At 66.4% G+C, this 57,262-nt stretch carries 53 protein-coding genes and 1 tRNA gene (2 of these 54 only partly in view); 29 read left to right on the top strand and 25 right to left on the bottom strand.

All coding sequences use genetic code 11. The features are described 5' to 3' along the window. The 5 genes in view from RDCOP1_RS15765 to RDCOP1_RS15745 are tightly spaced (at most 37 nt apart) and all read right to left on the bottom strand, a layout consistent with a single transcriptional unit that may run on beyond the window. A protein-coding gene (locus tag RDCOP1_RS15765; protein ID WP_072702253.1) for a nuclear transport factor 2 family protein crosses the window boundary here: on the bottom strand, nucleotides 1–126 show its 5' portion. The gene continues 288 nt to the left of window position 1, outside the view; the window shows 126 of its 414 coding nt (coding positions 1–126); it begins with the start codon at nucleotides 124–126; the stop codon falls past the left edge of the window. Beyond that, nucleotides 123–977 (bottom strand): TIGR03619 family F420-dependent LLM class oxidoreductase, encoded by an 855-nt coding sequence (locus RDCOP1_RS15760; protein WP_174555826.1) that lies wholly within the window; start codon nucleotides 975–977, stop codon nucleotides 123–125. Before RDCOP1_RS15760 ends, RDCOP1_RS15765 begins: the two co-directional genes overlap by 4 nt. A 37-nt stretch (nucleotides 978–1,014) precedes the next feature. Beyond that, nucleotides 1,015–2,190 (bottom strand): thiolase family protein, encoded by a 1,176-nt coding sequence (locus tag RDCOP1_RS15755; protein ID WP_072702246.1) that lies wholly within the window; start codon nucleotides 2,188–2,190, stop codon nucleotides 1,015–1,017. Further along, complete coding sequence (locus tag RDCOP1_RS15750; protein WP_072702243.1) at nucleotides 2,190–3,251, bottom strand: thiolase family protein; 1,062 nt, start codon at nucleotides 3,249–3,251, stop codon at nucleotides 2,190–2,192. Before RDCOP1_RS15750 ends, RDCOP1_RS15755 begins: the two co-directional genes overlap by 1 nt. 14 nt (nucleotides 3,252–3,265) lie before the next feature. Continuing rightward, nucleotides 3,266–4,237: a Zn-ribbon domain-containing OB-fold protein gene (locus RDCOP1_RS15745; RefSeq protein WP_072702240.1), complete on the bottom strand. Its 972-nt coding sequence runs from the start codon at nucleotides 4,235–4,237 to the stop codon at nucleotides 3,266–3,268. 90 nt (nucleotides 4,238–4,327) lie between these two features. Between RDCOP1_RS15745 and RDCOP1_RS15740 the strand changes: the two genes are divergently transcribed. Continuing rightward, nucleotides 4,328–5,365, top strand: coding sequence for an LLM class F420-dependent oxidoreductase (locus RDCOP1_RS15740; RefSeq protein WP_072702237.1), 1,038 nt, complete (start codon nucleotides 4,328–4,330; stop codon nucleotides 5,363–5,365). Between the two features lie 25 nt (nucleotides 5,366–5,390). On the opposite strand, the gene RDCOP1_RS15735 is transcribed toward RDCOP1_RS15740, so the two are convergent. Then, on the bottom strand, nucleotides 5,391–6,920 hold the full coding sequence (locus RDCOP1_RS15735; RefSeq protein ID WP_072702234.1) for an AMP-binding protein: 1,530 nt from the start codon (nucleotides 6,918–6,920) through the stop codon (nucleotides 5,391–5,393). 158 nt (nucleotides 6,921–7,078) lie between these two features. Continuing rightward, complete coding sequence (locus RDCOP1_RS15730) at nucleotides 7,079–7,912, bottom strand: crotonase/enoyl-CoA hydratase family protein (RefSeq protein WP_072702232.1); 834 nt, start codon at nucleotides 7,910–7,912, stop codon at nucleotides 7,079–7,081. 78 nt (nucleotides 7,913–7,990) lie between these two features. Here RDCOP1_RS15730 and RDCOP1_RS15725 point away from each other — a divergent pair, with 78 nt between their 5' ends. After that, nucleotides 7,991–9,649 (top strand): acyl-CoA synthetase, encoded by a 1,659-nt coding sequence (locus RDCOP1_RS15725; protein WP_072702229.1) that lies wholly within the window; start codon nucleotides 7,991–7,993, stop codon nucleotides 9,647–9,649. A 15-nt stretch (nucleotides 9,650–9,664) separates the two neighbouring features. Further along, the gene (locus RDCOP1_RS15720; protein ID WP_072702225.1) at nucleotides 9,665–10,777 is read left to right on the top strand and encodes an NAD(P)H-dependent flavin oxidoreductase; all 1,113 of its coding nucleotides are present in this window, start codon (nucleotides 9,665–9,667) and stop codon (nucleotides 10,775–10,777) included. A 69-nt stretch (nucleotides 10,778–10,846) separates the two neighbouring features. Here RDCOP1_RS15720 and RDCOP1_RS15715 read toward each other — a convergent pair whose 3' ends face one another. Beyond that, complete coding sequence (locus RDCOP1_RS15715) at nucleotides 10,847–11,425, bottom strand: TetR/AcrR family transcriptional regulator (RefSeq protein WP_111731675.1); 579 nt, start codon at nucleotides 11,423–11,425, stop codon at nucleotides 10,847–10,849. Nucleotides 11,426–11,609: 184 nt separating this feature from the next. Here RDCOP1_RS15715 and RDCOP1_RS15710 point away from each other — a divergent pair, with 184 nt between their 5' ends. The 8 genes from RDCOP1_RS15710 to RDCOP1_RS15675 all read left to right on the top strand — a co-directional run bounded on the left by RDCOP1_RS15710 (nucleotide 11,610) and on the right by RDCOP1_RS15675 (nucleotide 22,395). Beyond that, complete coding sequence (locus RDCOP1_RS15710; RefSeq protein ID WP_072702727.1) at nucleotides 11,610–13,397, top strand: multicopper oxidase family protein; 1,788 nt, start codon at nucleotides 11,610–11,612, stop codon at nucleotides 13,395–13,397. Beyond that, entirely contained in the window at nucleotides 13,394–14,578 is a 1,185-nt protein-coding gene (locus tag RDCOP1_RS15705; RefSeq protein ID WP_072702221.1) for an alpha/beta hydrolase, read from the top strand. The genes RDCOP1_RS15710 and RDCOP1_RS15705 overlap by 4 nt, the downstream gene beginning before the upstream one ends. Further along, entirely contained in the window at nucleotides 14,575–15,858 is a 1,284-nt protein-coding gene (locus tag RDCOP1_RS15700; protein ID WP_072702219.1) for an oxygenase MpaB family protein, read from the top strand. Before RDCOP1_RS15705 ends, RDCOP1_RS15700 begins: the two co-directional genes overlap by 4 nt. Before the next feature lie 80 nt (nucleotides 15,859–15,938). Continuing rightward, the gene (locus RDCOP1_RS15695; RefSeq protein ID WP_072702217.1) at nucleotides 15,939–16,994 is read left to right on the top strand and encodes a lipocalin-like domain-containing protein; all 1,056 of its coding nucleotides are present in this window, start codon (nucleotides 15,939–15,941) and stop codon (nucleotides 16,992–16,994) included. Further along, nucleotides 16,991–18,340, top strand: coding sequence for a homogentisate 1,2-dioxygenase (gene hmgA, locus RDCOP1_RS15690; protein ID WP_072702215.1), 1,350 nt, complete (start codon nucleotides 16,991–16,993; stop codon nucleotides 18,338–18,340). The genes RDCOP1_RS15695 and hmgA overlap by 4 nt, the downstream gene beginning before the upstream one ends. Then, nucleotides 18,337–19,818 carry an aldehyde dehydrogenase family protein gene (locus tag RDCOP1_RS15685; RefSeq protein WP_072702213.1) on the top strand — a complete coding sequence of 494 codons (1,482 nt, stop codon included), beginning with the start codon at nucleotides 18,337–18,339 and terminating at the stop codon, nucleotides 19,816–19,818. The genes hmgA and RDCOP1_RS15685 overlap by 4 nt, the downstream gene beginning before the upstream one ends. Before the next feature lie 154 nt (nucleotides 19,819–19,972). After that, on the top strand, nucleotides 19,973–21,151 hold the full coding sequence (locus RDCOP1_RS15680; protein ID WP_072702725.1) for a CaiB/BaiF CoA transferase family protein: 1,179 nt from the start codon (nucleotides 19,973–19,975) through the stop codon (nucleotides 21,149–21,151). A gap of 113 nt (nucleotides 21,152–21,264) precedes the next feature. Continuing rightward, nucleotides 21,265–22,395, top strand: a complete 1,131-nt coding sequence (locus RDCOP1_RS15675; protein WP_072702210.1) for a nitronate monooxygenase — start codon at nucleotides 21,265–21,267, stop codon at nucleotides 22,393–22,395. Nucleotides 22,396–22,479: 84 nt separating this feature from the next. On the opposite strand, the gene RDCOP1_RS15670 is transcribed toward RDCOP1_RS15675, so the two are convergent. From RDCOP1_RS15670 to RDCOP1_RS15620, 11 genes are read right to left on the bottom strand one after another with little or no spacing between them, the layout of a single operon-like run. Then, nucleotides 22,480–23,688 (bottom strand): MCE family protein, encoded by a 1,209-nt coding sequence (locus tag RDCOP1_RS15670; protein WP_072702208.1) that lies wholly within the window; start codon nucleotides 23,686–23,688, stop codon nucleotides 22,480–22,482. Continuing rightward, nucleotides 23,685–24,779, bottom strand: coding sequence for an MCE family protein (locus tag RDCOP1_RS15665; protein WP_072702206.1), 1,095 nt, complete (start codon nucleotides 24,777–24,779; stop codon nucleotides 23,685–23,687). Before RDCOP1_RS15665 ends, RDCOP1_RS15670 begins: the two co-directional genes overlap by 4 nt. Beyond that, the gene (locus RDCOP1_RS15660; protein WP_072702203.1) at nucleotides 24,776–26,014 is read right to left on the bottom strand and encodes an MCE family protein; all 1,239 of its coding nucleotides are present in this window, start codon (nucleotides 26,012–26,014) and stop codon (nucleotides 24,776–24,778) included. Before RDCOP1_RS15660 ends, RDCOP1_RS15665 begins: the two co-directional genes overlap by 4 nt. Next, complete coding sequence (locus tag RDCOP1_RS15655; protein WP_231923011.1) at nucleotides 26,011–27,030, bottom strand: MCE family protein; 1,020 nt, start codon at nucleotides 27,028–27,030, stop codon at nucleotides 26,011–26,013. Before RDCOP1_RS15655 ends, RDCOP1_RS15660 begins: the two co-directional genes overlap by 4 nt. Then, nucleotides 27,027–28,043 carry an MCE family protein gene (locus RDCOP1_RS15650; RefSeq protein ID WP_072702197.1) on the bottom strand — a complete coding sequence of 339 codons (1,017 nt, stop codon included), beginning with the start codon at nucleotides 28,041–28,043 and terminating at the stop codon, nucleotides 27,027–27,029. Before RDCOP1_RS15650 ends, RDCOP1_RS15655 begins: the two co-directional genes overlap by 4 nt. Next, nucleotides 28,040–29,170 (bottom strand): MCE family protein, encoded by a 1,131-nt coding sequence (locus tag RDCOP1_RS15645; RefSeq protein WP_255311419.1) that lies wholly within the window; start codon nucleotides 29,168–29,170, stop codon nucleotides 28,040–28,042. The genes RDCOP1_RS15650 and RDCOP1_RS15645 overlap by 4 nt, the downstream gene beginning before the upstream one ends. Nucleotides 29,171–29,216: 46 nt before the next feature. After that, nucleotides 29,217–30,071, bottom strand: coding sequence for an MlaE family ABC transporter permease (locus RDCOP1_RS15640; RefSeq protein ID WP_072702190.1), 855 nt, complete (start codon nucleotides 30,069–30,071; stop codon nucleotides 29,217–29,219). A gap of 2 nt (nucleotides 30,072–30,073) precedes the next feature. After that, nucleotides 30,074–30,838: an MlaE family ABC transporter permease gene (locus RDCOP1_RS15635; RefSeq protein ID WP_072702187.1), complete on the bottom strand. Its 765-nt coding sequence runs from the start codon at nucleotides 30,836–30,838 to the stop codon at nucleotides 30,074–30,076. A 46-nt stretch (nucleotides 30,839–30,884) separates the two neighbouring features. After that, complete coding sequence (locus RDCOP1_RS15630) at nucleotides 30,885–32,522, bottom strand: long-chain-fatty-acid--CoA ligase (RefSeq protein ID WP_072702184.1); 1,638 nt, start codon at nucleotides 32,520–32,522, stop codon at nucleotides 30,885–30,887. A 16-nt stretch (nucleotides 32,523–32,538) separates the two neighbouring features. Continuing rightward, nucleotides 32,539–33,654 carry an acyl-CoA dehydrogenase family protein gene (locus tag RDCOP1_RS15625; protein WP_072702181.1) on the bottom strand — a complete coding sequence of 372 codons (1,116 nt, stop codon included), beginning with the start codon at nucleotides 33,652–33,654 and terminating at the stop codon, nucleotides 32,539–32,541. A 15-nt stretch (nucleotides 33,655–33,669) separates the two neighbouring features. Further along, nucleotides 33,670–34,854: an acyl-CoA dehydrogenase family protein gene (locus RDCOP1_RS15620; RefSeq protein ID WP_072702178.1), complete on the bottom strand. Its 1,185-nt coding sequence runs from the start codon at nucleotides 34,852–34,854 to the stop codon at nucleotides 33,670–33,672. 112 nt (nucleotides 34,855–34,966) lie between these two features. Here RDCOP1_RS15620 and RDCOP1_RS15615 point away from each other — a divergent pair, with 112 nt between their 5' ends. From RDCOP1_RS15615 to RDCOP1_RS15560, 12 genes are all read left to right on the top strand, one after another. Beyond that, nucleotides 34,967–35,152 (top strand): ferredoxin, encoded by a 186-nt coding sequence (locus tag RDCOP1_RS15615; protein WP_072702175.1) that lies wholly within the window; start codon nucleotides 34,967–34,969, stop codon nucleotides 35,150–35,152. A gap of 124 nt (nucleotides 35,153–35,276) precedes the next feature. Beyond that, complete coding sequence (locus RDCOP1_RS15610) at nucleotides 35,277–36,182, top strand: 3-oxoacyl-ACP reductase (protein ID WP_072702171.1); 906 nt, start codon at nucleotides 35,277–35,279, stop codon at nucleotides 36,180–36,182. A 426-nt stretch (nucleotides 36,183–36,608) separates the two neighbouring features. Continuing rightward, on the top strand, nucleotides 36,609–37,373 hold the full coding sequence (locus RDCOP1_RS15605) for an MlaE family ABC transporter permease (protein WP_072702167.1): 765 nt from the start codon (nucleotides 36,609–36,611) through the stop codon (nucleotides 37,371–37,373). A gap of 16 nt (nucleotides 37,374–37,389) precedes the next feature. After that, nucleotides 37,390–38,238 (top strand): MlaE family ABC transporter permease, encoded by an 849-nt coding sequence (locus RDCOP1_RS15600; RefSeq protein ID WP_072702164.1) that lies wholly within the window; start codon nucleotides 37,390–37,392, stop codon nucleotides 38,236–38,238. Between the two features lie 10 nt (nucleotides 38,239–38,248). Then, nucleotides 38,249–39,427, top strand: a complete 1,179-nt coding sequence (locus tag RDCOP1_RS15595) for an MCE family protein (protein WP_072702161.1) — start codon at nucleotides 38,249–38,251, stop codon at nucleotides 39,425–39,427. Between the two features lie 2 nt (nucleotides 39,428–39,429). Next, nucleotides 39,430–40,449 carry an MCE family protein gene (locus RDCOP1_RS15590; protein WP_072702159.1) on the top strand — a complete coding sequence of 340 codons (1,020 nt, stop codon included), beginning with the start codon at nucleotides 39,430–39,432 and terminating at the stop codon, nucleotides 40,447–40,449. Further along, nucleotides 40,446–41,504, top strand: a complete 1,059-nt coding sequence (locus RDCOP1_RS15585; protein ID WP_072702157.1) for an MCE family protein — start codon at nucleotides 40,446–40,448, stop codon at nucleotides 41,502–41,504. Before RDCOP1_RS15590 ends, RDCOP1_RS15585 begins: the two co-directional genes overlap by 4 nt. After that, on the top strand, nucleotides 41,501–42,850 hold the full coding sequence (locus RDCOP1_RS15580; protein WP_072702155.1) for an MCE family protein: 1,350 nt from the start codon (nucleotides 41,501–41,503) through the stop codon (nucleotides 42,848–42,850). Before RDCOP1_RS15585 ends, RDCOP1_RS15580 begins: the two co-directional genes overlap by 4 nt. After that, nucleotides 42,847–44,067 (top strand): MCE family protein, encoded by a 1,221-nt coding sequence (locus RDCOP1_RS15575; protein WP_072702153.1) that lies wholly within the window; start codon nucleotides 42,847–42,849, stop codon nucleotides 44,065–44,067. The genes RDCOP1_RS15580 and RDCOP1_RS15575 overlap by 4 nt, the downstream gene beginning before the upstream one ends. Beyond that, nucleotides 44,064–45,479: an MCE family protein gene (locus RDCOP1_RS15570; protein WP_072702151.1), complete on the top strand. Its 1,416-nt coding sequence runs from the start codon at nucleotides 44,064–44,066 to the stop codon at nucleotides 45,477–45,479. Before RDCOP1_RS15575 ends, RDCOP1_RS15570 begins: the two co-directional genes overlap by 4 nt. After that, nucleotides 45,479–46,222, top strand: a complete 744-nt coding sequence (locus RDCOP1_RS21860) for an Rv1363c family protein (protein ID WP_231923009.1) — start codon at nucleotides 45,479–45,481, stop codon at nucleotides 46,220–46,222. Before RDCOP1_RS15570 ends, RDCOP1_RS21860 begins: the two co-directional genes overlap by 1 nt. Beyond that, nucleotides 46,219–46,830 carry an Rv1363c family protein gene (locus tag RDCOP1_RS15560; RefSeq protein ID WP_072702149.1) on the top strand — a complete coding sequence of 204 codons (612 nt, stop codon included), beginning with the start codon at nucleotides 46,219–46,221 and terminating at the stop codon, nucleotides 46,828–46,830. The genes RDCOP1_RS21860 and RDCOP1_RS15560 overlap by 4 nt, the downstream gene beginning before the upstream one ends. Before the next feature lie 43 nt (nucleotides 46,831–46,873). On the opposite strand, the gene RDCOP1_RS15555 is transcribed toward RDCOP1_RS15560, so the two are convergent. From RDCOP1_RS15555 to RDCOP1_RS21550, 4 genes are all read right to left on the bottom strand, one after another. Continuing rightward, nucleotides 46,874–48,985, bottom strand: a complete 2,112-nt coding sequence (locus RDCOP1_RS15555) for an NAD(P)/FAD-dependent oxidoreductase (protein ID WP_072702147.1) — start codon at nucleotides 48,983–48,985, stop codon at nucleotides 46,874–46,876. A gap of 64 nt (nucleotides 48,986–49,049) precedes the next feature. Continuing rightward, a complete protein-coding gene (locus RDCOP1_RS15550; RefSeq protein ID WP_072702145.1) occupies nucleotides 49,050–50,555 on the bottom strand; it encodes an alpha,alpha-trehalose-phosphate synthase (UDP-forming) in 1,506 nt (501 codons plus the stop codon). Nucleotides 50,556–50,596: 41 nt separating this feature from the next. Then, nucleotides 50,597–50,767 (bottom strand): hypothetical protein, encoded by a 171-nt coding sequence (locus RDCOP1_RS21555; protein WP_169848911.1) that lies wholly within the window; start codon nucleotides 50,765–50,767, stop codon nucleotides 50,597–50,599. Between the two features lie 50 nt (nucleotides 50,768–50,817). Next, entirely contained in the window at nucleotides 50,818–50,967 is a 150-nt protein-coding gene (locus RDCOP1_RS21550; protein ID WP_169848908.1) for a hypothetical protein, read from the bottom strand. Here RDCOP1_RS21550 and RDCOP1_RS15545 point away from each other — a divergent pair. The 3 genes from RDCOP1_RS15545 to RDCOP1_RS15535 all read left to right on the top strand — a co-directional run bounded on the left by RDCOP1_RS15545 (nucleotide 50,960) and on the right by RDCOP1_RS15535 (nucleotide 53,615). Beyond that, nucleotides 50,960–51,760 (top strand): alpha/beta fold hydrolase, encoded by an 801-nt coding sequence (locus RDCOP1_RS15545; protein WP_072702143.1) that lies wholly within the window; start codon nucleotides 50,960–50,962, stop codon nucleotides 51,758–51,760. The two genes, RDCOP1_RS21550 and RDCOP1_RS15545, sit on opposite strands and share 8 nt — an antisense overlap. 236 nt (nucleotides 51,761–51,996) lie before the next feature. Further along, nucleotides 51,997–53,385, top strand: coding sequence for a lysine N(6)-hydroxylase/L-ornithine N(5)-oxygenase family protein (locus tag RDCOP1_RS15540; RefSeq protein WP_072702141.1), 1,389 nt, complete (start codon nucleotides 51,997–51,999; stop codon nucleotides 53,383–53,385). Next, the gene (locus tag RDCOP1_RS15535) at nucleotides 53,382–53,615 is read left to right on the top strand and encodes an MbtH family protein (protein WP_072702139.1); all 234 of its coding nucleotides are present in this window, start codon (nucleotides 53,382–53,384) and stop codon (nucleotides 53,613–53,615) included. Before RDCOP1_RS15540 ends, RDCOP1_RS15535 begins: the two co-directional genes overlap by 4 nt. Nucleotides 53,616–53,628: 13 nt before the next feature. Here the strand turns inward: RDCOP1_RS15535 and RDCOP1_RS15530 are convergent, their stop codons facing one another. Beyond that, nucleotides 53,629–55,197, bottom strand: coding sequence for a threonine/serine exporter family protein (locus RDCOP1_RS15530; protein WP_231923008.1), 1,569 nt, complete (start codon nucleotides 55,195–55,197; stop codon nucleotides 53,629–53,631). Nucleotides 55,198–55,314: 117 nt separating this feature from the next. Here RDCOP1_RS15530 and RDCOP1_RS15525 point away from each other — a divergent pair. Further along, nucleotides 55,315–55,386: transfer RNA gene (locus tag RDCOP1_RS15525), tRNA-Thr, on the top strand. A 222-nt stretch (nucleotides 55,387–55,608) separates the two neighbouring features. Here the strand turns inward: RDCOP1_RS15525 and RDCOP1_RS15520 are convergent. Continuing rightward, on the bottom strand, nucleotides 55,609–56,082 hold the full coding sequence (locus RDCOP1_RS15520; protein ID WP_072702719.1) for a YflT domain-containing protein: 474 nt from the start codon (nucleotides 56,080–56,082) through the stop codon (nucleotides 55,609–55,611). A gap of 129 nt (nucleotides 56,083–56,211) precedes the next feature. Between RDCOP1_RS15520 and RDCOP1_RS15515 the strand changes: the two genes are divergently transcribed. Further along, complete coding sequence (locus RDCOP1_RS15515; protein ID WP_072702137.1) at nucleotides 56,212–56,823, top strand: TetR/AcrR family transcriptional regulator; 612 nt, start codon at nucleotides 56,212–56,214, stop codon at nucleotides 56,821–56,823. Between the two features lie 41 nt (nucleotides 56,824–56,864). After that, nucleotides 56,865–57,262, top strand: the 5' portion of a protein-coding gene (locus RDCOP1_RS15510; protein ID WP_174555821.1) for a ribokinase. 472 nt of this gene lie beyond the right edge of the window; the window shows 398 of its 870 coding nt (coding positions 1–398); the start codon lies at nucleotides 56,865–56,867; the stop codon falls past the right edge of the window.

Raw genomic sequence — 57,262 nt, 5'->3', positions numbered from 1 at the left:
CGGTCCCACTGGATCTTCGACGCAGGCGTTCTCCGCGAACACACCGAGCCACTCGTCCTTGCGCTTGCCGCTTGCAGCCGTTTGCGACGCGCGCGCCGCCACCCGTGCGGGGTGTTCCTCACTCATGCCGCGTCCTTTCCGTGAATGTACTTGTCCGCGAACCTCCGCAGCGATTCCTGTTTCGCATCGAGCGGCGAATCGAAGCCGTGACCGTCGAAGATCCACGGCACCACGAGAATGTCGGTGACGCCGGCGTCGGCGAGTTCGGCGTAACCCGACGAACCGAACCGATCGACGCATACCGCCTGGATCTCGAACGGCACGTCGGCGCGCCCGTACTCTTCGCGCAGTTCCCGCAACCGGGCGATGACCGCGACGAGGTCGTCGAACTTGATCATGGCCGAGGTCCAGCCGTCGCCGACCCGTGCGGCACGGCGCAGCGCGACGTCGGTGTGCCCACCGACGTAGAGCGGCACCGGGGCGGTAGGGGCGGGACTCATTTGGAGCCGGTCGAAATCGAAGAACTCGCCGTGATGCTCGACCATGCCGCCCCCGAGAATCAGCGACAGCACCTCGATCATCTCGTCGACCCGTTTGCCGCGGCGCTCGTACGGCGCGCCGCACCACTCGAACTCCTCCGGCGCCCAGCCGATCCCGACTCCGAGACCGAACCGGTTGCCGGTGAGGTTGGCGACCGACCCGACCTGTCGCGCGAGGAGCACCGGGTTCCGGGACCCAAGCTTGAGGACCTGGGTGTAGAACCTGATGGTCGACGTCGCCGCACCCATGGACGCAGCCGCAATGAGCGGATCGACCCACGGGGTGTCCGGTGTCCACATCCGCGACCCGTCCGGCGTGTACGGATAGTCGACGCTCTGCTTCTCCATGAAGAACAACGAATCCGGCAGTGCGATCGACGAGAACCCGCACTCCTCGGCGGTCTGTGCGATCCCTGTCAGTTGATCCAGCGGTGTCATGGCGACCGCCACGGTGAAATCGACCACGGTGACGCCCCTAGTTCGCCGGCCGGTCGGACGAGACAACCCACATCGAGAAGTACTGGGAGCCACCGCCGTACGCGTGTCCGAGCGCCTTCCGTGCCCCGTCGACCTGGTGGTCACCGGCCTTGCCCATCACCTGGATCGCGGCCTCGGCGAAGCGGATCATCCCGGATGCACCGATGGGATTCGAACAGAGAACACCGCCGGACATGTTGATCGGCAACTGACCGCCGATCGCGGTTTCTCCGGACTCGGTGAGCTTCCATCCCGCTCCCTGCGGCGTGAAGCCGAGATTCTCGAGCCACATCGGCTCGAACCACGAGAAGGGGACATAGATCTCGGCGCAGTCGATCTCGGTGAGAGGATCGGTGATGCCCGCCTGCTTCCACAATGCGGCTGCCGCGACCCGGCCCGCCTGGGGATCGACCTGGTCGCGACCCGCGTACGTCGTGGGTTCGGTGCGCATGGCGGTGGCGTGGATCCACGCGACCTTCCGCCCGGCCTGCTCTGCGGCGGTGGCACTGTCGGCGTCCCCGAGCACGACGGCGCACGCCCCGTCCGAGGAGGGGCAGGTCTCGTCGTAGCGGATGGGGTCCCACAGCATCTGTGATGCTTGGACCTTCTCCAGGGTGATGTCCGGCTGCTTGAGATGTGCGTACGGGTTCTTCGCGCCGTTCAGCCGGTCTTTCACTGCCACCATAGCCCCGACGTGTTCGGGTGCTCCGGACCGTCTGATGTACGAGCGGACGTGCGGAGCGAAGTAACCGCCGGCACCGGCACCGACCGGCATGGTGAACGGAACCGGTGTCGACAGCGCCCACATGGCGTTGGATTCGGACTGCTTCTCCCACGCCACGGCGAGGACTCGCCGGTGGACGCCGGCCTGCACCAGGCTCGCCGCGACGTTCGCGGTGGATCCGCCCACCGACCCCGCGGTGTGCACGCGCAGCATCGGTTTGCCGGTCGCGCCGATGGCGTCGACCATCGACAACTCGGGCATCATGACGCCCTCGAACAGGTCGGGGGCTTTGCCGATGACGACGGCGTCGATGTCGTCCCAGCCGACCTGTGCGTCGAGCATGGCGCGGTCGATCGCCTCGCGCACCAGGCCGGACATCGACACGTCATGACGCTTGGCGACGTAGTGGGTCTGCCCGGTGCCCAGGACAGCTGCGGGTTGCTTCGCCATCAGTTACGTCCCTCCAAGACAGCTACCAGATTCTGTTGCAGCACTGCGCCGCCCGTCGCATGGGCGAGCGCGCGGCCCGCTGTCCCGTTCATGATCGCCTGGGCGGCATAACCGATTCGCTCGAGACCACCGGAGAACATCGCGTTGCCGCTGAGCGGACCACCCGACGGATTGACGACGGTGCTCTCACCCAGTCCGATCTCCTCACGGAGGATCAGTTCCTGGTGGGTGAACGGGGCGTGCAGTTCTGCGACGTCGAACGAGGTGTCGCCTCCCGTCACGGCGCGCGCGGCCGCACGTGCGGACGGGGCGGTGGTGAGGTCTGCGGCACCGAAATTCGGCGAGTCGATCCGATGCTCGATTCCGGTGATCCACGCGGGGTTCTCACACAGTTCGCGTGCCCGGTCTCCCGTGGCCAGAACGACCGCGGCAGCCCCGTCGGTAACGGGAGCGCAATCGTGCTTGCGGAGCGGGTCGGAGATGTACGGACGCGAGAGGAGTTCTTCGATGTCGAGGTCGCCGGAGAGCTGGGCCTTCGGGTTGTTCTTCGCGGCGGCGAGGGAGCGCACGGCCACTTCGGCCATTTCCCGATCGGTCCACTTCCCGGATTCGAGACCCATCCGGGCCTGAAGGCCGGCGAGCGAGACGGAATCGACTCCGAGAGGCGCGACGAGATACGGATCGAGTTGCAGCGAGAGCGTCCGCCGCAGCGTTCCGGCCGACGACTTGCCGAAGCCGTAGACCAGGGCGGTGTCCACCTCGCCGGTGATGAGCTTGACCCACGCCTCGTAGAGAGCCCACGCGGCGTCCATCTCGACGTGGGACTCGTTGATCGGGGGCACAGCACCGATGGCGTCGATGGCCGAGATGAACGAGAAGGCGCGCCCGGCCAGATAGTCAGATGATCCGGAGCACCAGAAACCGATGTCCGACTTCGTGATCCCGAGCTTGCCGTAGAGCTCCTGGAAGCAGGGGACGAGCATTTCCACGCCGTTGGTGGTGCCGAACGTCTCGCGCACGTGTGGGGCGTGCGCGAAGCCGACGACTGCAATGTCTGTCATTGTGCTCGACGCTCCTAGAGGTGGTGTTTGAAGGTGTCGAACTCGGCGTCGGGCTCGCCGGTCGGGCGGAAGTATTCGATGTTGCGCAGTGTGTGGTCCCACTCTTCGCGAGGCCGCCACTTGGCTTCGACCCGCATTCCCATGCGCACCTCGGAGGCCTCGCACTCGAGGATGAGGTGGAGGAACGGGATGTCGGCACCGTCGAGCAGCACATACGCGGCGACGTAGGGCGGCTTGATCTGCTGGCCCATGAACGGCACGTTGACGATGCAGAACGTCGTGACGATGCCCTTGTCGGGCAACTCCACCGGTTCCTTGGTGGGCACGCCGTCGGTGGGGCTCGCACCGCGCGGCGGCACGTACACCTTTTCGCCGGGACCCGTACGGCCACCGATGATCTTGCCTTCCTTCAGCCCCCGGAGGTACCAGGACTCCTCGGGCGACGCACTGTGCCGGTAGTGCAGGTCGACGGGGGTCGTGATCATCGAGACCGGCTCGCCGGGCTCGGCCGGTGTACCCGGTGTCGCTTCGCCGGGCTCGAAGGCCGCGATGTCGTGGATGGTGCCGGTGCGCTCGGGTGCCCAGCGGATCCGCACGCGCAGACCCGTCTCGATGTCGTCGGGAGAGGCGACGTCCACCGCGTGCAGGATCGAGGTGTCTGCGCCGTCGAGCCGGATCAGTGCCCATGCGAAGGGGCGATCGAACGGCTGGCCCGGCAACGGTTCCGCGCTCCACGTCCAGCTGACGACGGTCCCGGTCTGTCCCACCTCGACGAACTCGGTGAGCGGTTCATGGGTGACCGGGTCGTACTCCGGAGGAGGGACGAAGACCCTGCCGTCGGATCCACGGGCACCGACGACGCGTCCGTCGCGCAGTCCGGTGACGAACGCGCCGACAGTCGGCCCGGTGGATCGTGTGTAGTCGAACTTCAGATTCAGCGGCGCATTGAGCGGTGGCTCGGCGACCGCACTCTTTCCCAGGCTCACAACTTCGAGTAGAACAGGTTCTAGTGTTGCTGGCAAGGGTAGCGTGTGATCTGCACCTAGCCGGACTCGGCCCGACCTGAAAGGCGTTCAATGAAACTGGGACTGCAGCTGGGATACTGGGGTGCGCAACCACCGGCGAACGGACCGGAACTTGTTGCAACGGCAGAAGCCGAAGGGTTCGATGCGGTCTTCGCAGCCGAGTCATGGGGTTCGGATGCTTTCACCCCACTCGCGTGGTGGGGGTCGTCGACCGATCGCGTGCGACTGGGCACCTCCGTCGTCCAGATCTCCGCGCGGACACCCACCAGTTGCGCCATGCACGCACTGACGCTCGACCACCTCTCCGGCGGCCGGCACATCCTCGGTCTCGGAGTCTCCGGCCCGCAGGTCGTCGAGGGCTGGTACGGCGTTCCGTTCGCGAAGCCGTTGGCGCGGACCAGGGAGTACGTGTCGATCATCCGTCAGGTGCTGGCCCGCGAAGCACCCGTCACGAGCGCGGGACCGCACTATCCGCTGCCGTACACGGGTGCCGGCGCCACCGGACTGGGCAAGCCGCTCAAGCCGATCACTCATCCGTTGCGCTCGGACATCCCGATCTGGCTGGGCGCCGAGGGACCGAAGAACGTCGCACTCACGGCGGAGATCGCCGACGGCTGGCTCGCCATCTACTACACGCCGCGTCTCGCGCCCATGTACAACGAGTGGCTCGACGAAGGGTTCGCCCGGCCCGGCGCACGGCGCACACGGGAGGATTTCGAGATCGCCGCGACCTGCCAGGTCGTGGTGACCGACGACCGCGAGGGCACGATCGCGGCGATGAAACCGGTGACGGCGTTGTACGTCGGTGGGATGGGTGCACCGGAACTGAACTTCCACGCGCAGGTGTACCGGCGGATGGGTTACGGCGACGTCGTCGACAAGGTCACCGCACTCTTCCGTTCCGGCCGCAAAGACGAGGCGGCCGCGGCGATTCCGGACGAGATGGTGACCGAGACGATGATCGTCGGAGATCTCGGTGAGGTGCGCGACGGGGTGCGCAGGTGGGAAGAGGCCGGCGTCACGATGTTGCTCGTCTCCTGCCGTGACGCCGCCCAGATCAAGGAGCTTGCCTCGGCCGTGCTGCGGTGATCCGGGCGGCAGTCGCACAATCTGCTCAGGAGGTGTAGGCCGCCTTCAGCTTTCCCTTGACCAGCTTGCCTGTCGGCGTGCGGGGAAGCCGGTCGACGAAGTCCACGGACTTCGGGACCTTGAAGTGTGCGACCCGGTCGCGGACGTACGCGAGCAGTTGCTCCGCAAGTTCCGGGGATTCGGTGGCTCCCGGGGACAGCTCCACCACAGCCTTCACCTCCTCGCCCATCTCAGGGTGCGGCACCCCGATGACGGCGACGTCGTCGACGGCGGGATGGAGCGCGAGGACGTTCTCGATCTCCTGCGGGTAGATGTTCACGCCGCCGGAGATGATGGTGAAGGATTTGCGGTCGGTCAGGTACAGGAAGCCGTCGTCGTCGAGGTACCCCAGATCGCCGACGGTGGTCCACGTCGGATGCTCGGGATGCTGCGCGGTCGCCGTCTTCTCGGGATCGTTGTGGTAGGTGAAGGGGATGTGGTCGGCCTCGAAGTAGATCGTGCCGATCTCGCCGGGGGAGAGGACCCTGCCCTCGTCGTCGCAGATGTGTGCGGGGCCGATGACGCTCTTGCCCACCGAGCCGGGGTGCTCGAGCCATTCCTGACTGTTGATGAACGTGATGCCGTTCGCTTCGGTGGAGCTGTAGTACTCGTAGACCACCGGGCCGAGCCAGTCGATCATTGCGCGCTTGACGTCGGGCGGGCACGGCGCAGCCGCATGGATGAGCACTCGGATACTCGAAAGGTCGTGCCGCGTACGGATTTCGGGGTCGAGTTTGAGCATGCGCACGAACATCGTCGGGACCATCTGGCCTGCCGTCACGGCGTACTGCTCGATATGGCGCAGCGCGGTTTCGGGCTCGAACTTCGAGGCCAGCACCACCGTGCCCCCGAGCGCGTGGATCGCGGCACCCCATCGCAACGGTGCGGCATGGTAGATCGGTGCGGGGGAGTAGTAGACGTCGGCGTCGCCGATGCCGAACATGTACTGCGCGACCATCACCAGGGATTCACCGGGCTCGTCCACGCGCCGCTCGGGCAACGGCGGCTGGATTCCCTTGGGGAAGCCGGTGGTGCCCGAGGAGTAGAGCATGATCGCGCCGGACGGTTCCTCGTCGAGTCGCGGCCCGGCGCCGGCGATCGCATCCTCGTACGAGTCGAAACCCGGAATCGCGCCACCGAACGAGAGTCGCGCGGAGTGAGCGCCGACCGTGTCGCCGACCTGTTCCGCGAGGTCCCCGAGAGTCGCCGAGACGACCAATGCCTTTGCGCCGCTGTCCTCGACGATGTACGCGACCTCCCCTGCGGTGAGGTGGCTGTTGACCGCAGTGATGTACAGGCCGGACCGCAACGCTGCCCAGAACACCTCGAACGCTTCGACCCGGTTGTCCGTGAGCAACGCGACGACGTCACCCTGCCGTAGCCCCGCGTCGTGCAGAACCCGGGCAAGCGCAGCCGAGTGATCGTCGAGTTCTCGGTACGTCAGGCTGCGGTCGCTGTCGGCTAGGACGACGGCAACTTTGTCGGGTGTGGTGCGCGCGTGGACTCCGGGATACATGGGGCTCCTTACTGCGTGAACGAACCGCACAACTGTGTGTCGTAGGTCACAGCGGAATGTAACACCGGCACCTGATCCGTGTGTGATTCCGTCTCACCGCCGAACAGCAACGACGTGGCCGTACGCGGGGTGCGGCCACGTCGTTCGGTGGTGGGGAGTCAGGCTCCGGTGAACTTCGGGCGACGTTTCTCCGCAAAGGCGCGGGGACCTTCCTTCGCGTCGGCGCTCTTGAACACGGCGGCCCCGAGTTCGGCGTCGATCCGGAATGCCTCTTCCTCGTGCAGGCCCTCGGAGTCGCGGATCGTGCGGAGGATCGCCTGGACTGCGACCGGCCCGTTGTTCGCGATGGTCTCGGCGATCTCGAGTGCCTTGTCGAGTGCGGTGCCGTCGGGCACCACGTAGCCGATCAGCCCGATCTCTTTGGCTTCCGCGGCTTTGATGTGCCGGCCGGTGAGCAGGATGTCCGCCGCGATCGTGTACGGAATCTGGCGCACGAGACGTACTGCGGAGCCACCGAGCGGGAACAGTCCCCACTTGGCCTCGGACACGCCGAACTTCGCGCTCTCCCCGGCCACGCGGATGTCGGTGCCCTGGAGGATCTCTGTGCCGCCGGCGATGGCCGCGCCCTCGACGGCTGCGATGAGCGGTTTGGTCAGCCGGCGGCCCTTGAGCAGCGCGGGCAAGCGGGACAGATCCCAGCCCCCGCCCTCGAACTTGTCTCCCGGGGCCGACTGGTTCATCGCCTTGAGGTCGGCGCCGGCGCAGAACGCGCCGCCGGCACCGGTGAGGATCGCGACGCGGATCTCGGGATCGTGGTCGACCCGGTCCCAGGCCTCGGACATGATCGCCATCATCTCGCCCGACAACGCGTTACGTGCCTCCGGCCGGTTGAGCGTCACGACGAGGACGTGGCCGCGTTGCTCCACGAGGCAGTGGGGAGCGCGGGACGAAATGTCCGGATCGGCTGCGCCGGGGGCTGCGGGAGAGGACACTGGGGACTCCTGGCTGTGTTGTGAAATAGGTCTCAGTAAAGTCTTGTCAATAACGGTAACACGTTCTACTTTTGTGGCGTGCCCCTTAACATCGCAGACCTCGTCGAGCACGCAATCGACCTCGTTCCCGACCGTGTCGCACTGGCCTCGGACGGCAAAGAGGTCACCTACGGAAAATTGGAGGAACGAGCCAACCGACTCGCCAACTACCTGGCCGAACAGGGTGTGAAGCCGGGCGACAAGGTGGGTATCTACTCCCGGAACACCATCGAAGCCGTCGAGGCGATGGTTGCGGTGTTCAAGATCCGGGCCGTCATGGTCAACATCAATTACCGGTATGTCGAGAACGAGTTGCAGTACCTCTTCGACAATTCCGATATGGTCGCGCTCATCCACGAGCGCCGGTACTCGGACAAGGTCGCCAATGTCCTGCCTTCGACACCGCTGATCGAGACCGTCGTCGTGATCGAGGACGGCACCGACACCGACTACTCGTCGTACGGAGGGGTCGAGTACGAGAGCGCACTCGCAGGGAGTTCCCCCGAGCGCAACTTCGGTGAGCGCAGTCCCGACGATCTGTACATGCTGTACACCGGCGGCACCACAGGCCATCCGAAGGGCGTCATGTGGCGTCACGAAGATGTCTGGCGCGTGCTCGGTGGCGGCATCAACTTCATGACCGGTGAATGGGTGAAAGACGAGTGGGAACTCGCCAAGCAGGGCGCCGAGAATCCGGGCCTCGTGCGGTACCCGATTCCGCCGATGATCCACGGCGGCGCGCAGTGGGCACTGTTCCAGTCGCTGTTCAGCGGCGGCAAGGTGATCATGCACCCCGAGTTCTCGGGTCACGAAGTGTGGCGGATCATCGACGACCACAAGGTCAACGTCATCTTCATCACCGGTGACGCCATGGGCCGCCCGATGCTCGACGCGCTCGAAGAAGGCAACCCGAAGACCGGTAAGCCGTACGACCTTTCGACCCTCTACGCGATGGCGTCGAGTGCCGCGCTGTTCTCGCCTTCCCTCAAGGACCGCTTCCTGGAACTGCTTCCCGGCAAGGTGCTCACCGACTCGATCGGGTCGTCCGAGAGCGGGTTCGGCGGACTCGGGATCGTGGAGAAGGGCAAGACCCGCGGTGGTGGTCCGACGGTGAAGATCGACGAGTCGACCACCGTCCTCGACGAAGACGGCAATCCCATCGCTCCGGGTTCCGGACAGGTCGGGTTGATCGCGCGCAAGGGCAACATCCCGCTGGGCTACTACAAGGACGAAGAGAAGACGAAGGCGACGTTCCGCGAGTACAACGGCATCCGCTACTCGATCCCGGGCGACTACGCGCGGGTCGAGGAGGACGGCACGGTGACCATGCTCGGTCGCGGGTCGGTCTCCATCAACAGCGGTGGCGAGAAGATCTACCCGGAGGAGGTCGAGGGCGCTCTCAAGCAGCACCCGGCGGTGTTCGACGTTCTCGTCGTCGGTGTACCCGACGAGCGCTTCGGTGAGCGGGTGGCCGCGGTGATTGCACTCCGCGAGGGCATGACCGCGACCCTCGACGAACTCGTCGCGAGCGCCCGCACCAAGATCGCGGGCTACAAGGTGCCGCGGAGCGGATGGTTCGTCGACGAGATCAGGCGCTCGCCGGCCGGCAAGCCGGATTACCGGTGGGCGCACGAGCAGACGGCGGCGCGCCCGGCCGACGAGCACTGCAACACGAGCAGCACCGGCGCAGTGGGCTGAGGGAGAAGTAGAAGTATGCAGACCGCACTGAGCCGGAAGTTCGGAATCGACTATCCCGTCTTCGGATTCACCCCATCGGAGCACGTCGCGGCCGCCATCAGTCGTGCAGGTGGACTCGGTGTCCTCGGATGCGTTCGCTTCAACGACGCCGACGAACTCGACGCCGTCCTCACCTGGATGGACGAGAACACCGACGGGAAACCGTACGGTGTGGATATCGTGATGCCCGCCAAGGTGCCGACCGAAGGCACCGCGGTGGACCTCGACAAGCTGATTCCCGAGGAGCACCGCGCGTTCGTCGACCGGACCCTCACCGAACTGGGTGTGCCCCCGCTCTCCGACGACGTCGAAGAGGCGAGCGGTGTGCTCGGCTGGTTGCACTCGGTGGCGCGGTCGCACGTCGACATTGCGCTCGGGCACCGGATCTCGCTTATCGCGAATGCTCTGGGGTCACCGCCCAAGGATGTCATCGATCAGGCTCACGAGAAGGGAGTGCCCGTCGCGGCACTTGCGGGTGCCGTCGAACACGCACGCAGGCACGTCGAGAACGGCGTCGACATCGTGATCGCGCAAGGCTACGAGGCGGGTGGGCACACCGGTGAGGTGGCCTCGATGGTGTTGTGGCCCGAAATCGTCGACGCCATAGGAGATTCCGCGTCGGTGCTTGCTGCCGGAGGCGTCGGTTCCGGCAGGCAGGTCGCGGCGGCGCTGGCGCTGGGTGCCGACGGGGTCTGGATGGGCTCGTACTGGCTCACCGCCGCCGAATACAAGCTCGGTTCCGCGGCGAACGGCCCGTCGTCGATACAGCGTGCTCTGCTCGGCGCGACGTCGTCGGACACCGTGCGGTCGCGCATCTACTCGGGCAAGCCCGCGCGCCTGCTCAAGACCAAGTGGACGGAGGCGTGGTCCAGGCCCGACGCACCCGCGCCTCTGCCCATGCCGCTCCAGAACATTCTCGTCAGCGAAGCGCACCAGCGTATTTCGGCAGCCGGCGATCCCGAGGTCGTCGCAATGCCGGTCGGGCAGGTGGTGGGCCGGATGAACGAAATCCGTCCCGTGTCCGACATCATGAACGAACTCGTCACCGGCTACGACCAGGCGGTCGATCGTCTGAACCAAGCCCGATAGTCCCGGGGGGGGCGTGGCTGTGCCCGGGAGGTGATTCCTCCCGGGCACAGTTGCTGTCGGGTGTGCTGTCTACTTCCGGACCAGGATCGACAGCAACGCCTGAATCTGCTCGACCGTGGGGGAGGGCAGGTTGTCGCGGCCGTACACGAATCCGATTCCGGCATAGACGAGGGTGCCGCCGCGTATCCGCGCTTCGTCCTCGTCGAAACCCAGTTCGAGGAAGGCATTTTCGACGACGGTCATGATGCGCTGGTCCAGGGCGCGCACCGATTCGGCCACTTGAGGATCGGACCGTGCCCACTCGCGCACCGCAACTTCGGCTTCCCACGCCCGGTCGTCGACGAGCATCGTGCCCATGCGGGCGAGGCGTTCCCGGACGGGGAGTTCTTCGACACTGGTCAGGCCACGGGCTGCGTCGTTGTCCTGTGAGGTGTACCGGGTGGCGATGGCCTTCATCAGGTCGTCGATATCGGTGAAATGCCAGTAGAAGCTTCCCTTGGTAACGCCCAGGTCGTCGCACAGGCGGGAGATCTTCACGGCGTTGCGGCCTTCGGTGACGAGCAGTTGCAGTCCGGCCGCGGTCCAGTCGTCGAGGGAAAGCCGGGGGCGTCGACCGGAAGGCTTGTCGCTCTTCGCCGCTCGCTGCACCACGGGCCACCTCTCGTCTCTCGCTGTGAGACGAGCCTACAGGTCGCCCGAGCAGGGACTACCGGCTAGCGAGCCGTCCGCCGCTTGCCGCCATTGACCACACCATACCGTATGGTATTGTGATGCCGATCACGAAGTCTGCTGCCTCGTCGGCCGGGGTCGCGTGAAAACGGAAGCCTGGTCCATGCGCAATATCAGTCGCAGAACTCTTCTCGCCGGAATCGCAGCCGGTGCCGGTTCGGGTCTGCTGGTCGGGGGAAGAGCGCTCGCTGATCCACCGAAGATGCCCCGCCCCATGCTCTTTCCCTCGCCGCAACTTGCGCCGTTCGTCGACGACCTTCCCGTTCTCCCGCACGTGGGCGGCTCGTCGCTCACGATCGACGCAGTCGACGCGATGCACAGTTTCCATCGCGACCTCGCTCCCGGGCCGGCCCTGGCGTACGGCGGCAACACGTATCTCGGCCCGGTCATCACCGCGCACCGCGGGCAGGAAACGACGATCGAATACCGCAATCGCATCACCGCGCACCCGTTCGCCGCCGATTTCGACACCACCCTGCACGGCTTGAGCGAGCGAGACCGCACCGACGTCGCCACCTCCATGCACTTGCACGGAGGGGTGACCCCACCCGAGTTCGACGGCCATCCCGAGAAGGTCGTGCGACCGGGGCAAGGATCGACATACCGATTTCCGAACAGGCAGGCGGCCGCAGCGCTGTGGTATCACGACCACGCCATGGCCGTGACCAGGCTGAACGTCTATGCCGGACTCGCGGGCCTGTACCTGCTCCGCGACGAATACGACACAGGAGAACGCGGCAACCCGCTGGGATTGCCCGCCGGCGAGTTCGAACTTCCACTGGTCCTGCAGGAAAAGATCGTCAACGGTGACGGAACGCAGAGCATCCGCTCCACACCGATCGTTCCGCAGGGCAGATGGGAAGGCGGGGCCGTGGGCGACGTCGGTGTCGTCAACGGCAAGATCTGGCCGGAGAAAAGCGTGGCACGCGGCCTCTACCGGTTGCGCCTGGTCAACGCGGCGTCTTTCAGCGTGTGGGATCTGCATTTCTCCAACGGCATGCCGTTCTGGGTGATCGGGATGGAAGGGGGTCTGCTCGACGCCCCCGCGCCGACTACCCGGGTCCGTCTGGCGCCGGGCGAACGTGCTGATCTCCTGGTCGATTTCGGCACCCTCGAACCCGGCGCCACCGTCGAACTGCGCAACATCGAACCCGCGGCGCCCCAGGCCGCGCAGATCGGCGCAGTCCATATGCCGATGTTCATGCGTTTCCGGGCCGAGGCGACACGCGGTTTCCGAGGTCCGGTGCCGGTCCGCCTACGCGGAGGGCCGGGGCAAGCACCGGTCGTGGGACCGGTCCCGGTGCCGCAGCATGTTCGTCACGTATCGCTGAGTCAGCCGTCGGACGTCCGACTGCCGCCGTCGATCATGTCCCTCAACAATCTCCGGTTCCACAGCGAGGACATCGAGATGCCCCGGCAGGGGACCGTCGAGCAGTGGAACATCGTCAACGCCACACCGGACCCGCACCCGATCCACCTCCACCTGGTGCACTTCCGCGTCGTGGGTCGCCAGGCGATCGACACCCTCGCGATGTGCGCGCGGCAACCGCAGCCGCCGATCGGGACCAAATGGACGCCCGACGCCGATCCGTTCGTCGTCGAACCGCTGCGCGGTCCCGAGCCGTGGGAGACCGGCTACAAGGACACCGTGATCTGCGATCCGAACTCGGTGACCCGCATCGTCGCGTACTTCCCGACCGCCGACGAACTCGGCTTCGATCCCGACGCGACCTTCTCCGCGGCCGTGGGCGCATCCGGCACACAGGGTGCCCATCACGATTCGCATGCCGGCCACGGAGAGGCTCATCGGCTCCAGGGTTACGTGTGGCACTGCCACGTCCTCGACCACGAAGACCACGACATGATGCTCAAATACCGGACGGTGCAATGAACTCCACGACAGGTTCCGAACCCCGCGACTTCTTCCAGCGCATTCCGTACGAACCGGCGACGGACGGCCGCATCGAGATGCATTCCGGCCTCAGCCGCCATTATCCGACGCTGCACGGCAACCTCGTCGCGACTCCCGAACACTCACGCGAGGTCGGTGTGATCATGTGTCACCCCGCGTCGAACTTCCTCAGTCATTTCCTGCTCCGCGCGTTCGCCGAGGCCGGGATACCCGCGATGGGCCTCAACACCCGGTACGCCTCCAACGAACCGGCGCTCATCATGGAGCGCGCCGCGTTCGACCTCGGTACCGGCGTGCGCTGGATGACGGACGAACTCGGTTTCGAGAAAGTGGTGTTGCTCGGGTTCAGCGGCGGCGGCTCGCTGGCGTCGTTCTATCAGTCGCAGGCGGAGAACCCCACGGTCACGCACACCCCCGCCGGTGACCCCGCGCGGTTCGCCGAGGCGAACCTGCGCCCCGCCGACGCGTTGCTGCTCGTCGGAGCCCACCCGGGGCGCGCGCGGGTGCTGCGGCACTGGATCGACGGTGCGGTCGTCGACGAGGCGGACCCGTACGCGACGGATCCCGACCTCGACCTGTATGCGCCGGACCGGACGGTACCGCTCGACCGTGAGTGGGTCGCCCGCTACCGCGACGCGCAGCTTGCCCGGATGCGCCGCATCGACGCGTGGGCTCTCGGGCAACTCGACGAACTGAACCGGGTGGGTGCGTCCGACCGCGGGTTCGTGGTGCATCGCACCGTCGGAGATCCCCGGTTCGTCGACACCACCCTCGACCCGTCGGATCGGGAGGCCGGCAGCATGTACGGCGATCCGGCCGCCGCCAACACCGCCGCCGGTGGGCTCGCACGATTCGTGACGGTGCGCAGTTGGCTCAGCACATGGAGCGTGGACCACACCAACGCCGACGCACTCACCGATCTGCAGAACGTCACCGCGCCGACCCTGGTGATGAGTCTGCTCGCCGACCAGGCCGCCTTCGCCGAGGACTCCCGGCTGATGCGCGATGCCCTGCCGGGTGACGCCGAACTGATCGAAATGCGCAATCTCAACCATTACCTGGTGGACCAGCCCCGAGGCCTTCACGACGTGGTGACCCGCCTGACCGGATGGATCCGCCGCACGGTGACAGACGACCGAGCCGAGGAGGCATCGGCATGACCGGAACACTGGAAACAACGCCCGGCGAACCCGGCACCATAGACCGCTGCCCGAGTGCGTTCCCGTACTGGCAGGCGCAAGCCCGCCCCGGGGTCCGGCGGGTACGGGGCATGATCCGGGCTGTGACGGGGTTCGACATCCTTCCCACCGACGAGCAGGCCCGCGCATTGTGCAACGACCTCTACAGTGGCGACCCGACGGCCGAACGTTTCGTCGACGAGGTCTACCACGGCGAACTCGGTCCGCAGGAGGCCCGCGCACTGCTCGAGCGGGCCCTGACGGACGGTGTCGACGCCGTTCCCGAGGCGCCCGCCGCGATGAAGGCTCTGTTCGAAGAATTCGAGACGGTCCCCGACTGGGTGCAACCGGAACTCGTCGAACAGGGCGCCCAGATCTGGCGGCGCTGGGGCACGATGCTGTTCAGTTTCGCCGGTGCGGAAACTCTCGAGATCTACACGGAATCCGCTGTGGCGACCCCGCTCTCGCTTGCCGGCGGCTACGCGGGTGACAACGCTCTGCGCAGGTTCCTCGAAACCTCCCGGTTCTGGATCGACGTGTCCGAACCCGGTGCGCTCCTCACCCCCGGATCGCGGGGGCGGGCCACCGCCCTGAAAGTGCGGATCATGCATGTCTCGGTACGTGCCCGGGTCGCCGGTCACCCGGAATGGGACACGGGAAAATGGGGTCTGCCGATCAGCCAGACCTACATGCTCCTCACCCTCATTGCGGGGAGCGTGACCCCGGGCGTCGCACTGTGGTCCCTCGGATACCACACCACGCCGCGAGAGATCCAGGCGCTCATCCACTTCCAGAAGTACATGGGCTACCTCCTCGGTGTGCGGATGACCTGGTACCCCGAGACGATCGGCGACAGCGTGCGCGCGCTGCTGACCACCGTGGTGTCGCGATCGTACGACTCGGGGGAATGCGGGAAGGAACTCATCGAGTCCTACCCGCAGGCATTCGCTCCGCGAGAAGGGCAGCGCGGTCTCGCGCTGCTGCGCGCGAAGTACAACTTCCGGATCAATTCCGTGTACTCCGCGATGTTCATGTCCCCCGGCACCAGACGCAAGTACTCGATGCCGAAGGTGCTGCCGTGGATGCTCATTCCGATCGTGCGGTTCCCTCTCATCACGCTGATGGAACTTGCCCGACGGTTCGTACCCGGCGTCGGCACGCTGCACGAGAAGATCATGGTCGCTCATCGGGAGAACTGGTACAGAGCGCAAATGAACGGCCGCGAAGCGCAATTCGACGCCAGCGGTGCGCTGCGTCGTTGATCTGAAATGCGATCGAGCGGGCGATTCGATCGCACAGCGTGACAAGTACGCCGCCGACACTCGAACTTTGGAGACAACCCATGCCCGCTTTGCAGATCGTCGAAGCCTGGAACGGCCCGGGGCGCCGCGACGGCGAGATCACCGTCGTCGGACCGAAAGACAACGCTGCTCATCCCTCCAGCGAGAAGCACGCCTTCGAGCACTGGTATTTCGATGCGCATCTCGACGACGGCCGGATCGTCGTCGCGATGGTCCAGACGCGAGAACTTGTGCACCGCAGACCGGGTGTCGAAATCCATGTGTACTCCCCGGACGGGCAGCGCAGGGAAGAGATCCGGCAATACCGTGAGTCCGACCTCACGGTCTCGGAGGAGAGTTGCGATGTGCGCGTCGCGCACAACACCGCACGACTGGTCGGGGAAGACGACGGCAAGCCGGTCTACCGCGTCTCGGTCTCCGAAGGGGCCCTCGGTTTCGATCTGACGTTCACCGCTCTCATGGCACCGTGGATGCCGGGGAGAGGCCGCACCAGCTACAACGACCGGGAATTCTTCGCGTGGGTCGTCGGGGCTCCTCGGGCCGCCGTTTCGGGCACCCTCACAGTCGACGGGGTTACCGCAGAGGTCACCGGCCGTGGCTACCACGACCACAACTGGGGTGTCGGTGACATGAAGCGTGTCATCGACAAGTGGTACTGGGGCAGGCTGTACACCGACGACTTCACCCTCGTCTACGCAATGGTGAAGACGCAGAAGAAGTACGGCGCCCACTGGTCGCAGCCGGTGATGATCGCCCACGGCGACCGGATCGTGCTCAGCAACGGAGAAGTCGAGATGACCGAGGGACCCGCGGTCTTCGACCCGGTCGCCGATCGCACCTATCCGTCGTGGCTGCAGATCCGTGTTCCGGGCTCACTCGATCTGAAGCTGACCGTCCGCGACATCGTGCACGCCCACAACCTTCTCGAAGACGTACCGCTCGCCTCGAGTGCGTTGGTGAAGCCGCTCGTCAACCGTCTCATCGGTCGCCCGGGGTACTTCCGCTTCCGGTCGGATTTCACCATGACCGTGACGGTCGACGGCGAGGAGTACGTCCGTACGGGGACGACACTGCACGAGATGGTCGCGCTCACGTGAGCAGGAGCATCGACGGCCGAATAGAGGTCGACGAGCCGGTCGGCCTTTCCTATCTGCGGGGATTCGGCAACGAGCATCACAGCGAGGCCGTCGAGGGGGCGCTGCCGTGGGGGCAGAATTCCCCCCAGCGTGCGCCGTACGGTTTGTACGCCGAGCAACACTCGGCGACCGCGTTCACCGAACCGCGTGAACACAACCGCAGAACGTGGACCTACCGGATCATGCCGTCGGCCGCGCACCGTCCGTTCGAGCGCATCGACGACCGCGGTTGGGTGTCGGCACCTACGCCGGGTGGGGTGCTCACCCCCAACCGGCTGCGATGGGATCCGCTGCCTCCACCGGCAGCCGGAACGGACTTCGTGGACGGGACCACGACCTACGCCGTCAACGGTGACGTCCATGCCCGAACCGGTATCGCGATACATCTGTACTCGCTCTCGTCGTCGATGACCGACCGGTACTTCGTCGACTCCGACGGAGAACTGCTTCTGGTCCCGCAGCATGGGGTCCTGTTGCTGTGCACCGAGTTCGGACGCCTGACGGTCGCGCCCGGTGAGATCGCGGTGATCGGCCGCGGCGTGCGGTTCCGCGTCGAACTGCTCGGCGACCAGGCATCGGGGTACATCTGCGAGAACTACGGATCGCCCTATGCACTGCCCGAACTCGGTCCTGTCGGCGCGAACGGACTCGCTCATGCCCGAGACTTCCTCTATCCCACCGCCTGGTACGAGGACTCGAGCGGTCCGGTCGAACTGGTGAACAAGTTCGGTGGCGGGCTGTGGGCGACGGAGCTGGATCATTCACCGCTCGACGTCGTCGCGTGGCACGGCACTCACGGTGCCTACAAGTACGATCTGGCCCGGTTCAACGCCATGACTACTGCCGGCTGGGATCATCCGGACCCGTCGATATTCACGGTCCTGACGTCACCGACGCCGGTACCCGGCCAGGCGAACGTCGACTTCTGTGTGTTCCCCGACCGCTGGGTCGTCGCGGAGCACACGTTCCGGCCACCGCACTTCCATCGCAACGTCATGACCGAGTTCATGGGACTGGTACGGGGACGGCACGATTCCAAGGCCGAGGGGTTCGTTCCCGGTGGTGCGTCGCTCCACAACCAGTGGGGTGCGCACGGCCCCGACCTGGAAACCTTCGACCTGGCCACCTCCGCGGACCTCGAACCCGTCAAGCTCGAGAACACACTTTCGTTCATGTTCGAGACGCGGTTGGCGCTCACCGTGACCGACACCGCCTACCACTGTGCTCACCGCCAGACGGACTACGACGCGTCGTGGTCCGGGATCAGCCGACGCTTCACCCCGCCTTCTCCCGAGGAGTCCCGATGACAGATCTCTCCACTCCCGCCTCCGCACCCCTGACGATTCCCGATGCCGGTCTGCGCATCGGGGGACGCACGGTCCAGGCCCGATCGGGTGCGCATTTCTCGTCGATCAATCCGGCTACCGAGGAAGTCGTCGCCGAGGTGTCGGCAGGCGGCGCGGACGACATCGATGCCGCGGTCGCCGCGGCCCGGGACACGTTCGAGTCCGGGGAGTGGTCGCGCATGGCCGGGGCCGAGCGTGGGCGAATCCTTTCCCGTGCAGCCGATCTCATCGAGCAACACGCGCCCGAGTTGTCGGCGCTCGAAACTGCGGAAATGGGAAAGCTCTACGCCGACACCGTCGCCGGTGACATTCCGGCGGCGGCGTCGTCGTTCCGTCATTACGCCGGCTGGGCCGACAAGATCGCCGGAGAGGCGATGATCCTTCCGGATGTCGGCCCGCAGCATCGTTTCGGGTTCACGCTCCGGCAACCCCTCGGTGTCGTCGGTGCGATCACACCGTGGAACAACCCGACCGTGGTGGCGGCCTGGAAGATCGCGCCCGCGCTCTCCGCCGGATGCTCCGTCGTGGTCAAGCCCGCCGAGGACGCCTCCCTGGCGACCCTGCGGCTCGCCGACCTGCTCGCCGAAGCCGGTGTGCCCGACGGCGCGTTCAACGTCGTCCCCGGTCTCGGACCGGAAGCCGGCGCCGCACTCGCCGCACACACCGGAATCGACAAGATCACGTTCACAGGCAGCCCCGCAGTCGGCAAGACGATCACCTCGCTCGCGGGCGATAAGTTCCGGAAGGTCACGCTCGAACTCGGCGGGAAGGCTCCGCAGCTGATCTTCCCCGACGCGGATCTCGAGGCCTCCCTGCCGTGGATCGCGATGGGCAACTTCTACCACCAGGGCCAGGTGTGCGCGGCGGGCACGCGGGTGATCGTCCACGAATCGATCGCCGATCAGGTCGTGGACGGACTCGTCGACTTCGCACGCAACGCCGTCGTCGGCGACCCCTTCGACCCGTCGACCACGCAGGGAACGATCGTCAATCGCAAACAGCTCGACCGTATTCTCGGCTACATCGAGAAGGGGCGCAGCGAGGGCGCCGAACTGGTCACCGGCGGGTCGCGCATCGGGGACCGGGGATTCTTCGTCGAGCCCACCGTGTTCCGCGGCACGAACGATCTCACCATCGCCCAGGAGGAGATCTTCGGCCCAGTCGCCACGGTCATCACCTTCAAGACCACCGACGAAGCGGTCCGCCTGGCGAACGCCACCAAGTACGGGCTCAACGCGTTCATCTTCAGTCAGAACCTGTCGACGGTCCACAATGTCATCCCCCGATTGCGGGTCGGCACGGTGTGGGTCAACGGCTGGGGAGTGCCCGACCCGGCGCTACCCTGGGGCGGGCGCGACGCCAGCGGCATAGGGCGTGAACTGGGCCGTAGTGGTCTCGAAGCGTTCACCGAGGAGAAGACGGTTCACCTCGGCTACTGATCGACAGAACGGGTACGCAGTGACAACGGGGATCGGGAAAACCGGGAACGGGACGACTGGGAACGACACGACGCCGGCGGACGGGACGACCGGCACCGCAGGATCGGAGAACGAATCGGCCCGGCAGGCAGCCGGATCCGGTGCTCTCGCTGACATCAGGGTGCTCGAACTGGGCACCCTGATCGCCGGTCCGTTCGCCGGGCGACTCCTCGGTGACATGGGCGCCGACGTCATCAAGATCGAGGATCCCGCTCGCCCCGACCCGCTGCGTACCTGGGGGCAGGGGGAGCGGGACGGCCACCGGTTCTTCTGGACCGTGCACGCGCGCAACAAGCGGTGCATCACCCTCGACCTCCGTTCGCCAGAGGGGCAGGAACTGTTCCGGCGACTGGTCGCCGAATCGGATGTCATCGTGGAGAACTTCCGCCCCGGCACCCTCGAGAAATGGGGACTGGGGTACGATGTCCTGTCCGAGATCAACCCCGGTCTCGTGCTCGCCCGCGTGTCCGGCTACGGGCAGACCGGCCCGAAGGCCGGACACGCGGGGTACGCGTCCGTCGCCGAGGCGGAGAGCGGTCTGCGGCACCTCAACGGCTACCCCGGCCAGGCGCCGCCGCGTCTCGCGCTGTCGCTCGGCGACACCCTCGGCGGCATGTTCGCCGTGCAGGGAGTGCTCGCGGCACTGCTGAGTCGCGAACGGACGGGACGGGGACAGGTCGTCGACGTCGCGCTCACCGAAGCGTGCTTCGCGGTCCAGGAGTCCGTGCTGCCCGACTACGACGCCGCCGGGGTCGTGCGAGGTCCGTCGGGCACCCGGCTCGAGGGTATTGCCCCGTCGAACCTCTACCGGACCTCCGACGACATGTGGATCGTCATCGCGGCCAACCAGGACACCGTCTTCCGGCGCCTGTGCGCGGCGATGGACACCCCGGAACTCGCGGACGACCCGCGATTCGCCGACCATCTGTCGCGCGGCGTGAACCAGGACGAACTCGACGATCTCATCGGCGCCTGGGCCGCGACGTGGACGCTCGAGGATCTGCTGGCCCACCTGTCCGCCTCCGGTGTGGTCGCCGGTCCTGTGAACACCATCGCCGAGGTCGTCGAAGATCCGCAGTTCCAGGCGCGCGACATGCTCGTGCCACACCACGACGAGCGTTCCGGCAGAGATGTTCTCGGTCCCGGCGTCGTGCCGGCCCTCGGTGGGACGCCCGGATCGGTACGGATGGCCGGTGCGCCGATCGCTGGGTACGACAATGCGGCCGTCTACGGCGACGTGCTCGGCCTGAGCGAAACCGAGCAGGCAGATCTGCGCGAGCGCGGCATCATCTGAGATCCGGGGAGGCGTCCGGTTCCGGCGAGATGTCGCGGGGCATGTTCAATCGGGTGCGCGCCCTCTAAAGTGGAACCTGTTCCAGTCTTCCACTGTCTCTCGAGGAGTGCCGAATGCACACGCCCCTTTGCGACGAACTCGGCATCGAGTTCCCCATCTTCGCGTTCACCCACTGCCGTGACGTCGTCGTCGCCGTTTCCAAGGCGGGCGGATTCGGTGTGCTCGGCGCCGTCGGGTTCACGCCCGAGCAGTTGGAAGTGGAGCTGAACTGGATCGATGAGCACATCGGCGATCATCCGTACGGTGTCGACATCGTGATCCCGAACAAATACGAGGGGATGGATTCCGACCTCTCGGCCGAAGAACTCACGAAGATGCTGCAGTCGATGGTGCCGCAGGAAACCCTCGAATTCGGGCGCAAGCTTCTCACCGACCACGGCGTGCCGCTGCCCGAGGGTGACGATAACGCGTTGCAGCTTCTCGGATGGACAGAGGCGACGGCCACCCCGCAGGTCGACGTTGCGCTGCAGCATCCGAAGGTCACACTCATCGCCAACGCACTCGGTACGCCCCCGGCGGACATGATCGAGCACATCCACGAATCCGGACGCAAGGTCGCGGCCTTGTGCGGCTCCCCGTATCAGGCCCGCAAGCACGCCGACGCCGGTGTCGACATCATCATCGCCCAGGGCGGCGAGGGCGGTGGACACTGCGGCGAGGTCGGCTCGATCGTGCTGTGGCCGCAGGTCGTCAAGGAGGTCGCTCCCATCCCGGTGCTCGCCGCCGGAGGTATCGGCAGCGGCCAGCAGATCGCCGCCGCACTCGCACTCGGCGCGCAGGGTGCCTGGTCGGGCTCGCAATGGCTGATGGTCGAGGAAGCCGAGAACACCGCGGTGCAGCAGGCCGCCTACGCGAACGCCACCAGCCGCGACACCGTGCGCAGCCGCTCGTTCACCGGCAAGCCGTGCCGCATGCTGCGCAACGACTGGACCGAGGCGTGGGAGAAGGAAGGCAATCCGGAACCGCTCGGGATGCCCCTGCAGTACATGGTGTCCGGGATGGCCGTCGCCGCCACCCACAAGTACCCGGACGACTCCATCGACGTCGCGTTCAACCCCGTGGGTCAGGTTGTCGGCCAGCTCACGAAGGTGGAGAAGACCTCGGCTGTCATCGAGCGTTGGGTACAGGAGTACCTCGACGCGACCGGCACCCTCGAGCGGCTCAACGACGCGGCGAACGCCTGACCGAAGGCAGATCTCGCTCGCCGGTGTTCGAGGGCCGGCCCGGACGAAATCTGGTCCGGCCCTCGGACATCGGCCGTGTCCCACTCATCCCGGTGGAGTGAGCAGACCCTCCAGGGTCGACGCCGAATACCCTCCGTCGCGGCACAGTTGCACGGTGGGCGCGCGGCGCCCGGGGTATTCGATGCAGGGCATGTTCCGGGCGCCCCGCACCGCGATCGGTGAATCGGCCGGCAACTTGCAGTACAGATCCGGTGGAGTCTCCGGGACATCGAGTTCGGTGGGGGAACGGCGTTGCTCCGGCGGAAGGAATCCGTCGATGCAGGGCGGCGGATCGTTGTACGAATTGACGAAATAGGTGTTCTGCGAGGGATTGTCGATATTCGGCAGACCGGCGGATTGTGTCGACGCCATGATCGACGGGAACAACACCAGGATCTGCTCGAGCGACGGGCGGTAGACGGCCGCCACTTGCTCCACCGTGACGAGATTCGCCAGTAGCAGCGGCAACGTGGGTTCGGCGTCCTCGAACAGCGCCTGCACCTGGGCCGCAGCCGGCGACCCGACCCCGAGAAGCATGCGCACGTCCGAGTCGGACTCACGCAGTTGCCCGGTGGTCCCGGACAGCGACGCGGCCCACCTCGCGATCGACTCCGAGGACATCACCTGCGTCTCCAGAAGGGGACCGACCTGATCCAGCAGGACCGCAGTATCGGCGATCCCCGCCTCGGCCTCACCGCTCACCGCTGCGGAAGATTCGACGAGAGACCGCAACGCGTCGCCGGATTCTGCGACAGCGCTGTGGGTTTCGTCGAGAAGGACCGAGAGGCGTTCCGGCCCGACCGACTGCAACGTCGCGTCGAGCTGGTCGAGTGTGCCACCGACCGGATCCGGCACCGACACATTTCCGCTCGCGACGACGGCCCCGTCGCTCAGATACGGCGCCCGGCTGTCCGAGGGCAGGAATTCGACGTACTGCTCGCCGATGGCCGACATGCTGCGGATCTGCACGCCGCTGTCGGCGGGCACGGGCACCCGGGAGTCGAGCGACAACACCGCTTCGGCGCCACCCGTCGTCATGGTCACCGCGGTGACGCGCCCGATCTCGACGCCGCGATAGGTGACATTGGCGGACGTGTACAGACCTGCGGCATCGGTGAGTTCGACCCGCACGTCGTACCTGCCGACTCCGATCAGCCTCGGTACGTCCACGACCCACGCGACCGACAGCACCGCTACCACTCCGATCGTGAAGAACACGATCAGCCGTCGCCGCAGCCGCGCTGCCGGGCTCACCGGGGCACCCCGGCGACCGGCGGAACGAGCAACGACACGAGATCCGGGATCGGCACCGCGTTCCCGGTGAGGGCGCCTTCGAAGGGGGTTCCGAGCAACAACGCGTTTTCGAGGGTGGGCAGCGTGAGATCGAGGATGACGGTGCCGTTCGCGTAGTCGCCGCGGACAGCGTTGCGGTAGGTATCGATCGGGAACGGGAAAGTCAGCAGGTAGCGCAGCGACTCGGTGAGCGAGTCGCCGGCAGCGGTGAGCGAAGCCAGAACGGGCTCGAGGTCGCGCAGATTCGCAACCATGTCGTCACCGCTCGCATCGACGAGCTCGGTGGCAACCCGCCCGAACTGCCCGAGCGCATCGGCGGCACGGGTGAGCTCCCCACGCTGCGACGCGAGGACGTCCAGCGCCGGTGCGAGTTGGTCCGTGGCCGCCGCGAGTTGCTCGTTGTGTACGGCGACGTCCGCGGCGAGCGCATCGATCGATTCCATGGCGCTGAGGATTCCGATCTGCTGATCGTCGAGCCCGGCCAGCACCGCGTCGATGCGGGTGAGCAGGGCGCGCACGGTCTCCTGACGTCCGTCCAGGGCAAGGTTCAGTTCACGAGTGATTTCCTGCGCCTGCGCGAGCCCACCGCCACTGAGCACGAGCGAGAGCGACGAGAGCGTCTGCTCGGTGGTGGGGAATGCCCCGGAACGCTCGAGCGGAATGACGTCACCGTCGGCAAGTACGCCCCGCGCGGGCTCGCCGACGGGCGGCGCGAGTTCGACATGAGCGGAACCCAGCAGGCTCGTCTGCCCGATCTTCGCTCCGGCATTGGCGGGCAGCACGGTCGAGCCGTCGAGCATCACGGTCACCACGGCGTGCCCACCCCCGAGTCGCAGGTCCGACACCCGCCCCACCGTCACGTCACCGACGCGCACTCGTGAATTGCGTTCGAGCGTAGTGACGTCCGGCATCTCGATCGTGACGGCGAAGGCGTCGTCGCCCCGCCCGTGGGTGCCGGGCAGTTCGAGGGAGTTGAGACCGTGCCAGTCACATCCCGAGGTGAGGACGACGACGGCGAGGACACCGGTGAGCGCCGGGAGACGGATCTTCATCGTTCCCCCGGGGTGAGAAGCGCCGTCAGGTCGGTGGGCGACGGAGCGCCGGGGTATGGGATGCTCGGCGACGCGGCAGGTGCAAGCCCTGGCTCGGAGTACACCAGCTGATCGGGCAGGGCGCCCACTCCCCGCGCCGGATTGATTCGCACGGGCGGATACTCCATGGTGAGCAGAGGCAGGATCGGACCCAGGTACTGCACGCACAATTCGGACCCCGTGTGTGCGTCGACCTGCTCCGCGGCGGCGAGCGCCGAACAGATGAACTGGGCCGGGTTCGCGAAATTGGTGAGGGCGAGCGCCGACACCACCGAATTGTGCGCGGGCTGATAGATGCTCTGCAGGTTCGACAGCGCGGTCGGCGCGACATGCAATACCTGCGCGATGTCGTCCCGCTGCGCGGCGAGAGTCTCGGCGAGAACACTCGTCCGGTCGACGGTCGCGTCGATCTCGTCCCTGTTCTCCCGGACGAACCGCTCCACGTCCACGAGCACGGTGTCCAGGTTCGCCAGGGCAGCACCCATGTCGTCGCGGTTCGCGTCCAGGACACCCGTGACAGCGGCCAGCCGGTCGTGCAACGAGACGAGTTGCTCACCGCTCATCGACAGCGCCTCGACGAACACGTGCAGGTTGCCGAGGGTGCCGAACAGGTCGTGCCGGCCGTCGGACAAGGTGCGCATCGCCGCCGAGAGTTGCCGGAGCGAGTCGCGGACGTCGGGTCCGTGGCCTTCGGCATTGGCTGCCGCGGTATCGAGTAGTTCGCCGAGTGGGCCTTGCGGATCGTCGGCTGTCGGTCCGAGTTCGGTGGTCAGGCGCGCAAGCTGTGCGGTGATCTCGTCCCACTCGACCGGAACCGCCGTGCGCTCGAGGGGAATGGTGCCACCGGGAGCGAGTTCGGGTCCGCCCGTGTACGCGGGGGTCAGCTGGAGGAATCGCGCCGCGACGAGTGTCGGTGCCATGAGCGCTGCCTGCGCATCCGCCGGCACCCGCCGCGCCGCGTCGACGGTGAACGTCACCAGAACCCGGTCGCCGCGCGGCTCGATCGCGGTGATGCGGCCGACCTCGACACCCATGACACGCACGTCGTCGCCGACGTACAAGCCGCGGCTGGTCGTGAACTCGGCCGAGTACTCGTCCTCGGCGCGCCACGGCGCCACCGTGAAGGACACGAGTGCGACGGCCGCGAGGACGAGCAGCGGGACCAGCCATGCCCGCAGCGGTTTGCTCCACGTCACGGTGTGCCTCCCCCGGCACCGAATCCGGCATTGTCGAGCGCCGCCGAGAGCGCAGGTTCGATGATCTGCATGGGCAGCAGGTTCTGGATGTAGGAATTGAAGAACGGACCCGACGCGACTGCCTCCCCGAGTTCCGTGGCGTACGGGCCCAGCCTCCGGATCGCGAGCGCGATGTTCTCCCGATTGCGATCGAGGATGTCGAGCACCTCGTTCACCTTCGTCAGTGCCGGTGCGAGCTGGGCTTCGTTCTCGGCTACCAGCCCCGAAATCTCTGCCGCCAACGCGTCGACATTTGCGAACAGGGTGTCGAGTGCATCCCGGCGCCGGTCCAGTTCCGCCAGAACGAGATCTGCGTCGACGACGAGGGAGTCGATGGCGTCGCTGCGCTCGGCCAGGACGGCGGTGGCCGATTCGGCGTGGGTGAGCAGTTCGCGTAGCGACTCGTCCCGCGAGGCCACCGTTTCGGACAGCCGCAGCACCCCGTCGACTGCCGCGCCGACGTCGTCGGGGGTCTCGCGCAAGGTGTCGGACAGGACGCGCATCGACGTGCGGAGCTGACCGGTATCGAGGTCGGAGGCGGTGTCGGTGAGGTCGCCGAGTGCCTCCGTCAGCTGGTACGGAGCGGTGGTGCGGTCGACGTCGATGGTGCTTCCCGGTTCGAGACGGCCGGGTCCTTCGGGCCGGACCCGCAGGTTGCGGGCCCCCAGCGCGGTTGCCGTCGAGATCTCGACGGCGGTGTCGGTGCCGAGAACGATCTGCTCGTCGACGGTGAAGGTGACCGCCACCGCGTCGTTGTCGATGTCGATGCCGGTCACCCGTCCCGCATCCTTGCCCGAGACCTGCACGGCATCGCCGGTGTTCAGCCCTCCGGCGTCCACGAAACGCGCACGGTACTCGGCCCCGGTGTCCAGGAACGGCAGCGATCCGATGTTGAGTGCGCCGAGCACGAACACGATCAGCACACCTGTGCCGATCGACCCGACAGCGGTGGGGTTCATTTCGCGGAACTGCTTCACGCCGGCGCGCACCTCCCTGTCGTCTGCCCGAACAGGGGAGAGGTGACGGTGTTTCCGGACGGGTCGCTGACCTTGATGAGCATCCCGCAGAGGTAGTAGTTGAAGAACCCGCCGTAGGCACCGAGCCGGCTGAGGGCGGCGTACGCGTCGGGCAACCGCGTCGCAAGGCTCTCGATGGTGTCGCCACGAGATTCGAGCAGTATTGCCACATTTCCGCTCTCACGGATCGTCCCGGCAAGCGGGGCACGGGCTTCGGTGAGCAGGCTCGCTACGGTTCCGCTCGCGGCGTCGATTCCGGAGACCGCCTCGCCCAGCATCACGGAATCCTCTGCGAGACCGGACATCAACTCGTGTGCCCGTACCAGCGCGGTGTCCAAGGTGTCCCGATGTGCGGCCAGGTTGCCCAGCACCGAGTTCAAGTTCGCGATCACACTGCCCACCAGCAGGTCACGATCGGCGATGGCGGAGGTGAGCGAGGCAGTGTGCATCAGAACGGATTCGACGGTGCCTCCCTGACCTTGCAGCACGGCGATCAGATCCGCGGAGAGGCGGTTGACCTGCTCCGGTTCGAGTGCGCGGAACAACGGTTCGAAGCTGCCGATGAGCACGTCGAGGTCGAGCGCCGGGCGGGTGCGGTCGGTTCCCATGGTCTCCCCGGCCGTCATCGGTACGAGTTCGCCGGGTGCGTCGGCCAGTTCGAGATAGCGGTCGCCGACGAGATTGAGGTAACGCACGGTGGCGACGGTGGCACGCGTCGGCACGTACACGGATTCGACCTCGAAGGTGACGTCGATACGGTTGCCTTCGGCGAACTCGACCTCGGCGACGCGGCCGACCTCCACGCCGTTCACTCGCACGAACTGCCCCGGCTCGAGACCGGACACGTCGTCGAACAGGGCATGGTAGCGCGTGTAATCACCGAAACGGACGTGCCCGAACACGACGAACAATCCCGCGAGAGTCATCAGCATGACGAGCGCGTAGATACCGGCGGCGATGGCGGTGCGGGTCATCGGGGCATTCCCGACAACAGTTCGAACAGCGATTCGGGTACGAACACCGGCGAGGTGTTGCCGGCTTCGAACGGGTTGGCTCCGGTGTTCGCCACCAGGTACGGCGCCGGGACTTCACCCTCGCCGACGATGGGCAGTGCGCCGCAGCGCGGCCCGCCGGTCGCCGCGACCACCGGAAGATTGCGGGGGTATTCGTACGGGTCCACGCCGAGGAGCAACGTCGAATTGAGCATCATCGACGAGCCGTTGCCGCCGGACGCCGGTTCGGCGAGTTGCCGGGCACGGTCGGCACCCTGGAAGAAGCACGGCAGAACGGGCGAGTACTCCTCGAGCAGCGACGCGGTGGGGCGCAGCAGATCGAGGACCTCGACGATCTGCATCGAATTCGGTTCCAGGACACGCCTGCCCGCATCGCCCATCCCGATGGCGGCAAGCAACAGGCGGTCGAGATCGTCCGCACGCTCGACGACGGTCGCGCCGGTGGTGGTGAGATTGCCGAGGGAGTCCGCCACGTCGTCGGTGGCCTCGGCGTAGATGTCGGCGGTGGCTTCGGTGGCGGTGAGATCGCGCCGGATCACCTCCGTTCGTGGTTCCAGTTGCGCGAGTACCGCATCGGTGTCGGACAGCGCTTGGCCGAGCGTGTCGCCCTGACCTCGCAGTGCGACGGACAACGCCCCGAGGGTTCGGTTGAGTTTCCCGGGGTCGACGGCCTGCAGAACACTCGAGAGCGATTCGAAGACGGTCTGGGTCTCCACCGTCACCCGGGAGGCGCGCAGCACCGCGCCCTCGTCCAGACCCGGCGGCCCGGGAGCGTCGGGCACGGTGAACGAGACATATTTGGCGCCGAACACGGTGGTCGCGCGGATTTCGGCACCGACGTTCGACGGGATACGCGCGGCATCCCCGGGTTCGAGACGCAGGACGACGTGGGCGCCCTCCGGGGCCTGCCGGACTTCGGAGACGGTGCCGATCTGCACGCCGTGTGCCTTGACCATCGCGCCGCGCTCGAGCATCAGGCCGGTGCGACCCGTCTCGACCGTCACGGTGACGCCGGGGGACAGCGAGCCGCGGAAGGCGAGCCCGACGAACAGGAGGACGGTGGCAGCAGCCACGACCAAACCTGCCACCGCCACCGTCGGCAACCAGTCTCTCGATGTTCGGCCCGGCACGTCGTCACCCCGCCAGGTGCAGCTGGCGGCTGCTGCCGTAGAGGGCGAGTGAAATCAGCAGGGTCACGGCGACGACGCCGATCAGCGACATCCGTACCGCACGACCTGTGGCGACGCCGACGCCGGACGGACCGCCCGTCGCGGTGAAACCGTAGTAGCTGTGCACGGTCATCACGACGAGCGCCATGATCACGGCCTGGACGAACGACCACGCGACGTCGGTGGGGCGCAGGAACGTCGAAAAGTAGTGGTCGTACACGCCGGGGGACTGACCGAGGATCACCACTGTCGCGATGCGGCTCGACAGGAACGCCGCGAGCACGGACAGTGCGTAGAGCGGGATCACAGCGATGAGCCCGGCCAGGATGCGGGTGCCGACGAGGTACGGAACCGAGCGGACGGCCATGACCTCGAGAGCATCGATTTCTTCGCTGATACGCATGGCACCGAGTTGCGCGGTGGTTCCCGCCCCGATGGTCGCGGCCAATCCGACCCCGGCGGTCACGGGGGCGATCACCCGCACGTTGACGTAGGCCGAGAGAAAACCGGTGAGTGCTTCGACGCCGATGTTGCCCAGCGACGTGAAACCCTGGACCGCGACGGTCGCACCCGCGAACAGTGTCAGGAATCCCATGATCGCGACGCTGCCGCCGATCATCGCGAGAATCCCGGTGCCCAGCCCTATCTCGGAGACGACGCGCATCGTCTCTCGCGGGTAGTGGCGCGCCGCCTTGCCTGTGGAGGCGAGGGCGCCGACCGAGAAGATCACCTGCCGACCGACGGTATCGACGCCACGCGAGACCGCGTGACCGGCTCGTCGCACCGCGTGGGAGGTGCGTCCCCCGGAGGGCTGTGCCACGCTCACCGGCCCATCACCGCGATGCCGATCGCGGTGAGCAGCATGTTGGCGAGAAACAGTGCCACGAACGAGAAGACCACGGTCTCGTTGACCGCCTCACCGACACTCTTGGGCCCGCCGGTGACGGACAGGCCGCGGTGACAGGCGATGAGTCCGGCGAGGAGGCCGAACACGGCCGCCTTCGTCTCCGACAGCACCAGTTCTCCCGGCCCGACGAGGAGCGTGACTCCCGATGCGTAGGCGCCGGGATCGATGCCCTGGAAGGTCACCGAGAACAAGAATCCGCCGGCGAGTCCGATCGCGCAGACCGCACCGTTGAGCGTCACCGCGACAGCCGTCGACGCGAGTGCGCGTGGCAGCACGAGTCGTGCAGCCGGATCGATGCCGAGTACCTCGAGAGCCGCGATCTCGTCGCGGATCGTGCGCGAACCGAGGTCCGCCGCGATAGCGGTGGCACCTGCTCCGGCGACGACGAGAACCGTTACGAGCGGCCCGATCTGGGTGACGGCGCCGAGACCGGCGCCCGCGCCGCTGAGATCGCCCGCGCCGATCTCCAGAAGAAGGGAGTTGAGGGTGAACACCACGAGGACGGTGAAGGGGATGGACATGAGAACGGTCGGGAGGAGCGACACCCGTGCGATGAACCAGAACTGCGTGAGGAATTCACGCCATTGGAACGGTCCGCGGAACAGTCCGATGAGTGCATCGAGCGACAACGCGTAGAAACTGCCGACGGCACGCGCTGCCGTACCGGGCACCGATCCCATCGCTCCTCGTTTCTCTCACGGGGTCTGCTTGGCGTCCGGATAGACGTTATCGGTGTCCGGACCCCACCGTCAGAGGTTCGAGGAGGTGCGTCATTTCGGGTGACAGGGGTACGAATTCGGATGCGCCACGTTCGCGGATCCAGACCGGATCGGTGCAGTGCCACCGCTCTGCCGCGAGCGACCGGGTGAGGATCTTGAACGTCGCGGTGCGCGGGAAGTCGCGGCAGACGCGGACGAGGGTGGGCACCTGCTTGGGGCCGAGATCGGTCTGTGCCTCCAGGAACCGGGCGAAATCGAGTGCGTCGAAATCTTCGGTGACCGTGGGGATCACCGCTGCCATCACCCGATCCCCGACATGCCGATCGGGGACGCCGTACACCGACACCTGGGCGAAACCGGGGTACCGCATGAGGACTCGTTCGATGGGTGCGGCGCCGAGATTTTCCCCGTCGACCCGTAGCCATCCGGAACTGCGGCCCGCGAAATACACGAATCCGTCCCGATCGCGGTAGCCCAGATCCCCGCTGTGATATCTGCCGTCGCGAATGCGTTCGGCGTCGGCTTCGGGGTTCTTGTAGTAGCCGCTGAACATCCCCGCCCCGCGTGTGTTGACGAGTTCGCCGGTCGCGGCATCGGCGTTCACGATCCGGCCCTCTCCGTCGAATTCAGCAGGGGGACAGAGTAGCCCGGTCTCGGGGTCGAGTATCTCGATTCCGTCGGGGAGCTTTCCGAGGGCACCGGCGGGTGCGCCGGGAGTCGCGGCGATCGATACGCCACCCTCCGTGGAGCCGAATCCGTCGACGACCCGTGCTCCGAATCTGCGGGTGAACTCCGCGACGGCCGGTGCCGTGCCTTCGTTGCCGTACATGATGCGCAGCGGGTTCTCCGCGTCGTCCGGTTGCTCCGGCGTCGCGACGATGTACGACAGGGGCTTTCCGACGTAGTTCGCGTAGGTGACCCCGAACTTCCTCAGATCCGACACGAACCCGGAGGCCGAGAACCGGCGGCGCAGCGCCACGCCGGAGCGGGCTGCGAGAGCCACTCCCCACCCGGCCATGATCGCGTTGGAGTGGAACATCGGCATGGACAGGTACACCACGTCGGACGGTCCGAGACCGAATCGCTCCGCGAGCATCAGTCCCGGTCCGGTGACCTTTCCGTGGGTACAGCGCACCGCCTTCGGGTCGCCGCTCGTGCCCGAGGTGAAGATCAGCATGAACAGGTCGTCGGGGGTGGTGTCGGCGACCACCGGCACCGATCCGGTGAACGGTGCGAGCAGCAGCGGCCATTCATCGGAGTCGACGTCGATCACTCGCACACCGGGCAGATCGAGTCCGTCGAGCAGGGCCAGGTGTGCCGAGTCGGTGAACACCACCTGGCAGTCGGTGAGCAGGATGTCGCGGGCGAGCGCCTCACCTCTACGCGTGGTGTTCAGCCCTGCGATCACCGACCCGGACAACGCGGCCGCGCCGAGCAGCAGCGAGAACTCGGGCACGTTGTCCATGAGCACGCCGATGTGTGGGGGAGCGCTGCCGTCGAGCAGTTCCCGGAGCAGTGCGGCACGGTCGTGCGAGGCGCGGACGTGCTCGCGCCACGAGATGTGGGTGTCCTCGAATTGCAGTCCGCGGTCGTCGATTTCCGAGAGTCCGACGAGCAGCGAGGTGACGGTGGGATCGGCGGTCATGAGCGTCCTCGTCCGGTCATACGGGTGTGTCGGCCAGTGCGCGACCGAGTGTCCGCAACTGGGCGGTGGCCGAACCGAGCATGAACTCGTGTTGTTTCGCGGCGAGGAAGTAGCGGTGCACGGGGTGATCCTCGTCGAGGCCGACGCCCCCGTGGATGTGGACGGCTGTATGTGCCACCCGGTGTCCCGCATCTGCGGCCCAGAACGTGGCGCTGCGGAGTTCCTCGGCATACGGTTCGCCGCAGGCCATCCGGTATGCGGCCTGCCACAACGTCAGGCGTACGGCCTTGACGTCGATGTAGGCATCCGCGAGTCGCTGCGCGACGGCCTGGAAGCTGCCGATCGGCCGGTCGAACTGGACGCGTTCACGGGCGTACTGCGCCGTGAGTTCCAGGGCGCGGTCGAGGACGCCGCACTGGTAGGCCGCCGAACCGAGCAGCGTCCGGTCGCGCAGGCGGCCGGCGACGGCGGCGCCGTCGTTTCCTAGGACTCGGTCGGCACCGAGCGAGACCCCGTCCAGGGTGAGGATGCCCCGGCTGGTGCGGTCGGTGGTCGCCTGGCGGGTGACGTGGACTCCGGGGTCCCCGCAACGGACCAGGAACACTGCGACGGAGCCGTCGAGGGAGGCGGGCACCAGGAATCCGTCGGCGACGGGTGCGACGTCGACGACGGTCTTGGTGCCGTCGAGGAGATACCCGTCGGCCACCGCCTGTGCCCGGGTTGCGGGGGTCGCCGGGTCGTCGTCGAGTTCTTCGGACAGCGCGGCGCTGAGAACGACGGTGCCGTCGGCGGCCGGTCGCGCCCAGTCCGACAGCTGTTGCGGCGTCCCGAACTCCGCGATCGTCGCCGCGCAGGCCGCGATCGACGTGAGATACGGGACGGCCGCGACTCCGCGCCCGAGTTCGATCAGGATGCTCGCTTGTTCGAGAGGACCGTATCCGTCACCGCCCACCGACTCGGGTAACGCTGCGCCGAGAATCCCCGACGAGGCGAGCACGTCCCACAGTGTCCGGTCGATACGGTCGTCGAGGGAATCGAGCGTGCGCAGGTGTTCGTTGGTGACGAGGTCGGACACGATGCTGCGGGTCAGGCCCGAAAGGTCCTGCTGAGCCTCGGTGAGGGTGAAGTCCACGTGGAGGATCCTTCGTTAGCGCTTGGCGGGGGGTTGGCCGAGGGCAGCCATCGCGATGATGTCGCGCTGGACCTCGTTGGTGCCACCACCGAAGGTGAGGATGAGGGAACTGCGGTGCATACGTTCGATCCGGCCGCGCAGAAGCGCACCGGGCGAGTTCTGCCGGACCGTGGCCGACGGCCCCAGAATCTCCATCAGCAATCGGTAGGCCTCGGTCGCGAACTCGGTGCCGAACACCTTGTTGGCCGACGCCGGCGCGGGGCCGAGCGGTGTCTTCCCGGCGCTCGAAGCGATGTCCCAGTTCATCAGCTTGAGGTACTCGGCACGGGCGTGCACCCGCGCCAGATTCACCTGCACCCACTCCTGATCCGCGACCCTCCGGCCGTCGGGCAGCTTCGTCTCCTGGGCCCAGCGGCGCACCTCGGCCAGCGCGGTGAGCACCGGGCCCGCCGATGTCAGCGCGACCCGCTCGTGGTTGAGCTGGTTGGTGATCAGAGACCAGCCTCGGTTCTCTTCGCCGACCAGAGCGGACGCAGGTACGCGCACGTCCTGGTAGTAGGTGGCGCTCGTGTCGGGTCCCGCCATGGTGTGCACCGGCGTGTACGAGAATCCCTCGGCGTCGGTGGGGACGATCAGAACGCTGATGCCCTTGTGCTTCTTGGCATCCGGGTCGGTTCGCACCGCGAGCCAGATGTAGTCGGCGTAGGCGATCAGGCTCGTCCACATCTTCTGGCCGTTGATCACCCAGTCGTCGCCGTCGCGCACGGCGGTGGTGCGCAGCGACGCGAGGTCCGTGCCGGCTTCGGGTTCGGAGTAACCGATCGAGAAGTGCAGTTCACCTGCGGAGATGCGGGGAAGGAAGTACTCCTTCTGCTCCGGGGTGCCGTAATGCATGATCGTCGGCGCGACCGAGTCGATGGTCAGGAACGGAACCGGGGCGCCCGCGATCGCTGCCTCGTCGGTGAAGATCAACTGGTCCATCGCGGAGCGGTTCTGGCCACCGTATTCCTCGGGCCAGCCGAGGGTGAGCCACCCGTCTTTGCCCATCTGCTGCACGACTTCGCGGTACACGTTGCCCGAACCGTATTCACCGGTGGTCGCGGCGAGTGCCTCGCGCCGCTCCGGGGTCATGAGGTGGGTGAAATAGCTTCGCAATTCTTCGCGTAGCGCCTGTTGCTCGGAGGTATAGCTGATGTCCACGAACGCTCCACTTTCGCCGCTGCGGGATTACGGCGAATCATTGCACAGAATTGGAACGCGTTCTAGCCTGTTGGCAGTTCGGTCGATGCGAAAGTGAAACGAGGTTCGGGTCATGGATGTCAAGGTCGACTTCGACCGCTGCGAGGCGAACGGCGTGTGTGTCGGATTGGCGCCCGATGTCTTCGATCTCAACGACGACGACGAGTTGCTAGTCAACCATCCGGTTCCCGAGGGTAGCGAGGGCAACGTGCGTGAGGCGATCGCGCAGTGCCCTCGGGCGGCGCTGTCCGAGGCGTGAAGCCGGACCACTCCGCGTCTTGTCATAAATAGGAACAGGTTCTACATTTCTGGTCGGTCCCGGTGATCGGGATGTCCACCGGCGCGTGATCTTCCGGCCCGCCCGAATCGCAAGGAGTGCGTGGATGAGTTCTGTCGGCAGCGGAGTGTCCCTCGAAGGCAAGGTCGCCGTGGTCACCGGCGCGGGCGCCGGGCTCGGCCGGGCGGAAGCGCTCGCGCTGGCCCGGGCCGGCGCAGCCGTCGTCGTCAACGATCTCGCGGCGAACGACTCGGTGGAGGACACGCTCGCGCAGATCCGAGCCGTCGGGCCCGGGGCGACGTTCGTGCCGGGGAGTGTTGCCGACCGCGCGACCGCCGACGCGATGGTCGAAGCCGCCGAACGGGACTTCGGAGGCTTGGACATCGTGGTCAACAACGCGGGCATCACGCGTGATCGCATGCTGCCGAACATGTCCGACGACGAATGGGACTCGGTTGTCGCGGTCCACCTGCGCGGCCACTTCCTTCTGTGCCGTAATGCGGCCGCGTACTGGCGGGCGAAGTCCAAGGAATCCGGTGGACCGGTCTACGGGCGCATCGTGAACACCTCGTCCGAGGCGGGTCTGCTCGGGCCGGAGGGGCAGGCCAACTACGGCGCGGCGAAGGCCGGCATCACCGCGCTGACCGTGTCGGCTGCGCGCGGGCTCGCCCGGTACGGCGTGCGCGCGAACGCGATCTGCCCTCGCGCCCGCACCGCCATGACCGAGTCGGTATTCGGCGACGCCCCCGAGGGTGAGGTCGATCCGCTCTCGCCCGATCATGTGGCGAACCTGGTCTCGTATCTCGCTTCACCCGCTGCCGATCACATCAGTGGTCAGGTCTTCATCGTCTACGGACCGATGGTCGCGCTGATGGCGGCGCCGGTGGTGGAGCAGCGTTTCGACACCGACGTGCAGTGGACTCCGGATGCTCTCGCGGCCGAGTTGGGCGGTTACTTCGCCGACCGCGACCCGGCGGCGACGTTCTCGGCATCCGACGCCCTCAAGCTTTGAGTCCTGCGACGCGCCGATCGAAAACTCAGTGCTACCGCGCGTTACACGTATCCTGAGCAGTGGGTACCTGTCACGCGGATCGGGTCCGTTCCGATCGCGCGCTGCGACGCGCGGCCGACAGAAGAGATACGTGTTCTAGTTTTCCCGCTGATCGATTTCGGAATCAATTCTTTCCGGTCGGCCGCGTAGGCGAATCAGGGTGACAGGCCGTCATTTCAAATCGCAGGAAACTGCCTGATCAATGCGGCTTTTGTCCGAATAATCGAGAGTGGGGGCCCGGACGTGCGGCCGCAGATTATACAAACGTACTGGCCACGGGGGTGTTTCTTTGACACGTGAACACGTTCTAGTTACTATGACGCGGGTCACATCGGTTTTCTGTGCACAGCCGCTGTGCGGCTTGGTAGATGAACGAAAGGGGAGACGGTGGTAGATCTCCTCGAGGTTCCGCTCCGCGCCGTAGGCGGGCTTTTCGCGATGACAGGCGACACCGCCCGCGCCATGTTCTCCCGGCCGTTCCAGAGGCGCGAATTCGTCGACCAGGCGTGGTTCGTGGCCCGTGTTTCGCTGGTGCCGACCGTTCTCGTCGCGATCCCGTTCACCGTCCTGGTGAGTTTCACCCTCAACATCCTGCTGCGCGAGATCGGCGCGGCCGACCTCAGCGGTGCCGGAGCGGCACTCGGAGCCGTCACCCAGGTCGGCCCCATGGTCACCGTGCTGATCGTGGCCGGTGCCGGCGCCACCGCGATCTGCGCGGATCTGGCAGCCCGCACCATCCGCGAGGAGATCGACGCGATGCGGGTTCTCGGCATCAACCCGATCCACCGCCTCGTCGTCCCCCGAGTGCTCGCATCCACCGTCGTCGCACTGCTCCTCAACGGACTCGTCTGCACCATCGGAATCCTCGGCGGATTCGTATTCTCCGTGTTCCTCCAGGACGTGAACCCCGGCGCGTTCATCAACGGAATCACGCTCCTCACCGGTTTCGGGGAACTCATGATCTCCCAGGTCAAGGCAGGATTGTTCGGCATGATCGCAGGCCTCGTCGCCTCCTACCTCGGACTCAACGTCAAGGGTGGGCCCAAGAGTGTCGGGGACGCCGTCAACCAGACGGTCGTCTTCGCTTTCATGGCACTGTTCGTCGTCAACCTTCTGGTCACCGCCGTCGGCATCAAGCTGACGGCCGGATGAGCGCGGGGGACACGCAATGGCAGTGATCTCCGGGCGATTCCCGAGAGCCGTGCGACGGTTCTCCCAGGCTTCCGCCTCCGTGGACCGGGTGGGCGAGCAGGCCTTGTTCTTCGCCAAGGCGCTGGCGACCATGCCCCGTGCGCTCCGGCAGTACCCGAAGGAAACCGTTCGGCTCGTCGCCGAAATCAGTATGGGGACAGGTGCACTCGCCGTGATCGGCGGCACCGTCGTGATCGTCGGCTTCCTCACCCTGTTCACGGGCGGAATCATCGCGGTGCAGGGCTTCAGCTCTCTCGGCAACATCGGCGTCGAAGCACTCACCGGGTTCTTCGCGGCGTTCATCAATGTTCGCATCGCGGCACCCACCATCGCGGGAATCGGCCTGGCCGCCACCATCGGTGCGGGGTCCACGGCGCAATTGGGCGCCATGCGGGTGTCCGAGGAGATCGACGCACTCGAAACGATGGCCATCCCGTCGATCCCGTATCTCGTCTCGACGCGCGTCCTGGCCGGGATGATCGCGATCATCCCGCTGTACTCGCTCGCGGTGATCGCATCCTTCGTGGCCAGCCGCTTCGCGACCGTCTTCATCTACGGGCAGTCGGCCGGCGTCTACGACCACTACTTCACGACATTTCTCATACCGACCGACATACTCTGGTCGTTCGTCCAGGCCATCGTCATGGCGGTCGCCGTCATGCTCATCCACACCTACTACGGGTTCAATGCGACCGGCGGCCCCGTCGGTGTCGGTGTCGCGGTCGGAAACGCCGTGCGCGCGTCGCTCGTCGCGGTCGTCACGGTCACCCTCCTCATCTCTCTCGCCGTGTACGGCGCGACCGGCAACTTCAACCTGTCGGGATAGGGCGCGGCACATGGATACTCCCTCGTGGAAGAAGAAACTCGCGGCCTTCGTGATGGTCGGGGGTCTTGTGGTCGTCGTCTTCGTGGCCCTGACGATGTTCGCCGCCGGGTTCACCTCCACCACTCCGGTCACGGTCACCGCGCAGCGCTCCGGGCTGGTCATGGAACCCGACGCCAAGGTCAAGCTCCGCGGCGTCGAGGTGGGCAGGGTCTCGTCCATCGAGCATTCGCCGGACGGCGCCGTGCTGCGCCTCGCGATGCAGCCGGGTCAGATGCACCTCATCCCGTCGGATACGCGGGTGTCGATCGAATCGACCACCGTCTTCGGCGCGAAGTTCGTCAACCTCGTCGTGCCGGAGGACCCGTCACCGGTACCGCTGCAAGAGGGCGCAGTGATCGCGGCCGACGACGTCACCGTCGAGTTCAACACCGTGTTCGAGCACCTGTCCGAAGTGCTGGCGCAAGTGCAACCCGAGAAGCTCAATGCCACTCTCGGCGCGCTCTCCGAAGCGCTCAACGGTCGCGGAGACGAACTCGGAGCGACCCTTGCCGATGCGGACGCCTACCTGGCGGAGATGAATCCCTCTCTCCCTCAGTTGCAGTACGACCTGGACGCGGCGGCCGACGTCACCAATCTGTACGCGGACACCGCGCCCGACCTGATGACGACCATCGGCAACGCCACCGACGTCGGCAACACCGTCGTCGACGAACAGCAACAACTCGACCTGTTGCTGATGAATCTCACCGGTCTGGCCGACACCGGACGTAACGTGCTGGGGGAGAACGAGAACCAAGTGGTCACCGCACTCGACAGCTTGTCGTACACCACCGGACTTCTCGGTGAGTACTCACCCGAACTGACCTGTTTCATCGTCGGGCTCAACGATGCGCGCGTCGCCTTCGAACCGATGGCCGGAACCGGCAAGTATGCCGCGCTCACCTTGAGCACGAGTTTCATGGGCGGCGCCACGCCGTACAACACGGCCCAGGATCTGCCGGTGGTGGGCGCGTCGGGCGGCCCGAACTGCTGGGGACTGCCGGACTTCGATCCGCGCCGTGACGGGAACGCGCAGTTCGTCGTGACAAACACCGGGACCACGCCGTACAAGCCGGCCACGGAGGCATGGGTGCGCTACCCGACGATCTTCCAGTACATGTTCGGCGACCAAGTCGCGGCAGGGCAGTGACGATGCGGCCCAACACGATCAAGTTCATGATCTTCGCCTTGACGATGGTCCTCGTCTTCGCCGGCCTCGCGGTGGTGTTCAGCCAGGCCCGGTTCACGGGAAGCGAGACCTATCACGCGGCGTTCACCGACGTATCCGGTCTCCAGTCCGGCGACAAGGTGCGCATCGCCGGTGTCCAGGTCGGTTCGGTCGACGGCGTGGACATCGGCGAAGGCAACCACGCCGAAGTCGAGTTCGGCGTCGACTCGAAATACACGCTCTACACCGGCACCCGCGCGACCGTGCGCTACGAAAACCTGGTCGGCGACCGGTATCTCGAACTTCTCGAGGGACCTGGAAGCGTCGAGGTTCTCCAGCCGGGCGGGGCCATTCCGATCGAACAGACCGAACCGGCGTTGGACCTCGACCTTCTGCTCGGAGGGTTCAAACCGCTGCTGCAGGGCCTCGACTCCCAGCAGGTCAACGACCTGTCCGGAGCGTTGCTCCAGGTGTTCCAGGGGCAGGGCCAGACTCTGGTGTCGCTGCTGGGCAACACCAATTCGTTCACGAATTCGCTCGCGGACCGAGACCAGTTGATCGGTGACGTCATCGACAATCTGAACGCTGTCCTCGGCACCATCGACGAACACGATCAAGAGTTCACCGACACCATCGACCGGCTGAGTGCTCTCGCCGGCGGGCTGGCAGCCGACCGCGATCCGATCGGCGCGTCCATTCCGCAGATCGCGGCGGGCACCGCCGATCTCACTGCTCTGCTGCAGAACAACCGGCCGGACCTGCAGTCCGTGATCGCCGAAACCAACCGGTCCATGACACAACTCGACCTGGGTGAGGACGACATCAACCGCACACTCGAACGACTCCCGACGGATTACAAGAAACTGATCCGTGTGGGTGCCTACGGGAACTTCTTCCAGTTCTTTCTCTGCGCCAACACCTTCAAGTTCTCCGGGCCGGACGGCACCACCATCCGGTACACGACGGCGAACCACGACACGGGAAGGTGTGCGAAGATCGAATGAGTGCACCTCGCGAACGCAGTCATGTCCAGATCGGCATCGTCGGTCTCGGTGTGTCCGCCGCCCTGGTCCTCGCCGGGTTGCAGTACGACCAGTTGCAGTTCCTGTCCGGCGGGCTGAGCTATTCGGCTCGCTTCGAGGACGCCGGCGGACTCGTCGCCGGCGACGACGTCATGCTCTCGGGTGTCACCGTCGGGGACGTGACCGACGTGAGGCTCGACGGGCAGGCAGTGCTCGTGACGTTCACGGTCGAGGACGGCATCGGACTCGGGGACGGCACCGGAGCCGACATCAAGACGAACACCGTGCTCGGGAGGAAATCGCTCGCCGTTCGTCCGGGTGGCTCGGGTGTGATGCGTCCGGGATCGGTGATCGAGATCGACCGCACCAACTCGCCGTATTCGCTGACCGACGCGCTCGGTGACCTGACGACCACGGTGTCGGAACTCGACACCGGGCAGATCAACGAATCCCTCGATGCCCTGTCGGATTCGCTGCAGGACACAGCGCCGGAGATACGAGGCGCGCTCGAGGGCATGACCCGACTGTCACAGTCGATCAACTCGCGCGACGAGTCACTGATGCAGTTGCTCGAGCGGGCCGAGAACGTGACGACGATCCTGTCGGAGCGCAGCGACCAGGTCAACACACTGATCGTGGACGCGAACGCCTTGTTCGGTGAACTCAATCTGCGCCGTGACGCCATCACCGAACTCATCGCGAACATCTCCGCGGTGTCGCGTCAGCTCACCGGCCTCGTCCAGGACAACCAGAGCCAGATGGGCCCGACGCTCGAGAAACTCAACAAGGTCACAGCGAATCTTCAGGCCAACAAGAAGAACATCGCCGGTGCCCTCGACGGTCTCGGCCCGTACATCAGCGCGCTCGGCGAATCGGTGGCCAGCGGACCGTTCTTCAATGCCTACGTGTCCAACATCCTGCCCGCGCCCTGGTGGAAAGCCATCGTGGACAGCCAGGTGGCGCCCGACCTTCTCCCCGAGGATCTCCAGAACGTGATTCCGAAAGAGCCGCCGTCGATCAAGAGGGATGGCGAATGAGCACCGATACCCTGCCGGCGAACCACCACGAACCGGCGTCCTCGAGATTCTCCCGGCGTCCACGCTGGTTGCTGCCCGCAATTGCTGCCGTCGTCGCACTCGCACTCGTGGCAGGCTTCGTGCTGTTCGTCCTGCCCGACCTCGGTAAGCGGACCGTTCATGCCGAATTCGCCTCCACCAGTGGGTTGTACGAAGGCGACGAGGTCCGCGTCCTGGGCGTCTCGGTCGGGCGGATCACCGCCATCGAACCCGGCGACGACCGCGTGCGGGTGACCATGAAGATCGACGATTCGGTCGACGTGCCCGCCGACGCCGCCGCCGTGGTCATCGCGCAGAGCCTCGTCTCGGCCCGCTTCGTCCAGCTCACCCCCGTCTACTCGGGCGGCCCCGCAATCGAAGACGGCGCGACGATCCCCGTGGAGCGCACCGCGTCACCTGTGGAATGGGACCAGATCAAGGCCGAGCTCATGCGGCTGTCCGAGGCCCTCGGTCCGGAAGAACTCGATCCGCAGGGGTCGCTCGGCCGGTTCATCGATACCGCCGCGGAAAACCTCGACGGCAACGGGAAGACGATCCGTGCCACGTTGCGCGAACTCTCCGACACCATGCACACGCTTTCCGAGGGCCGCACCGACCTGTTCTCGACGATCCGGAACCTTCAGACCTTCGTCTCGGTGTTGTCGTCGAGCAACGAGCAGATCGTGCAGTTCGGTGGCCGGCTCGCCTCGGTCTCGAACGTCCTCGCCGACAGTTCCGATCAGCTCGGAGTCTCGCTCACCGATCTGGGCATCGCGGTCGGCGACGTGCAGCGTTTCGTCCAGGACAACCGTGCGGGGCTGACGGAATCGGTCGAGCGTCTCGCCGATGCCACCGAGGTGCTGGCGCGCAAGCGGCCGGAGATCGAGCGGATCCTGCACTCCGGCCCGACGTCGCTGGCCAACTTCTACAACATCTACAAACCGGCCCAGGGGTCGTTGACCGGTGCGCTCGCGATCAACAACCTCGCCAATCCCGTCGAGTGGATGTGCGGGTCGGTCGCTGCCGCCGCAACTGAGACATCCGAACGGAGCGAGGAGTTGTGCCGTCAGCAACTCGGCCCGGTTCTGGCCTCGATGAGCGCCAACTACCTGCCGGTGCTCGCGAACCCGCTCGCCGGTGTGCAGGCGTTCCCGGGCGACATCGTCTACAGCGAACCGTGGCTCGAGGAAGCATCCGCCGGCCGGGGGACCGCACCGCCGGAGGCGGCACCCGCACCGACACCGCTCGACGGACTGCTGGGCGGATTGCCGAACGTCACGGTTCCGCAGGATCTGGGAACGCTGCTGCAGCCGGGAGGAGGACGATGAGCGCGTCGAACACGCGGCGCACCGTCGCGGCCGCGGCCGTGATGGCGGCATCGCTGACGCTCACGGCTTGTGAATGGGACGGGCTCAACTCGATTCCCATGCCGGGCACGGCGGGCCGCGGTGAAGGGGCCTACCAGGTGCAGATCGAGATGCCCAACGTCACCACGCTCACCCAGAACTCGCCGGTACGGGTCGACGATGTCACCGTCGGGTCCATCGCCTCGATCGAGGTCGAGGGGTGGCACGCGCTGGTCACCGTCGCGCTCGACAAGGACACCGTCGTGCCCGCCAACGCGACGGCGAAGATCGGCCAGACGAGTCTGCTCGGATCGCAGCACCTCGAACTGCTCACCCCCGTCGACGAACCCGCGCAGGGCCGCCTCGCGGACGGCGATCTCATTCCGCTCGAACGTGCGGGCGTGTACCCGACGACCGAGCAGACGCTCTCCTCGCTGTCGCTGGTGCTCAACGGCGGCGGTCTGGCACAGATCAACGACATCACCACCGAACTCAACGCCGCTTTGGTCGGCCGGGAGGATTCCGTCCGGAACCTGCTCCCGCGTCTCGACGAACTGGTTTCCACGCTCGACGCCCAGCGCGGGGAGATCGTGTCGGCACTCGAAGGAATGGACCGCCTCGCGGTCACCGTGAACAACCAGAATGCCACGCTCGTGCGGGCACTCGAAGAACTGCCGCCCGCGCTCGACGTGCTCGTGGACCAGCGACAGAATCTGACGTCGGCGATGTCCTCGCTCGGCGAGATGAGCACGGTGGCGAGCCGTGTCATCGAAAGCTCCAACGATGATCTCAAGGCGAACCTGCAAGGTCTCGCGCCGACACTTCGGGCGCTGGCCGACTCGGGGAGTGCGCTCACCGAAGTCCTCGGTGTGCTGCTGACGTATCCGTTCCCGCAGGCAGGGATCAACAACGTCATCCGGGGTGATTACGCGAACCTCGCCATGACGATCGACCTCACCCTCGACCGGCTCGACCTGAACTTCTTGAGCGGTACCCCCCTCGCCGGCCGGCTTGCGGGACCGGAGGGCATCCTCGGCCGGGATGCAGGACTCGCGGCGCAGGCCGTCGACCCGTTCCGGGCGCCGCTCGAACCGCCGCCGCCACCGCAAGAGGACCAGGGACCCTCGGGCACTCTCTCGATCCCCGGGCTCGGCGAGATCACGATTCCCGGGCTTCCCGAGGGGGTGTTCGGACAATGATGCTTTCGCGGTTCGTGCGCATCCAGCTCTCGATCTTCGCTGCACTCACCGTGATCGGGCTCGTGGTGATGACGTTGCAGTACGTGAGGTTGCCGGCGTTGTTCGGGGTGGGCCGGTACACGCTCACCGTGGAACTTCCGTCCACCGGCGGTCTGTATCCGCACTCCAATGTCACCTACCGGGGTATCACCGTCGGCACGGTCCAGTCGGTCGCGCTGTCACCCGCGGGTGTGGACGCGACGCTCTCTATCGGAAGCGACTACAAGATTCCCTCGGATGTGGACGCCGCGGTCCGGAGCGTGTCGGCCGTCGGCGAACAGTACGTGGATCTGGTGCCGGCACAGGGGTCTTCGAACGGTGGTTACCTCGAGGACGGTGACGTGATCCCGGTGGACCGCGCCACCGTTCCACAGGAGGTGGGCGCTCTGCTGGACCAGGCCGACGTACTGCTCGCGAGTATCGGCGACACCCGGTTGCAGGCACTCGTCGACGAAGCCTTCGAGGCGTTCAACGGGTCGGGACCGGAACTGCAGGATCTTCTCGACTCGACCCGTCTGTTCGTGCAGGAGGCATCGGGAAGCAGCGCCGAAACCCGGCAGCTCATCGACCAGGCAGGGCCGCTGCTCGATACCCAGACCGTCACCAGTGACGCCATCCGGTCGTGGACACGCGACATGGTGACGTTCACCGACCGGTTGCGCGAGAGCGACCCCGACCTGCGGACGCTGCTGGAGACGGGCCCGTCGGCTGCCGCCGAAGCGGAAGTGCTGCTGCAGGACCTTCGTCCGACGCTTCCGCTTCTGCTCGCGAACCTGGTGAGCGTCGGGGAGGTCGGTGTCATGTACAACGCGGGAATCGAGCAGATTCTCGTGCTGTACCCGCCGATGACCACCGCGCTCGTCACCGCAGCCGGATCAGGCCCGCCCGAAGACGGCGCGGTGGTCGACTTCCATCTCCAGCTTCACGACCCGCCGCCCTGCCTCTCCGGATTCGTACCGCCGGACCAGTGGCGCAGCCCCGCGGACACCTCGATGGTCGACACGCCGGGCGACGTGTTCTGCCAACTGCCCCAGGACTTTCCGAATGCTCAGCGCGGTGCCCGCAACCTGCCGTGCATGGAGTATCCGGGCCGGCGGGCACCGACGCCGGACCAGTGCCGCACGGGCTACACGCCGAAATACTTGGACAATCCCTGGCAGGGTCCGCCCACGCCGGTAGGGTCCGAGAACGTCGTGCCGACGCCTGCGTCACACACGGAAGGGGGCAGTGCTGCGGCACCGGCGGGCGTGACAGCACGTCGTGTCGATCCGCAGACAGGGAGGTACATCGGGCCCGACGGCACCGTGTACACCCACGCCCAATTGGGAGACGACCGGAGTTTGGAGACTTTCATGAAGGCACAGCAGGGCTGATGGCGGGCGAAACAGATTCGGACGGTCGCACCGTCGACCTCCACAAGGACACCGGTTCGGCACCCGAGCCGGCGAGGGCGGACGAAACCCGGGATGCGAACGCGGCATCGCCCGCGCCCGCAGAACCCGCCGCAGCCGAGAAACCCGCCGCAGCTGAGAAACCCGCCGCAGCTGAGAAATCCGCTGCAGCAGAGAAACCCGCTGCAGCAGAGGCGCCCGCCGCGGCCGCAGCGTCTGCCGGAGCCGTAGCGCCAGCCGGGTCGAGGTGGCCCAAGCGGGTGGTCGTGATCGCCTCGGTCCTCCTGATCGCCTTGATCGCGGCCGGCGTGTGGCTGCTCGTCGACCAGCAGTCCGCCGCGGAGCGCGACGAGCGACGAGCAGCGTTCGTACAGGCGGCGCGACAGACCGTGCTGAACCTGACCACCATCCGGGCCGATTCGGCCGACGCGGACGTGCAACGGCTCATCGAGGGCGCGACCGGCGACTTCAAAGCCGAATTCGAAGGACGGGAAGGCCCGTTCGTCGAGGTCGTGCAGCAGGCCGGGGTCACCACGGTGGGTGAGGTGCTCGAAGCCGGTATCCAGAACGAGGACGGTACGTGCGCGTCGTCGCTGGTGGCGTCCCGCGCGATGGTGAGCAACGCCGACCAGACCGAACCCGAACCCCGAGACTTCCGTCTGCGCGTGACGATCTGCGACGAAAACGGCAGACTGCTCGCGTCGAAAGTGGAGTTCGTGCCGTGACGGAAGACCGGAAGGACAAGCACGTGACGTCAGTGGACACCGACGGTGAGACGGTATCCGCGGCACCGGCAGCGGATGCTGCGGTGGCCACGGATACCCCCGGCTCTTCCCCCGCCGGGAGCGGGCGATCGTATCTGCGGCACGTCGCGATCGGACTGTCGGTCGTCGTCCTGGTGTTCGCGGTTCTCGTCGGCTGGCTCGCATACGGAGCGCGCGCGGACTCCGCCGCAGAAGCGGCCCGCACCGAAGCGCGGGTGGCGGCGGAAGAGCAGGCCGTCGCGATGCTCGCCTACGACTTCGCCGAGGTGGACGACCAGATCTCGGTGGCGGGTGAAGGTCTCACCGGAGATTTCCGCGACGAGTACACGAACCTGATGAAAAACGTCATCGCGCCCGGGGCCAAGGAGAAGGCCATCAGCGTCCAGGTGAGCGTGCAGGGATCATCGGTGGTCTCTGCCGACGCCGACAGTGCGGTGACCCTGCTGTTCCTCAACCAGATCACGACGAGTTCGGAGAATCCGGAAGCGGTGAGCAGCGGCAGTCGCGTGCGGGTCGAACTCGAAAAGCACGACGACCGCTGGCTCGTGAGCCGGCTGACCCCGATCTAGGCGGCCATGCCCCGCGCTGCCCTGCCGCTCCCGGATCCCACCGCTAGAGCGCCGTGGCGACGTTCCACGCGGAGTGGATAGCCCCCTCGATGTAGGCCACGTCGGCGGCATCACCCACGACGTGGATCTCCGGCACCCGGTCCTCGAGCTGCTGGGCGAGAGGTGCCGCGGCCGAGACACCCGACGCCATGACGACCATATCGGCCGGGGCGGTGAGGGTTTCGTCGCCGACGCGGAATTCGACGGTGTCGGCGGTGATGCGTTCGACCCGGGCCTGCCGGTGGATCGTCACGCCCACCTCGCCGGCGTGCCGAACCGCCGTCCAGCGACGCGGCATCGCCATCGGCAACCCGAGTTGGGCGCCGTCCTCGAGCAACGTCACCCGGCGTCCACGTTCTGCGAGGAACTCCGCCAGTTCGAGACCGACGAGCGAACCACCGATCACGACGACGTCCTTGCCCATCGGCAGGAACTTCCGGGTGACCGCCCGGATCGCGCGCGGGCTCTTGGTGATGCCCGAGAGTTTGCCGAGCCGGCCCATCGTGCGGAGGAACAGCGGTTGGTCCGACACGTCCCCGGAACCGGTCATCAGCGCTCGCAGCGTGTCGCCGGTGTGCACGTGCGGGAGGTCGCCGCCGGGCACGTCGGGACGGCCGCGCACCGCGCCGGTCGCGATCACGACCGCATCGGGTGCGAGTGCCGCGACGGACTCCGCAGTGGCTTCGGTGTTCAGCCGCACTTCGATGCCGAGCCGTTCGATCTCGGAGCGGAGCCAGTTCAGCAACCGTTCGTTGTCCGGGGTGGTGAGGGTCGAGAACCAGAGTGTGCCGCCGAGGCGATCCGATTTGTCGAGCACCGTCACGCGGTGTCCTCGCTCGGTGGCAACGCGCGCCACCTCGAGACCGCCCGGTCCGGCACCCACCACGACGATGTGTTTCCGGGCGGGCACGGGAGTGAACGGCAGCAGTGTCTCGTTGCCCAGTGCCGGATTCACGGCGCAGATGGGCGTGTCGTCCCAGAAGTTCTCCTGCACGCACACGTAGCAGTTGATGCACGGCCGCACCTGCTCCGGCGTGCCGGCCTCGAGCTTTCGCACCAAGGCGGGGTCTGCGAGGAGTTGGCGGCCCATCGCGACGAAATCGGCGGTGCCGTCGGCAATCACCTTTTCGCCCACCTCCGGCAGCACCCGGCCGACCGCGATCACCGGGATGCCGACAGCCTTCTTCACCGCGGCAGCGAGACCGGTGTAAGCACCCACGGTGTTCGGGAGCGGACCATCGGTGAAGTTGGAGAACGGGTTACGGCCCCACCCCGTGACGTGGATCGCGTCGGCTCCGGCAGCTTCGAACAGCGCCGATGCCCGGGTAGCCTCGTCCGTGCTCAGGCCGTCGGCTTCGCCGAATTCGCGTCCCGCGATGCGTACGAGGATCGCGAGGGAGTCGCCGACCTCTGCCTTGACCGCGCGGATGACCTCACACGCGAGCCGGGCACGGTTCTCGAGCGAACCCCCGTATTCGTCGGTACGCCGATTGTCCGCGCGGCTCAGGAAGGCACCGAGCACATAGCCGTGCGCACAATGGATTTCGACGGCGTCCGCACCCGCTGCTTTCACACGACCGGCGGCTTCCGCGAAGCACCGCGTCAGCCAGGCGAGGTCTTCGTGGGTCGCTTCGTGGTACTCGGCCTGCTTACCCGCGGTGACCGCTGCCATCTTCCGGAGTTCGTCACCGGTGTTGTCGGCGAGAGCGCTGAGATCGGGAGTGCTCTTCGGGGTCGACGGAACCAGCAGCGGACGATCGTTGACGGTGTCGATCCGCGCTACCTTGCCGTGGTGCGTCATCTGTACGCACAGGGCGCTTCCCGCCTTGTGGACGGCGTCGGCCAGTGCGGTGAGCCCCGGGATGAACCTGTCTTCCGAGAGGCCGGGTTCCTTGGTGCTGGCGCAGCCGAGCGGATACGCGACGGCGCAGCACCCGGTGATGATCAGGCCGGTGCCACCTTGGGCGCGGGCAACGAAATGGTCGATATCACCCTGTTCGATCTCGCCGTCCTCGCACAGATTCATGTCCATGGCGGGCAGGACGACCCGGTTGCGCAGCGCCACCGGCCCGATGCTGCCGGGAGAAAGAAGATGGGAGAAAGTCTCTGTCGTCACGCCAAGACGCTATGCCCGGATGATGTGTCCCGGAGCACAATTCCACTCAGTGGGACCCTCGGTGCTACCCGGCGGTGCCCGATTCGCCTTCCGTGATCAGCGCGGGCCCGGCAGCGCCGGTGTGCGACAGTGCGTCGAGGAACGCGCGCGCCCAGCGATCGACGTCGTGGGTGAGCACTTGGCGACGCAGGGCACGCATCGTCTTGCGTCCGGTCTCCCGGGGCTGTTCGATGGCGGCCTGCATCTTGTCCTTGACGTCCTCGAGGTCGTGCGGATTGCAGAGGAACGCCTGGCGCAGTTCGGCTGCCGCACCGGTGAATTCGCTGAGCACCAGCGAACCGCCGAGGTCGCTGCGACATGCGACGTACTCCTTCGCGACGAGATTCATCCCGTCGCGCAACGGCGTCACCAGCATCACGTCGGCGGCGACGAAGAATGCGATGAGCTCCTCACGGGGTACCGGACGGTGGATGTAGTGCACCACCGGGCGCCCGACCTCGGCGTACTCACCGTTGATACGGCTGACCATGCGCTCGATCTCGCCGCGCATGTGCACGTACGACTCGACGCGCTCGCGGCTCGGAGTCGCAAGCTGGACCATGACGGTGCGGGACGGATCGACCCGCCCGTCGACGAGGAGTTCGTTGAGGGCATCGAGCCGGACGTCGATGCCCTTGGTGTAATCCAGCCGATCGACGCCCAGCAGGATCTTGTCCGGGTTGCCGAGTTCCTTGCGGATGGCCTTGGCACGGTCGCGGATCGACTTACTGCGCGACTGTTCGTCGAGTTCGCCCGAGGCGATGGAGATCGGGAAGGCGCCGACGCGGACGGAACGGAATCCGACCTGGACCACGCCCAGTTTCGAGCGCACACCGATGTTTCCGCGTGAGGTCTGATGCCCGGCGAGCCGACCCGCCAGATAGAGAAAATTCTGTGCGCCGCCCGGCAGGTGGAAGCCGATGAGGTCGGCACCGAGCAGTCCCTCGACGATCTCGGTGCGCCACGGCATCTGCATGAACAGTTCGACCGGCGGGAACGGAATGTGCAGGAAGAATCCGATCGTGAGATCGGGCCGGAGCATCCGCAGCATCTTGGGGACCAGCTGGAGTTGGTAGTCCTGGATCCACACCGTCGCGTTCGGTGCGGCAGCCTTCGCCGCTTCCTCCGCGAAGCGCCGGTTGACCTCGACGTACACGTTCCACCATTCGCGCCGGTATTCCGGGCGGACGATGACGTCGTGATAGAGGGGCCACAAGGTGGCGTTGGAGAATCCCTCGTAGTAGTCGGCGATCTCTTCGGTGCTCAGGGGAACCGAGTAGAGCGTGAGATCGTCCTCGACGATGACACCGGCATCCACGTCGGCGACACCGGCCCAACCGACCCACGCTCCGTGGTTGGAACGCAGGATCGGTTCGAGCGCGGTGACGAGACCGCCGGGGCTGCGCTTCCAGCGCGTCGTGCCGTCCGGCAGGCGTTCCAGATCGACCGGCAGGCGATTGGCGACGACGACGAAGTCGGACGGGGTGATCGACTCGGAATCTTCGGTCGCGTCCGCGTCGACTGCTGTCACGTCGTTTAGTCCTCTCGAAAGGGCCGGTCTGGTGGAACTGATCAGTGCTTGTCTACCGGGTCGATGCCCAGCATCGACAGCAGCATGCGGCACTCGTCCGCATTCTCGGCGTAGGCAGCGACGACGCGCTGTGCCTGTCGGGCGGTCTGTTCGGCGACGGGTTCGAGGTCGTCGTCGGCGAGAACGTCGGGGGTGGTGGGGTCCGCGGTCATGTGTTCCTCCCGGGTAGCTGCTCGGCGCGAGCACGCATCTACCCCCGACTCTAGGAGAGTGGCAGGCCGAGGCGCCACCCGCCGGGTGCTGCAGCGATCACGGCCGGGGTCGTGACGGTACCGTTGGGCCGGTAGCGCCACGCGTTCGCCGCGTGTGCGCGTCGTCCCCCGCAGTCTTCGAGGAAGGTTTCCATGCCCATTGCGACGATCAACGGCATCCCCCTGAACTACCAGGTCAAGGGATCCGGCGACCTCGTGGTTCTCGTCATGGGAACCGGTAGCCCTGGCAGGGTGTGGGATCTGCATCAGGTGCCCGCGCTGGTGAAGGCCGGCTACCGCGTCGCGACCTTCGACAACCGGGGGATCGCACCGTCGGGCGAGAGCCTCGGCGGGATGACGATCGACGACCTCGTCGCCGACACGGCCGGTCTGATCGAGTTGCTCGGCGCGCCCGCACACGTCGTCGGTACGTCGATGGGAGCGCGCGTCGCGCAGGAACTGACCCTCGCCCGTCCGGAACTCGTGCGCAAAGCGGTGTTCCTTGCCGGGCATGCGCGGATGGACAGGTTCCAGATGACGCTCACCGAGGGGGAGCGGCAGCTGTACGACAGCGGGGTCGAGTTGCCGCCCAAGTATCAGGCCGCCGTGACCGCGGTGATGAACCTGTCGCCCGCGTCGCTCGCCGACGAGAACGCCGCCCGCGACTGGCTCGACGTGTTCGAGTTCAGTGGGGGCAAGATGTCGCCCGGCGTGCGCGCGCAGCTGGGAATGGATCGTGAGTTCGATCGTCGTGCCGCGTACCGGCAGATCACGAGGCAATGTCTCGCCGTGGGTTTCGCGGACGACCGGATGATTCCGGCATATCTGTCGCGGGAGGTTGCTGCCGCGATCCCCGGTGCGCGGTACGAGGAAATCCCGGACGCCGGTCACTACGGGTACCTCGAGCGTCCCGAGGTGGTCAACAAGGTGCTGCTGGATTTCCTGGCGTCCTGACCGACGGGGATGCACGCGTGAGCGCGGTGGGATCGAACATGATCCCGCCGCGCTCTCGTCTTCCGGGGCGAGTGGGTGTCTCGGTGACCGGAAGTCCCTGGGAATCGGGAAGTTCGGAGTCCCCCACTGACGCAGAACCCTTGGTAGGCTCTCCAAACCAAGGTTAGCCTGAGCTACATTTCGAGGGCTGCGTCTACTGACCGTGGGCTCACGCCCCCGAGTACGGAAGTTGAGTGATGACCGACCGATTCAGCGCTATCGCAGGTGGCTCGGAGAATCCGGAAGAACCTCGAGGGGATGTCTTCGACCTCGTCGGAATCGGTTTCGGCCCCGCAAATCTGGCTCTAGCCATCGCCATCGAAGAACACAACGCGGCCCAGCCGGACTCACGGCTGCGAGCGACGTTCTTCGAACGCCAGGCGGAGTTCTCATGGCATCCGGGCATGCTCCTCGAAGGCGCGACGATGCAGATCGCGTTTCCCAAGGACCTCGTCACCTTCCGGAATCCGACCAGCAGTTACAGCTTCTTCTCGTACCTGCACGAACGCGACCGCCTCGTGGACTTCGTCAACCACCAGACGTTCTTCCCGACTCGGCACGAGTTCCAGGACTACCTGCGATGGGCCGCCGGCCGCGTCACCGCCGACGTCCGGTACGGAACCGAGATCACGGCGGTGACCGCCGTCCGCAACCACACCGGCACCGCCGACCTGTTCGCGATCCACGCGGCCGACGGCAGCGTCGTCCACGCGCGCAGCATCGTGGTCGGAGTCGGTCTCCGGGCGCATATCCCGCGGTGGGCAACCGAATCCGTGCGCTGCTTCCACAACCACCGGTTCCTGTTCCACCTCGAGGAGATGCCCGCACCGGAGCATCGACGATTCGCGGTGGTCGGGGCGGGACAGAGCGCAGCCGAAGTGGTGCAGTACCTGCACACGCACTACCCGCAGGCCGAGGTCCACAGCATCTTCAACCGCTTCGGGTACAGCCCGGCCGACGACAGCCCGTACGCGAACCGGATCTTCGATCCCTCCGCCGTCGACGAACTCCACCGCGCGTCCCCGGCGGAGCGGGAACGGGTGCTCACGCTGCATCGCGGTACCAACTATTCCGTCGTCGCCCCGGAACTCATCGAGGCGCTCTACGCCACCGAGTACCGCGAGCGCGTCAGTGGGCGTCGCCGGTTGTTCATGCGCCGCGCGTCGGAGATCGTCGCGTCCAGGGAAACCGCCACGGGCATCGAGGTCGATGTGCGGAACAACCTCGACGGCAGCACGGAAACGCTCACCTGCGACGCGGTGGTGCTGGCGACGGGATTCGAACCCGCCCCGCTCTCTCCGCTCCTCGGCGATCTCGCTCCCGACGGCCCGGTGGTGTCGGTGCACCGCGATTACCGTCTGCCGGCCCCGGCGGACGTCGACGCCGATATCTACCTTCAGGGAGGCACCGAGAGGACCCACGGCCTGACCTCGTCGCTCCTGTCGAATGCGGCAGTCCGAGCGGGAGAAATCCTGGCTTCCGTCCTCGAGCGCCGGGAGCAGAAGATGCCGGGAGCCCTGGGGGTTGTCGGTGAACTTGATAGGATTCCGGACCACCACACCTACGCAACAAGTGAGGCGAGATGAGCACGAACCCATTTGACGACGAGGACGGCCGGTTCTACGTCCTCGTGAACGACGAGGAACAGTACTCGCTGTGGCCGACCTTCTCCGAGGTTCCGCAGGGGTGGCGAGTGGTATTCGGCGAAGAGTCGCGTGCAGCGTGCGTCGAGTACGTCGAGCAGAACTGGACCGATATGCGTCCGAAGAGCCTTCGCGATGCGATGGAGGCCGACGAAAAGGCTCGCCAGGGCTGATACCCGAAAACTTTCACATCCCGCGAGAGTCACGCCCGCGCCAACCGACGCGCAGCGTGGCTCTCGTCGTTTCCGTGCCCCCGGCGTCGACCATCGGCATCGCATCGGTGATCGGAATCGGACCGGTCATCGGCGCCGGAGCCGACCGGAGGGCTCGCTTCTTCTCCAGCCGGATCCGCGGGATGCGACGCAACTGCGGGCGGCGCAGCGACCCCACCTTGAAGATGCTCCGAGGGTTACGGGTGCGCCGTGCCAGCCACTCGCCGAGCGTGACCCCGGCCGCGAGCGCGCAGCCGATACCGAATGCCGCGAACAGCGCGGTCATGCCGATACTCATCTCGTTGCGCAGCATCGCGTACAGGCCGCGATACAGGGCGAGACCCGGGAGCAGCGGAGTGATGCCGGCAACCGCGACGACCAGCGGGGGAGTGAGGGCTCGTCGGGCCATCAGACCACCGGCGAAGCCGATGACGGTCGCGGCCAGCGCCGACGAGATGATGGGACCGAGCGAGAGGCCGAGCGCCAGCTGGTAGCCGAGGCTGCCGGTGGCTCCTGCCAGGGCCGCGACGGTCAGTGCCCGGCGCTCGGCGTAACACGCGAGCGCATAGAACGCCGCGGCCGCGGCACCCGCAAGGATCTTCGTCGGTAGCTGGGTCAGATCCGGCAGTGCCGCGTAACTGATCAGCGGCAGCTCCGCACCCAGCACCTCCGCGATGCGCAGGGTCGTCGCAACGCCGGCGATGATGCCGCCCGTCATCATGAGAACTTCGAAGAATCTGGCCGACGCCGTGATCGGGGCGCCGGTGATGGCGTCCTGCACCGAACCCACGAGCGACAGACCGGACAGCAGTACGGTGACGCCGGCGGCGATGATCAATCCCGGAGACACTTCGAACCCGAGTGTCTCGCGCAACCCGTACAGGGTGATCGCGGGAGCGGTAGCGATGATGCCGCCGACCAGGTGCTGGAAGAAGAACGGCAGACCCGCGTGATTGAGGAAGCGGTTGACGCGGTCGATGACGAACGTCGACGCGAAGGCGACGAGTGCCACAAGAGCGTCGCCGCCGAGCAGCACCGAGATCGCCGCGGCCATCCCGGACCACGCGATCGTCGCCACCCACCGGTTGTACGGGTGGGCAGCCGAGGTGATCGCGAGCAGTTCCTCGTGCGCTTGCGCCGGCGAGATGGCGTCGCGCCGGATCCGACGGGTCAACCGGTCGACCGCGGCCAGACGCGTGAAATCCATCGTGCGGTAGTGGACGACTCGCATCGTGCTCGCCGGCGGCATCGTCGGACCCCGGTAGGCCGACAACACGATCGAGTTGTAGGTGACGTCGACATCGCATTGTGCGAGTCCGTAGGTCGCGGCGACGAACCGGACCTGCTCGGCCGTGTCGATCGCGCCCGTGCCGGAAGCGAGCAGAACCTCGCCGACGCGGACCGCGACGTCGAGAGCCTCTGCGACCACAGCGTCGTCCGTCAGGTCGATCGGCTGCAGCGGCGTGGGTGCCGCGATGACTGCGTCGATGGTCGCGCGGCGCGTACCGAGAGTTCGATCGAGAACATCGGCCAGCAGGCTCACTGCCTACCACCTCCGGCACGGAGGGAGACAGGTCGGGCGGTGCGCATGTATTCACGGTAACGAAACGGGCGGTGTGCACCCGAGTCAGGAAGCCCTATATGATGGGCGGCGTTCGCTGCCTCCTTAGCTCAGCGGTAGAGCACTCGCCTTGTAAGCGAGCGGTCAACGGTTCAATCCCGTTAGGGGGCTCGAAAGAAGGCCGACCTGCAGATATGCAGGTCGGCCTTTTTGTTTCGGCTGACTGTCCGTCCGTGCGGCCGCGGGTCCGGCCTGCGGCGCACGCGGCGGATGCAGCGGTTTCCTGCCCGCGCCGGGTGCCTTGCTGCCGGGCCTGCGTGTGGGATCTCACAGGCCGGTCGGGCCGCTCTGCGGTGCGGTCGTCCCGCCGGGGGACCGCCCGGACGAGCCGGGTCAGCGGAGCGCGAGTTTGCGGCGCGCCTGGTCTTCGAAGTCGCTGTCGACCATCAGGTCGTAGCGGGCCGCTTCGATGCTCTTGCGGGAGACGAAGTCGCGGCGCCCGCCGGTGCTCCAATGCGCGGCGAAACCGAGTGTTCCGCCCCACACCGCGCCGAATGCCACTGCCGCGAGCACGATCGCGGCCATGCTGGTCGCCGGGAGGAAGAGAGCGAGCAGCATGCCGAACAGCAGGCCGGTCCACACTCCGGCGCCCGCGCCGTTCAGCGCCGCTCTGCCGTTGGTCATCCGGCCGTCGATGCGCTCCACCGTGGTCACTCCCTGACCCACGATGCGCAGGTATTCCACGGGAAAGCCCTCGTCGGAGAGGTGGTCGATGGCGTGCTCGACGGCTTCGTACGTGCGATAGCTCTCGAGGAGGGTCTCCGAATCGGTGGCACAGCCCGTCGTAGGTGCGTAGATGTCGGTCATACGTTCCTCCTCCATTTGCAAGCTAACGATACGGATAGCGTAGCGTAGCGTTTCGTATCGTTTGATTCGGGTCCTCTTTTCGGAGACACTCAGGACCGTGCGGGTCTTACCCGCCTGAAAAGGAGTGACATGGTGGCCGATGCCGAGGTGGATCCGGTATCAAAATCGCCGCGACCCCCCGCCAAGTCGCGCGGTGGAACGGATACGCGGATCATGCGGGCGGCGCTGGAGATCCTGCGGGTGCACGGTCCCCACCGAGTCACCGTGGAAGCGGTCGCTGCGCTCTCGGGAGTAGCGAAGACGACCATCTACCGCCGCTACGCGAACCGGGAAGAGATTCTCGACGCAGCGCTGGACTCGCAGTCCGTGACGCCGTGCGTCCCGGACGGACTGTGCGTCTACGACCGGATGAAGTGGACGCTCGAACAGGTCCGGCGGGCACTGGCGAGCGATATGGGCCTGGGTAGCGTCGGAGCAGCGCTCACCGACGAGGACCCGGACTTCACCGAATCCTTCCGCGAGATCATCAATGCGCGCAGCGACGTGGTCGCCGGGGTGTTGCGCGCCGCCGTCGACGCCGGCGCGGTGCGCTCCGACCTCGACATCGACACCGCAGTGTCCATGCTCGTCGGTTCGTACCTGGGTGCGTATCTCCGGCACGGCGAGGTCAGCGAATCGTGGGCAGACGGCGTCGTCCACGCGATGTGTCCCGAACTCGAACCCGAGGCCCCGGAGCGCTGAGACCGCGGGCGGACACGTCGCATCGCTCGTAGGGTCGAGACGTGACAGACGTCGAGCACTGCGTGGTGGCGGTCGTCGGATCGTTGAATCTCGATCTGACCGCCGTAGTCGCCAAGGCACCGGAAGAAGGCGAAACAGTCCTCGGCCGGCGCCTCGAAACGTATCCGGGCGGCAAGGGTGCGAACCAGGCGATCGGCGCCGCGCGTATCGCTCCCACCGCCGTCGTCGGCGCCGTGGGAACGGACAGCGCCGCAACCGCACTGCGGAGGTCTCAGAGTGCGGCGGGCGTCGACACCGAGTACCTCCTCACCGTCGAGGTCCCGACCGGACGCGCCATCGTCGTCCTCACCGACGACGGGGACAACAGGATCATCGTCATACCGGGGGCGAATGCGAAGGTCACCGCCTCCGACGTCACCGCAGCTCTCGACACGCTCGA

It is taken from the genome of Rhodococcus coprophilus NBRC 100603, from assembly GCF_001895045.1.
GTDB lineage: Bacteria > Actinomycetota > Actinomycetes > Mycobacteriales > Mycobacteriaceae > Rhodococcus > Rhodococcus coprophilus.
This window is presented reverse-complemented; position numbering and strand designations above follow the sequence as displayed.

Excerpts from the sequence above, each read along its gene's own strand:
- RDCOP1_RS15590 (WP_072702159.1), top strand. The coding sequence starts at position 39,430 with ATGCGGCCCAACACGATCAAGTTCATGATCTTCGCCTTGACGATGGTC.
- RDCOP1_RS15675 (WP_072702210.1), top strand. The coding sequence starts at position 21,265 with ATGCACACGCCCCTTTGCGACGAACTCGGCATCGAGTTCCCCATCTTC.
- RDCOP1_RS15710 (WP_072702727.1), top strand. The coding sequence starts at position 11,610 with ATGCGCAATATCAGTCGCAGAACTCTTCTCGCCGGAATCGCAGCCGGT.
- RDCOP1_RS15575 (WP_072702153.1), top strand. The coding sequence starts at position 42,847 with ATGAGCGCGTCGAACACGCGGCGCACCGTCGCGGCCGCGGCCGTGATG.
- RDCOP1_RS15515 (WP_072702137.1), top strand. The coding sequence starts at position 56,212 with ATGGTGGCCGATGCCGAGGTGGATCCGGTATCAAAATCGCCGCGACCC.
- RDCOP1_RS15735 (WP_072702234.1), bottom strand. The coding sequence starts at position 6,920 with ATGTATCCCGGAGTCCACGCGCGCACCACACCCGACAAAGTTGCCGTC.
- RDCOP1_RS15630 (WP_072702184.1), bottom strand. The coding sequence starts at position 32,522 with ATGACCGCCGATCCCACCGTCACCTCGCTGCTCGTCGGACTCTCGGAA.
- RDCOP1_RS15600 (WP_072702164.1), top strand. The coding sequence starts at position 37,390 with ATGGCAGTGATCTCCGGGCGATTCCCGAGAGCCGTGCGACGGTTCTCC.
- RDCOP1_RS15665 (WP_072702206.1), bottom strand. The coding sequence starts at position 24,779 with ATGAAGATCCGTCTCCCGGCGCTCACCGGTGTCCTCGCCGTCGTCGTC.
- RDCOP1_RS15570 (WP_072702151.1), top strand. The coding sequence starts at position 44,064 with ATGATGCTTTCGCGGTTCGTGCGCATCCAGCTCTCGATCTTCGCTGCA.
- RDCOP1_RS15755 (WP_072702246.1), bottom strand. The coding sequence starts at position 2,190 with ATGGCGAAGCAACCCGCAGCTGTCCTGGGCACCGGGCAGACCCACTAC.
- RDCOP1_RS15615 (WP_072702175.1), top strand. The coding sequence starts at position 34,967 with ATGGATGTCAAGGTCGACTTCGACCGCTGCGAGGCGAACGGCGTGTGT.
- RDCOP1_RS21550 (WP_169848908.1), bottom strand. The coding sequence starts at position 50,967 with ATGGGCATGGAAACCTTCCTCGAAGACTGCGGGGGACGACGCGCACAC.
- RDCOP1_RS15580 (WP_072702155.1), top strand. The coding sequence starts at position 41,501 with ATGAGCACCGATACCCTGCCGGCGAACCACCACGAACCGGCGTCCTCG.
- RDCOP1_RS15540 (WP_072702141.1), top strand. The coding sequence starts at position 51,997 with ATGACCGACCGATTCAGCGCTATCGCAGGTGGCTCGGAGAATCCGGAA.
- RDCOP1_RS21860 (WP_231923009.1), top strand. The coding sequence starts at position 45,479 with ATGGCGGGCGAAACAGATTCGGACGGTCGCACCGTCGACCTCCACAAG.
- RDCOP1_RS15695 (WP_072702217.1), top strand. The coding sequence starts at position 15,939 with ATGCCCGCTTTGCAGATCGTCGAAGCCTGGAACGGCCCGGGGCGCCGC.
- RDCOP1_RS15635 (WP_072702187.1), bottom strand. The coding sequence starts at position 30,838 with ATGGGATCGGTGCCCGGTACGGCAGCGCGTGCCGTCGGCAGTTTCTAC.
- RDCOP1_RS15545 (WP_072702143.1), top strand. The coding sequence starts at position 50,960 with ATGCCCATTGCGACGATCAACGGCATCCCCCTGAACTACCAGGTCAAG.
- RDCOP1_RS15610 (WP_072702171.1), top strand. The coding sequence starts at position 35,277 with ATGAGTTCTGTCGGCAGCGGAGTGTCCCTCGAAGGCAAGGTCGCCGTG.
- RDCOP1_RS15535 (WP_072702139.1), top strand. The coding sequence starts at position 53,382 with ATGAGCACGAACCCATTTGACGACGAGGACGGCCGGTTCTACGTCCTC.
- RDCOP1_RS21555 (WP_169848911.1), bottom strand. The coding sequence starts at position 50,767 with ATGACCGCGGACCCCACCACCCCCGACGTTCTCGCCGACGACGACCTC.
- RDCOP1_RS15650 (WP_072702197.1), bottom strand. The coding sequence starts at position 28,043 with ATGACCCGCACCGCCATCGCCGCCGGTATCTACGCGCTCGTCATGCTG.
- RDCOP1_RS15705 (WP_072702221.1), top strand. The coding sequence starts at position 13,394 with ATGAACTCCACGACAGGTTCCGAACCCCGCGACTTCTTCCAGCGCATT.
- RDCOP1_RS15740 (WP_072702237.1), top strand. The coding sequence starts at position 4,328 with ATGAAACTGGGACTGCAGCTGGGATACTGGGGTGCGCAACCACCGGCG.
- RDCOP1_RS15720 (WP_072702225.1), top strand. The coding sequence starts at position 9,665 with ATGCAGACCGCACTGAGCCGGAAGTTCGGAATCGACTATCCCGTCTTC.
- RDCOP1_RS15760 (WP_174555826.1), bottom strand. The coding sequence starts at position 977 with ATGACACCGCTGGATCAACTGACAGGGATCGCACAGACCGCCGAGGAG.
- RDCOP1_RS15595 (WP_072702161.1), top strand. The coding sequence starts at position 38,249 with ATGGATACTCCCTCGTGGAAGAAGAAACTCGCGGCCTTCGTGATGGTC.
- RDCOP1_RS15520 (WP_072702719.1), bottom strand. The coding sequence starts at position 56,082 with ATGACCGACATCTACGCACCTACGACGGGCTGTGCCACCGATTCGGAG.
- RDCOP1_RS15685 (WP_072702213.1), top strand. The coding sequence starts at position 18,337 with ATGACAGATCTCTCCACTCCCGCCTCCGCACCCCTGACGATTCCCGAT.
- RDCOP1_RS15585 (WP_072702157.1), top strand. The coding sequence starts at position 40,446 with ATGAGTGCACCTCGCGAACGCAGTCATGTCCAGATCGGCATCGTCGGT.
- RDCOP1_RS15700 (WP_072702219.1), top strand. The coding sequence starts at position 14,575 with ATGACCGGAACACTGGAAACAACGCCCGGCGAACCCGGCACCATAGAC.
- RDCOP1_RS15750 (WP_072702243.1), bottom strand. The coding sequence starts at position 3,251 with ATGACAGACATTGCAGTCGTCGGCTTCGCGCACGCCCCACACGTGCGC.